The following is a 56,048-nucleotide window of genomic DNA, read 5'->3' as shown; positions in this document are numbered from 1 at the left end:
CCGCACCGAGGGGCTCTTCTGTCAAAATGACGATTGGATCACTCATGACCCCAGCCTAGTCGCGCTCGTGTTGACCTGCATCGTTGTGTCCCGCGGGACCCTGGCGTGTCTGTACCGGTCCGGCCGTGCGCCGGAACCCCCGCCAATGCCGTGGTTGGGCTGCGCTTCAGTAAGAATGGTGCCATGGCATCCTCCTTGCGCCTCCGCCCGGATCTCCGCCGGGACCTCCGCCAGACCGCTGCCCGCCGGACCGCTGCCCGCGGAACAGCACTCCCCGTCGCCCCGGCCCCCGGCGGCGTGACGTCCGGGAGCGCCAAGTGGGCGGTGGGGGGCATCATCGGCGGCAGCGCCGCTGCGGGCGTGCTGGCCGCCGGCTCCTCCGCCCTCGCCCTCTACTTCGCCCGCCGCGTCATCACCCCGGCCCGGTTCCGGGCAGAGGACCAGGAAGTGCTGGCCGTCATCCGCGAGGGACGGGCGCTGCGGGTCATTTTCGCCGCCACCCCGGACGCGACGGTGGACGGGGTGTACGGGTTCTTCTTCGACGGCGGCCGCGGGCATGCGCGGATCGGCCGGATCCTGTCCTACTCCCCGGCCGAACGCACCGTGCTGCGCGAGGTCGAGCACGTCTACAGCGGGGACATGGCCACCGCCCGGCGCGGCTGGTGGAGCGGTGCGGCCTATCCGGATCCGGCCGCCCTCGGGTTTCCGGTGGAGGACGTGCTGATCGACGTCGACGCCGGGACCGCGCCGGCCTGGCTCGTCCGCGCCGCGCCGGCCGCGCCGGCGGACATCGCCCCGGACGTGTGGGCGATCATGGTGCACGGGCGCGGCGCCACCCGGCAGGAAGGGCTGCGGGCCGTCCGGACCGCCAGGGAACTGGGCATGTCCAGCCTGCTGATCTCCTACCGCAACGACGGCCTGGCCCCGTCAGCCAGCGACGGGCGGTACGGCCTGGGCTCCACCGAATGGCGCGACGTCGAGGCCGCCATCGGCTACGCCGTGCAGCAGGGCGCCCGCGAGGTGGTTTTGTTCGGCTGGTCGATGGGCGGCGCGATCTGCCTCCAGACCGCTGACCTTTCCCGGCACCGCCACCTGATCCGGGCCATGGTCCTGGACGCGCCGGTGATCAACTGGGTCAACGTGCTGGCCCACCATGCGGAGCTGAACCGGATTCCGTCGTCCGTGGGCCGCTACGGACAGCTGATGCTCAGCCACCGCCTGGGCCGGCGGCTGACCGGCCTGGCTGCGCCCGTCGACCTCAAAGCGATGGACTGGGTTTCGCGGGCCGTGGAGCTGAGGACGCCGACCCTCATTGTGCACAGCGTGGACGATGAGTACGTGCCCTACGGGCCCTCCGCGGCGCTGGCCGAGAAGAACCCGGAAATGGTCACCTTCGAGCCCTTCGACAGGGCCCTGCATACCAAGGAATGGAACGTGGACCCGGAGCGCTGGGAGCGGCAGGTCTCGGCCTGGCTCCGGCAGCAGCTGGCGCCCCGCGCCAACCCCGGCGACCAGGAGCCGCCGGCCGGCACTGCCGCGTTCAGTTGACAGTTCACTGACAGGTTGACAGTTCATTGAGGTGGTTCGGGCTAACACTGCCGTGACCCGGCCCCCGTGGGCCGGGTCAGTCGCGCCGGGTGCCGATCCGGGCCGTGCGGGCAGCCGTGAGCCGAATGAGCTCGGCCGGATCCAGCTCGATGTCCAGGCCGCGCCGTCCGCCCGAAACGAGGATGGTCTCCAGCGCCAGTGCGCTCTCATCCACCACCGTGGGAGAGGACTGGCGCTGGCCGAGCGGTGAGATGCCGCCGAGAACGTATCCGGTCCGCCGCTGCGCCGCGGCCGGATCGGCCATCTCTGCTTTCTTGCCGCCCAAAGCGACGGCCATCGCCTTAAGGTCCAGGCTGCCGCTCACGGGCACGACGCCGACGGCGAGCCGGCCGTCGACGTCGACCATCAGGGTCTTGAAGACCCGGTCCGGGTCGACGCCGAGCACTTCCGCCGCTTCCAGGCCATAACTGCCTGCCGCGGGGTCATGGGTGTAGGGGTGGGCCACAAAGGGAACCCCGGCGGCCGCGAGTGCTGCGGTGGCCGGAGTTCCCTGGGACGCGTGCTTGCGGGCCATGTTCTCGTGCTGTCCGGGCGCTGAAGGTCAGGACTGCGCCGACGGCTGACGGTCTCCGGACGCGACGACCTTGCGCTTGATCCGGCCCAGCATGGCGGTCATTCCGCGCATGCGCAGGGGAGTGATGGCCCGGGTGAGGCCCAACAGCTCCGGCATGTCGTCCGGGACGGCCAGGATTTCCGCGGCGCTGAGCCCGTCGAGTCCCTCGTGGAGCACTCCGGCAAACCCGCGGGTGGTCGGGGCCTCCTTGGGTGCCTTGAAGTAGAGCCGGACGCGCTCCGGCGCGTCGCCGTCGGCCCGTTCCGTCTCGACGGTGAGGAACAGCGGCGTCTGGCACTCCACTACCTGCTCGAGCAGCTCCGGGTGGTCCCGGAGCCGCTCCGGAAGTTCCGGAAGCCCCTGCGAGAACTCGAGGAGCAGTTGCAGCCGCTCCGCTTCGGTCAGGGCCTGGAAATCGTCGACAATGTCCGCCAGTGCGGCGGGGAGGGCTGAAGTATTCATCATTCCCAGCTTACGCACGCGCGCCGATTGTGTCCCTGTCGGGGCCTGCCCCGCTTCATGGTTGCCGCGGCTAACGACCGGCCGGAACCGCGCCGCGCTCGGCACCCTTGACGATCGGGACGCGCACGGCGTTGCCCCATTCGGTCCAGGAGCCGTCGTAGTTCCGCACGGTCTCAAAGCCCAGCAGGTACTTCAGCGCAAACCAGGTGTGGCTGGACCGCTCGCCGATCCGGCAGTAGGCCACGACGTCATCGCCTTCGGTCAACCCGGCCTCGCCGAGGTAGAGGGCCTCGAGCTCGCCGCGGTTCCGGTACGTGCCGTCGCCGGCCGCCGCGCGGGCCCAGGGGATGGAGGCCGCCGTGGGGATGTGGCCGCCACGCAGCGCGCCCTCTTCCGGGTAGGCGGGCATGTGGGTGCGCTGGCCGGTGTACTCCTCGGTCGAGCGGACGTCGATCAGCGGCTTGCCGAAGTGCGCCAGGACATCATCCTTGAAGGCGCGGATCGGGGCGTCGTTCCGCTCCACGACGGGGTAGTCGGCGGGGGTGGCGACGGTCGTGACGGTGGAGAGCGCCCGGCCTTCCGCGATCCACTTGTCCCGGCCGCCGTCCAGGAGCCGGACGTCCTCGTGGCCGAAGAGAGTGAATACCCACAGGGCGTACGCGGCCCACCAGTTCGACTTGTCGCCGTAAATGACCACCGTGCTGTCCCGTGAAATGCCCTTGGCCGCAACCAGCGCGGCGAAGGCTTCGCCGTCGACATAGTCGCGGGTCACCTCGTCGTTGAGGTCGGTGTGCCAGTCGATTTTCACGGCGCCGGGGATGTGGCCGGTCTCGTACAGCAGGACGTCTTCGTCGGATTCGACCACCACGAGATTGCCGCCGTCGAGGGCCCCGTCCTCGATCGCCGTCGCCAGCCATTCCGTGGACACCAGGCGGTCAGGGTGGGCGTAAGCGGCGAATTTCTCGTTCTGCTCAACGGGGTAGGACATTGCGACGGCCTTTCACTTGAACGGTCAGGAGGCCGGGCGCGGAAAGCGTGCGCCGCGCCGGGCCTGTTACAACACTAGTCACGGCCCGGTGGGAATGCTCCACCGGGTTCACACGGGGAAATGTGGTCTTCCTCACGCCGGCCGCGGGTCCACAAGCGCGCACGCGGGCCGGCCAGGCTTTGCCGGTATTCTTGCTGGGGACAAGAGACCAGCAGAACGGACCACCTTGGTACAGATCGAACAGCTCGCCGCCCGTACACCGGCAGTTTCCGTGGATGAACTCCTCAATGGGTTCTATCCGTCGCCGCGGTTCGGCGAGGTGTCGTTTTCCAGCTACCGGCCCGATCCCGCCCAGCCCAGCCAGGCCCATGCGGTCCATGCCCTGCAGCACTTTGCGGCGGGCGTGGGCGCACGCGACGGCGACGGGCTGTTCAAGCGGCTCTTCGGCAAGAAGGACACTTCCCGGGCCGGGATCTACCTCGACGGCGGATTCGGCGTGGGCAAGACCCACCTGCTGGCATCGCTGTGGCACGCCGCCCCCGGGCCCAAGGCCTTCGGCACGTTCGTCGAATACACCAACCTCGTCGGTGCGCTCTCCTTCCGCAAGACCGTTGAGGCCCTGAGCCACTACAAGCTGGTCTGCATCGATGAATTTGAGCTCGATGATCCGGGCGACACCGTGCTCATGTCCCGGCTCATGCGCGAACTCGCCGACGCCGGCGTGAAGCTTGCCGCCACATCGAACACGCTGCCGGGGTCCCTCGGGGACGGGCGCTTCGCCGCCGTCGACTTCGCCCGTGAAATCCAGGTGCTGGCGGACCAGTTCGACGTCGTGCGGATTGACGGCGAGGACTTCCGCCACCGTGGCCTTCCGGCCGCACCGTCGCCGCTGCGCAATGATGACCTGACCCACCACATGCATGCCGAGTTCGACGGCAAGACCGTGGCGCGCGATGAGTTCAGCACCTTGATCAACCACCTGGCCGGCGTGCACCCGAGCCGTTACCGCCAGCTGCTGGAGGGGATCGAGGGCGTGGTCTGGAGGAACGTGCACACGATTACCGAGCAGGCCGTTGCGCTGCGCTTCGTGGTGCTCGCGGACCGGTTGTACGACAAGGACGTGCCCATCCTTGCCAGCGGTGTGCCGTTCGACCAGCTCTTCACGGAGGAAATGATGACCGGCGGGTACATGAAGAAGTACTTCCGCGCCGTCTCCAGGCTCACCGCGCTGGCCCGCGAGGGCCAAAACCACGAACCGTCCTAGCGCCGGTTCCCTCCAAGTACAACGCTTGGTGGGTTCTGCCGTTAAATGCCGGAGGTGCCGGCGCCGCCTCTCGGCGGGACCGGCACCTCGCTGACGGATCTGGGTCAGAGGCCTGGCTGGCGGGGTTCCCCGGCTACGGGGGGCTCACCGGCTGCGGGAGTCTGATCGGCGACCGGGGCCGCATTTGGCCGGTCGTTCGCCTTGTCCACGAAGTCGGAAGCGCCACGCTGCACGGCATCGATCGTGCCGGCGTGCTTTCCGCCGGTCTTGGAGTCGACGAAGTCGCCTGCCTTTTCGATGCCGTCCTTGATGGCTTCTTCGTTGCCACCAATAACTTGCTGAGCCTTGCCCTTTAGATCGTCAAGTAAACCCACGGGCACCTCCCTTCGGTCGCGGAGCCAGATCGCTCCTAGCGTTTTCTACCCTAGCGGGAGGTGGCGGGGGTGCCAAGGGTGTCCGCCCAGAGGGTAAAAGACGGAAGGCCAGGTGCACAGGGTAGAAGGGCCCGGAGTGCATCAATCCCGCAGCGCACAAAAAAAGAGCAGCTCCGGGGAGCTGCTCTTGTGGTGGGCGATACTGGGATCGAACCAGTGACCTCTTCCGTGTCAGGGAAGCGCGCTACCGCTGCGCCAATCGCCCGCAACCGGAAGGATCCGGAGTGGAGTTGTAATGAAGAGAGCGGACGACGAGATTCGAACTCGCGACATCCACCTTGGCAAGGTGGTGCTCTACCAGCTGAGCTACGTCCGCATTTAGTCCATGCCGGCTGGGCCGGTGGTACTGCATCAAGCAAGTTGCCTTGCTCTGGTGGGCGATACTGGGATCGAACCAGTGACCTCTTCCGTGTCAGGGAAGCGCGCTACCGCTGCGCCAATCGCCCCTTGCATCCGATCGAAACCGGAAACCAGGGTTTTCACCGAGGTGGGTACGGGATTCGAACCCGTGTATACGGCTTTGCAGGCCGCTGCCTCGCCTCTCGGCCAACCCACCGTGTAGACAGGATTCCGAAGAACCTTTGCCGTGACAGTGTCCTGCGAGCGGACGACGAGATTCGAACTCGCGACATCCACCTTGGCAAGGTGGTGCTCTACCAGCTGAGCTACGTCCGCATTGTTGGTGTGCATTTCCTTGCCGCATTCGGCATTTCCTCGCGTTCCAACGAGTAAGAACTCTATAGGAGGTTCTGGGAATCTACAAATCGAGGCCCATTGGCCCCCATTCCAGGGCCCTACTTCCCCGAGTTCTAGGGGATTTTGCTAATTACAGCGCTGTAATTAGCTCGTGTCCAGCAATGGCCCGAAGCGGCGGTGGGGCTACTTGACCGGGCCTGCCGTATGGGGCGACTGGGACGGCCGGTGGAGGGCTGGTGGACACAGCCGACGCGCAGGCCCGTTGCGGCGGAGTATTGGGCCCGCATCCCCGGCGCAGCCAGGTTCCCCGGGCCGATTTCTAAATTCCGCCCGGGTGGGCTAGCATTCAATGTCGTTAGGGCGATTGGCGCAGTGGTAGCGCGCTTCGTTCACACCGAAGAGGTCACTGGTTCGAACCCAGTATCGCCCACTAACGAAATGGTCTGTTCCGCTGACTCAGCGGGGCGGGCCATTTTGCTTTTCATCGTTGTCTGACCCCCGTGAAAGAGTCTTCATATGACCGCCCCCCTCCTCGCCCACGCCACGGACTATGGCCGCATGTACGCCCGCTCCACGTCGGCACAGTTCTCTGTCCCTTCCATCACTACGGTGATCGGCCAGCAGCCACACGGCCTGGATGGCTGGTTCGGCTACATGGGCGCCAACAGCCTGGCCCAGGATCCCGAGCTCCCCGGCATCCTGGGGAGCCCGGCCAAACTGCGGCAGGCGGTCAGCCGGGCAGCCAAGGCGGCGGAGTCGTACCGGGACGATGCCGCGAAGCGCGGCGACCGGGTCCACAATTACTGCGAGCAGGTTGCGCTGCGTGCGCTTGGCCGGCCGCACCAGATGAAGGAAACACGGGAGGCGCTGGCCGCCAACGGCGAGGAAGCGTTCGCGGCACGCTTCGACGAATGGTGGGAACTCTTCGACGTTGAACCCATTGCCCCGGAAATTACGGTGTGGAACAAGACGGTCGGCTATGCCGGCACCCTGGACCTCGTGGCACGGATCAACGGCAGGACCTGTCTGATCGACTACAAGACCAAAGGCACCAGCCGGGACGGCACCGTCAAACCGCTTGATGACAAGGTGGTCATGCAGCTCGTGGCGGGCATGAAGGCGGAGGAAAGCCTCGTCGATCCCGTGGCGGGGGAGTGGGAGGCCTGGCAGCACGGCGAGTCCCCGATCCTCCTGGCCGTGGCGGTCGGCGAGACCGAGGTCCGTCCGCAGCGGGCCAACCCCGAGGTCCTGAAGCATCACTGGTGGAAATTCTGTGCGCTGCGCCGCGTCTGGGAGATGTCCGCCGACACGGCAACTGCCGGAGCAGCACTGCTCCCGCTGGCGCCGCCCGTGAAGCGCTGACCAGAAGCGCTGAACAGGGGCGCGAACCGAAGCGCCGAACAGAAGCCGGGCAGCTCCAACTAAACTGGACTGGACCCCTAGCCGCCCACCGTGAGGACAGACTGCACATGGCCATTTTGAATATCCGCATCATCGGGGATCCTGTGCTGCGCACAGTCGCCGATCCCGTGACGGAATTCGGGCCTGAACTGGCAAAGCTCGTCGCCGACATGACCGAAACCATGGAGGATGTCGAGGGCGCCGGCCTGGCCGCGCCCCAGGTCGGTGTGAGCCTGCGCGTCTTCACCTACCGGATCGGCGGCGTCGAGGGCCACATCGTCAACCCCGTGCTGGAAAACAGCGAGGACTTCCAGCCGGACCAGGTCGAGGGATGCCTGTCCATCCCGGGCCTGGGCTTCCCCGTCCGCCGGTACCGCCACACCCGGGTGACCGGCGTGGACCTGCATGGCAACCCCGTCACCGTGGAGGGCGAGGACATGCTGGCGCGCTGCTTCCAGCACGAGACCGACCACCTGGACGGCATCCTCTACACCGACCGGCTCGAGGGTGAAGACCGGAAGGCCGCCCTGCGCGCCATCCGCAATGCCAACTACGACGCCATCACGGAACAGACAACCACCAAGCGCGCGAAGAGCGTCGGGACGAGCTTTGGCGGGTCCAGCTTCGGAATCACCCCGTGAGGGTTCTCTTCGCCGGGACCCCCGCCGTCGCGGTGCCGTCGCTCGACGCCCTTGTTGACGCCGGGTTCGACGTCGTCGCTGTCCTCACCCGCCCGGACGCACCGCTGGGACGCAAACGCGTCCTGACGCCGTCGCCCGTGGCCGCCAGGGCCGCCGAGCTTGGCATTGAGATTATCCACGCCGCCAAAGTCGATGCCGGGGTCACCGCCCGCATTGCCGCCGCAGCGCCGGACGTCGCGGCGATCGTGGCCTACGGCGGGCTAATTCCCCCTGCGGCCCTCGCTGTTCCCCGCCACGGCTGGGTGAACCTGCACTTCTCCCTGCTGCCGGCCTGGCGCGGCGCAGCCCCCGTGCAGCGCGCCGTCATCGCCGGCGACGACGTCACGGGTGCCGTCACTTTCCGCCTGGAGGAGGGGCTGGACACCGGTCCGGTCTTCGGGACCCTCACCGAGACCGTGTACCCCGCCGATACCGCCGGGGCCCTGCTCGAACGCCTCTCCCACAGCGGCGCGGTCCTGCTGGCCCAAACGCTGTCCGCCATCGACGCCGGCAAGGCCGTCGCGCTCCCGCAGCAGGGCGACGTCAGCCTGGCACCCAAACTCAGTCTCGAAGACGGCCGGCTCGACTGGCAGCAGCCCGCCCTGGCGATTGGCCGCCGTGCCCGCGGCGTCACGCCGGAGCCGGGCGCCTGGACCCTGCTGGAGGGCCAGCGGATCAAACTGGAGCCAGTGCTGCCGGCGGCGGACTCGGCCGCGCTTCGGCCCGGACAGCTGGCCATGGACGGGAAACGGGTCCTCGTCGGAACGGGTTCGCACCCGGTGGAATTGACGCGGGTGCAACCCGCGGGCAAGAAAATGATGGCCGCCGCTGATTGGGCGCGTGGGCAGGCAACACTTGAAAGCGTGGTATTCGAATGAGCGGTTCCGGGACCAACGGCAGCAGCCGAGGCAGTGGCCAGGGCGCCGGGGGCGGCAGCAGGCGGAACGCCCAGGGCCGGGAACGCAACCGCGGCCCGCAGCGCGGCTTCACCGAGAGCGCCCCGTCCCAGCGGACCCGCCGCGCCGATCCGGCCCGGCTGGTTGCCTTTGAGGTCCTCCGCGCCGTGGCCGCCGAGGACGCCTACGCGAACCTGGTGCTCCCGGCCCGGATCCGGCACCACGGGCTGGACAAGCGCGACGCCGGTTTCGCCACCGAGCTCAGCTATGGCGCACTCCGCGGCCAGGGCACGTACGACGCCATCTTGGCCCGGTGCGTGGACCGTCCGCTGGAGGAGCTGGATCCCGCGATCCTGGATGCCCTGCGGATCGGGGTGCACCAGCTGCTCGCCATGCGCGTGCCCGCTCACGCCGCCCTGGACCAGACGGTGGGGCTTGCCCGCGCCGTGATCGGGGCCGGCCCCTCGGCACTGATCAATGCCGTCCTGCGCAAAGTCTCCGCCCGCACCCTCGACGAGTGGCTCGACCTGCTGCTCAGCACCGAGGCCGATGCCACCCGGATCGCGTCCATCCGCTACGCCCACCCCGAATGGATCGTCCGCGCGCTCCGCCAGTCCCTCGTGGTCCACGGCCGCCCGGCTGCCGAGATTGACGGGCTGCTCGAAGCCGACAACGCCGCGCCCGTGGTGAACCTCGTGGCGCTGCCCGGCGTGGGCAGCCTGGACGAGGCCCTGGAAAACGGGGCCACCCCGGGTGAACTCGTCGAGGGATCCGCGCTCTCCAGCGGCGGGGACCTCGGCCGGCTCGCCTCGGTCCGCGACGGAAGCACCCGCGTCCAGGACGTCGGTTCGCAGCTCGTGGCCCGCGCCATGGCCGCCGTCGATCTCGGCACCACCCCCGGCGCCGGGCCCGGCAACAACACCAGCGCAGACCCCGGCACAAATTCTGGCGGCGAAGCGGGGACGGACAGCGGGACCGCGGGGGAGCGCTGGCTGGATCTCTGTGCCGGTCCGGGCGGCAAAGCCGCCCTGCTCGGAGCCCTCGCCCGGCAGCGGGGCGCCCACCTGCTGGCCAACGAATCCGCCCCGCACCGTGCCAAGCTCGTGCGGCAGGCCCTGTCCGCGGTCCCACGCGAAGCCTGGGAGGTCAGGACCGGGGACGGCCGCGACCTCGGCGCCGAGCAGCCGGAGTCGTTCGACCGCGTCCTGGTGGATGTCCCGTGCACCGGCCTGGGCGCCCTGCGCCGGCGCCCGGAGTCGCGCTGGCGGCGCACACCCAAGGACCTCGTGGACCTTGGCCCGCTGCAGCGCCAGCTGCTCAACTCCGCGATCGACGCCGTCAAGCCCGGCGGCGTGGTGGCGTACGTGACATGTTCGCCGCACCCGGCAGAGACCACCGCCGTCGTCAGTGATGCCCTGCGCAAGCGCGAGGACCTCGAGCTCCTCGACGCCGGCGCCGTGCTGGACAGCGTGAGCCTCACCGGCCACCTCGAGGCCGGGCACGAGCTCACCGCCCAGCTCTGGCCGCACGTGCACCAGACGGACGCCATGTTCCTGGCGCTGATTCGCAAGTTGGCCTGAGTTTCGCTGATACTGGGGCACTGCCACCATAAAGCGATCCAGCTAGGTACGAACGAGAAGGAAATCCATGGCCCAATGCTGCATCAACCCGAGCATCCTTTCGGCTGACTTCGTCAACCTTGAGGCCGAACTGCGCCGCATCAGCAATGCCGATGCCGTGCACGTGGACGTCATGGACAACCATTTCGTACCCAACCTGACCATCGGGCTGCCCGTGGTGCAGCGCATCCAGGCCGTCAGCCCGGTGCCGCTGGACGCCCACCTGATGATCGCCGACGCCGACCGATGGGCACCGGGCTTCGCCGACGCCGGGGTGGCCTCGGTGACGTTCCACGCCGAAGCCTCGATCGCGCCGATCAAACTTGCGCGGGAACTGCGCGCCCGCGGGGCCAAAGCCGGCATGGCGCTGCGTCCGGGCACCCCCGTGGAGCCCTATCTGGACATGCTCCCGGAACTGGACCTGCTGTTGATCATGACGGTGGAGCCAGGCTTCGGCGGACAGTCCTTCCTGGACCTGACGCTGCCCAAGATCCGGCGGGCCCGCGCTGCCATTGACGGCTCCGGCGTCGCGGTGGCGCTGCAGGTGGACGGCGGCATCACCGAGGAGACGATCGTGCGCGCCGCAGAGGCTGGGGCCAACGTCTTTGTCGCGGGGTCAGCCGTCTACGGCGCCACGGATCCGGCGGAGGCTGTCGAAAGGCTCCGGGCGGCGGGGTCCCGCTGACGGGCCGGTCCCGGCCGGGAACTGCCGCGAAGATGACGCCGGGCGTAACATCGGCATCCGGGGAATAGCCCGGGCAGGGCCGCAGTTGTGTCAGAATAACAACACACATACGTGCTCCGGGGTCGGTGTAAGTCCGAACCGGCGGTGACAGTCCGCGACCCGCGCGCCAGCGCCCTCCCTCGGGAAGGAAGCCGGCAAACGGTTGAACCGGTGAAATTCCGGTACCGACAGTTAAAGTCTGGATGAGAGAAGCACGTACAGCTGTTATTGCGGCGCCCCGACGGCGCCGCATAATTGCGCTGTCGTATACCCCCGGAGCCATCGCGGTTCTTGAGGGAAGGAACGACACACGCATGGACCCCTTGCGATGGCTCTTCGAAGCGCAGATCCCGGTAGGCGGATCTGTCCTGATTCTTCGTGAAGTGCTAGGCAACATCTTTGGCCTCGCCAGCGCCGTTGGCGGCATGCGCCGCCGGGTCTGGGCATGGCCCGTCGGCATCGCCGGCAACCTGCTGCTCCTGACAGTTTTCCTGGGCAACGTCTTCGGTTCCGCCACGCCGGCCACCCTGTGGGGCCAGGCCGGACGCCAGATCATGTTCATCGGCGTCGCACTCTACGGCTGGTACCGCTGGCGGCAGGGCAGGAAGTCCGCCAGCGGAGGGACTGCCGTCGCGCCGCGCTGGGCCGGCAACCGGACCCGGGTGATTCTGGCCCTCAGCCTCATGGCCGGCACCATGGCGCTTACCCCGGTCTTCGACTCCCTCGGCTCCTACCCGCCGGTCTGGGCCGACGCGTGGACGTTCATGGGCTCGCTGCTGGCGACATATGGGATGGCGCGGGGCTGGACGGAGTTCTGGCTCATCTGGGTGGCGGTGGACATCGTCGGTGTGCCGCTGCTGTTCAGCGCGGGCTACTACGCCAGCGCCGTCATGTACCTCTTCTACGGCTTCTTCACCCTGGCCGGGTTCTTTGTCTGGTGGCGTGCCTCCAGGCTGGCGAACCGGCCGGTCAAGGTCGAAACCGCCTTCCCCGACCCTGTGGCGGCCAAGTGAGTGCCCTCAACAGCGCCGGCTTGAGGGCCGGATTCAACGCCGCCCCGTTCAGCGCTGCCCCTTCCGGGGCTGCCGCGTCCGGCACTGTCGCGTCCGCCACTGTCGCGTCCGGCACTGTCGCGTCCGGCACTGCCGCTTTCAGCGCCGACGAGAATGCTGCGATGCAGGCTGCCCTGGCCGCTGCGGCGGGGGGTCCGCGGGGCGCCAACCCGCTCGTGGGCGCCGTGGTCGTCGGGGCGGACGGGACTTACCTCGCCACCGGTTACCACCGCGGAGCCGGGACTGCCCACGCCGAAGCTGACGCCATCGGCCAGGCGAAGGCGGCGGGCCGGGACCTCCGCGGCGCGGCGATCGTGGTGACGCTGGAGCCCTGCAACCACTGTGGGCGCACCGGCCCCTGCGCGCAGGCGATCATCGACGCCGGCATCACCGATGTCATCTACGCCGTCGACGATCCCCACGACCCGGCCGCCGGCGGCGCCGTGACGCTCCGGGCCGCGGGCGTCCGCGTCCGCTCCGGGCTGGCGGCCGAGGCGGCGCTGGACCTGAACCGGCGCTGGTTCGACGCCGTCGCCGCCAAGCGGCCGTTCGTCACCCTGCATATCGCCCAGACCCTCGACAGCCGCATCGCTGCCAGCGACGGCACCAGCCAGTGGATCTCCAGTCCGGAATCGCTCGCCGACAACCACGCCCTGCGCGGCCGGATAGACGCCATCCTGGTGGGCACCCAGACGGTCCTGATCGACAACCCCCGGCTCACCGCCCGGAACGCCGACGGCGAAGCAGAGGGCAAACAGCCGCTGCGCGCCGTGATGGGGTACCGGGGCATCCCCGACGGCGCCGCCATCCACGGAGCCGACGGCAACGTCCTGCACCTGGCCACCCGCGACCCGCGCGAGGCCCTGGACCAGCTGTTCGCGCACGGCGTCCGGCACCTCATGGTGGAGGGCGGCTCCCGGATCCTGAGCGCTTTCCTGGCCGCCGGCCTGGTCGACGAACTCATCGTCTACCTGGCGCCGACACTGCTTGGCTCGGGCACGGCTGCCCTGGAGGACCTCGGCATCACCACCCTGGCCGATGCCCAGCTGTGGGAATGGGACCCGGCATCCGGAGGCGCCGTCCAGGTCCTCGGCCGCGACCTCCGGCTCCATCTTCGCCCGGCCGCCCCGGCTGCCCCGGCCGATGAGGCCGACCCGGCCGCCACCCCTACTTCATCCGATACCACCCCGCACCGCACCGGCGCGGACACCGCCGCAGGAGGCAATTGATGTTTACCGGAATTATCGCCGAGCAGGGAAAGGTGCTGTCCGTTGAGCGCAACGGGGACAGCAGCGCCACCGTTCGGCTGCACGCGCCCGGCACCACGGACGGTCTCGCGCTGGGCGGTTCCATAGCGGTCAACGGCGTCTGCCTCACCGCCACGCAGATCGACGGCAGGGACTTCAGCGTCGACGTCATGGGCGAGACCCTGATCCGCAGCACGATCGGAGAACTCGCTGCGGGCGATCCCGTCAACCTGGAACGCTGCGTCCCCGCCGGCGGACGGTTGGACGGCCATGTGGTCCAGGGCCACGTCGACGGCGTCGGCCAGCTTGTGGAGCGCGAGGGGCTTGGCAACTGGGACCGGCTGCGCTTCGCGGTGCCGGCCGGGCTGGCCCGGTACATCGCCGAAAAGGGATCCATCGCCGTCGACGGCGTCTCGCTCACCGTCACGGCAGTCAGCCCGGCCAACGATCCGGCGCCCTGGTTTGAAGTAGGGCTCATCCCGACCACCCTGGCCGAGACCGGCCTGGGCCAAAAGGCACCCGGCGGCCATGTAAACCTCGAAGTCGATGTCCTGGCGAAGTACACCGAACGCCTGCTGTCCTTTGCCGGCGGTACGTCGCCCGCCGCGCACAGGGCAGCCGAAGGTACTGCCGGAGAACCCGCCCTCACGGACGGGGCAACGAAATGAGCCGGGTCACGGACCAGCCCGGCCATGACGTGGCCGAAGTGCTCCGCGCGGCCGGCACCGGGCGTGCCGGCCTCGATCCGATCGAGGACGCCATCAGCGCCATGGCAGCCGGGCGCCCCGTCCTGGTGGTGGACAACGAGGACCGTGAGAACGAAGGCGACATCATTTTCGCCGCGGAGCACGCCACCCCCGCGCTGATGGGCTGGACTGTCCGCTACAGCTCCGGAGTGATCTGCGTACCGCTCGACGCCGACCGGGCAGACGCCCTGGCGCTGCCGCCGATGGTGGCAATCAACGAAGACGCCAAGGGCACCGCCTACACCGTGTCCTGCGACGCCGCCGTGGGTGTCAGCACCGGAATTTCCGCCACGGACCGCGCCCTGACGGCCCGGATCCTGGCCGACCCGCAAAGCCGGCCAAATTCCTTGACCCGTCCCGGGCATGTTTTTCCCCTCCGCGCCGTTAAGGGGGGAGTGCGGGAACGTCCCGGCCACACCGAGGCGGCCGTGGACCTGTGCCGGCTGGCGGGCCTGGAGCCCGTGGGCGTGATAGCAGAGCTTGTGTACGACAACGGAGAAATGATGCGGCTGGACGGATTGCGCGGCTTCGCCATCGAGCATGGCTGCCCCCTGATTTCTATTGCGGATCTGGTGGCGTATCTTGAAGCGGAACAGCACGGCAGCCACGCAGCGGACCCTGTCTGATGGAGGAGAAATAGTGACGACTTCGGAGACCCGAGAAGAGGCGGCCATGGCCCGTCAACCGCATCCGGTCAGCGCAGGACCCATCGTCCAGCTGCCCACCGCCTTTGGCAACTTCGTGGCGCAGGCCTGGACCGACCTCGCCACCGGCGCGGAGCACCTGGCAGTCAGTTCACCGTTGGCGCCGGTAGACGGCCAGGCACCACTGGTCCGTCTTCATTCGGAATGCCTCACAGGCGATGTGTTTGGCTCCTACCGCTGCGACTGCGGCGAGCAGCTCGCCTATGCCCTCGAGCTGATCAACGAACTCGGCGGCACCCTGCTGTACCTGCGCGGCCAGGAGGGCCGCGGGATCGGCCTGGCGAACAAGATGAAGGCCTATGCCTTGCAGGAGGCCGGTTTTGACACCGTGGAGGCCAACGAACAGCTCGGGCTGCCGGTCGACGCGCGCTGCTACAAGGCCGCGGCCCAGATCCTCGCGGAGATGGGTCTCCACGAGATCCGGCTGCTGAGCAACAACCCGGACAAGCAGGACCGGCTCGCGCAGGCGGGCGTCAAGGTGGTGGAGATGGTCCCCACGGAGGTCCCCTCCCGGGAGCAGAACATACGCTACCTGCAGACGAAGAAGGACCGGATGGACCACCGCCTGGTCCTGGACGTTGAACCGGCTCCGGCCGCCGGCCTGTCCGGATTCGAGCACGACCAGGACTGACCGGGCAGCAACACGACCACCAGATTCAACAGCAAGGAATACCCTATGAGCGGCCACGGCGCCCCCCAGATCGACCTCAGCACCTTCAAACCCGAAGAAACCTCACAGCTCAAGCTGGCCATTGTGGCCGCGAGCTGGCACACCAAGATCATGGACGGGCTTCTCGACGGCGCCCTGCGCGCCGCGAAGGACGCCGGCATCAATGAGCCGACCGTCCTGCGCGTGCCCGGCACCTTTGAGCTCCCGGTCGCGGCCGCCCGGCTGGCACCGCACTTCGACGCCGTCGTGGCGCTCGGCGTCGTCATCCGGGGCGGCACCCCGCACTTCGAATACGTCTGCGAGGCGGCCACCCTGGGCCTGACCGAGGTCAGCGTGCGCACGGGCGTCCCCGTGGGCTTCGGCGTGCTGACGTGCGACACCGAGCAGCAGGGGATCGACCGGGCCGGCCTGCCCGGATCCACCGAGGACAAGGGGCACGAGGCGGTTACCGCAGCCCTGGCCACGGCAGTGACGCTCAAGCAGTTCGGCTGAGCCGCCAAACTGCAGTTTTTGCCGGTGCGGGCGCCACCCTGGCCGCCCGCGCCGGCTGTGTTAGATGTGCTGGATATGCAGTGCCTCACATCTCCGCCGTCATGCAACGCCCCGGCGGGCGTTCCCGCGCCGGGAGCAAGTAGGCTTGGGGGCGTGAAGAATTTCGAGTCGCTGTTCGCAGAACTGAGTGAAAAGGCAGCCGTTCGTCCGGAGGGCTCCCGCACCGTCGCCGAACTGGATTCCGGAGTCCACGGCATCGGCAAGAAGGTCGTGGAGGAAGCAGCCGAGGTTTGGATGGCTGCCGAGTATGAATCCGATGAGGCCGCCGCCGAGGAAATTTCCCAGCTGCTCTACCACCTGCAGGTTCTGATGCTCGCCAAAGGACTCACTCTGGAAGACGTCTACAAGCATCTGTAGCCGCGCCCGCACCGGACACCGCCATGATTTCGCTGGCGGAACCCGTGCACCGCGTGGCCGATGTGCCCCCACAAAGACTTCCACACCCAAGAGAGACTTTTCCCATGCTTAGAGTTGCCGTCCCGAACAAGGGATCCCTGTCCGAAGCTGCCGCGGCCATGCTGGCCGAGGCAGGCTACCGCCAGCGCCGCGACACCCGCGAGCTTGTCATGGTGGACCCGGACAACGACATTGAGTTCTTCTTCCTCCGCCCGCGCGACATCGCCGTGTACGTGGGCCAGGGCACGCTCGACGTCGGCATCACCGGCCGCGACCTGCTGCTCGACGCGGAGGTCGAGGCTGAGGAGCTGCTGCCGTTGGGCTTCGCCGCTTCCACCTTCCGCTTTGCGGGCCCGGTGGGCGACTTCACCACTGTCGCCGAGCTCGAGGGCAAGCGCCTGGCCACGAGTTACGATGGACTGCTGCGCGGCTACCTGGCCGCACGCGGCATCAACGCCAAGGTGGTCCGCCTTGACGGCGCGGTTGAATCCTCCGTCCGCCTCGGCGTCGCGGACGCGATTGCCGACGTCGTCGAGACCGGCACCACGCTCAAGGCCGCCGGCATGGAGATCTTCGGCGAGCCGATCCTGAATTCGGAGTCCGTACTCATTGGCCGCAAGGGCGAGCAGAACCCTGCCACGGAGGTCCTGATCCGCCGGCTCCAGGGCGTCCTCGTGGCCCGGCAGTATGTGCTGATGGACTACGACATCCGCAAGGAACTCGTGGAGCAGGCCGCCGGGCTCACCCCGGGCCTGGAGTCTCCCACCGTGTCGCCGCTGCGCGATTCGGACTGGGTGGCCGTCCGCTCGATGGTGCCCAAGCGGGAAACCAACCGGATCATGGACGAGCTCTACGACCTCGGCGCCCGCGCCATCCTGGTCAGCAGCATCCACGCCTGCCGCATCTAGGCGCGGATCCGCCGGGCCCCGCCGGGTCCCGCCAGCAAGAACCTCCAGCAATACCCGCCTGCAAGTACCAGGAGAAGTCATGACTGTTGCCGTGCGCGTCATCCCGTGCCTCGACGTCGATGCCGGCCGCGTGGTCAAGGGCATCAACTTTGAGGGCCTCCGCGACGCCGGGGACCCGGTGGAACTGGCGCACCGCTACGACAACAGCGGCGCCGACGAGCTCACCTTCCTTGACGTCACGGCGTCCTCCGGCAACCGGGAGACCACGTTCGACGTCGTCCGCCGCACCGCCGAGGAAGTTTTCATCCCGCTGACCGTCGGCGGTGGCGTCCGTGGCGTGGCCGAGGTGGACAAACTCCTGCGCTGCGGCGCGGACAAGGCCGCCATCAACACGGCAGCCGTGGCCCGGCCGGACGTGATCGACGAGATCACCCGGCACTTTGGTTCCCAGGTCCTGGTGCTTTCCCTGGACGCGCGCCGGACCCGTCCGGGCTCTCAGCCCACCCCGTCCGGCTTTGAAGTCACCACGCACGGAGGACGGCAGGGGACCGGCATCGACGCGATCGCCTGGGCGCGGGAAGCGGCCGACCGGGGGGTGGGTGAAATCCTGCTGAACTCGATCGACGCCGACGGCACCAAGGACGGCTTCGATCTAGAACTGATCCGCCTGGCGCGGGCCGGGGTCAAGGTCCCGCTCATCGCCTCCGGCGGCGCCGGCAAGCCGGAGCACTTCCCGCCGGCCGTGGCAGCAGGCGCCGACGCCGTCCTGGCGGCCTCGGTCTTCCACTTCGGCCCGCTGGACATGATTGCGCAGGTCAAGGCCGCGATTCGCGAAGCAGGCTTTGAAGTCCGCTAGTCCCCCCCGCTTTAAACCAACGCGGGGTCACTTAGCGCCCGTCCCGGAGGGGATTATGGGCGGTAAGTGACCCCGCGTTGCTGTAGTTGGGGGGAAGGGCCGCCTAGAGCCCGACTTCGGCGGACTGCAGGAGCGCGACGGCGTCCGGCTGGCCTTCAAAGGTCACGAGGGCGTGGCGGGTGCGGCCGTGGGCGTGCATGAGCAGCTCGCCCGGTTCGCCGACGATGGCCACGGACACGGGCGCGCGCTTGGCGACATGCCGCGGACCCGACGGGCTCACCAGCACGATGCCCAGATCCACGCCGCGGTACAGGATCGCGGCCCGCTTGACGAGCTCATCCCACAGAGCATCCGAGTAGGCCTGGTCCAGGGCGCGCGGGGCCCAGCGGTCCACGGCGCGGCGGACGTCCTCGGTGTGCACGAAGTACTCGATCAGGTTGGAGCTTTCGTCCAGCGCCTTGATCCGCAGCGGTGACAGCGCCGGGGGACCGGCCCGGAATTCGTTGACCAGCTTGGCGTAGTCCTCGGTGGTCTTCAGGGTGCGCGCCAGTTCGGCCGTCGCCTGGTCCGAGGCCTTGGACAGGCGCTTGATCAGCAGGCCCAGTCCGACGGCGATTTTCCGTTCGCGCAGGTACAAGTGCGCGGCAAGATCGCGGGTGAGCCAACCTGCGCAGAGCGTGGCGGCATCAGGGCCGGCCGCCAGCAGGGTTTCGGCCAGGACTTCTCGGGACGGTTCGACGAAATGCATCACTTGTGAAACTAGCACGAGACGGCCGTGCGTGGGCACAGGAATCGCCGCCGCAACCGTGCCCGGCCGCATCATCCAGCGCCGGACGGCGGCGCCGGGCCGATTGGCGCGCCAGTGTTAAGCGGCGGGACCTGCCCGCAGGCCGGCGACGGGCCCGGAGGCACTAGACTTGATCTGATGTCTGAGCAGCCCGCCTCCGCCCCCAGCCCCATCAACGGCAGCGCCATTAACGGCAGCGCCGTCGATCGCAGCCCCGTCAGCGGCAGCCCCCTTCCGGCCGGCCTGGCGGACGCCCTCAAGCGCGACAGCGCCGGCCTGGTGGCCGCCATCGTCCAGCAATTCGACACCCACGAGGTGCTGATGCTGGGCTGGATGGACGACGAGGCGCTGCACCGCACCCTGACCAGCGGGCGCGTCACGTTCTATTCGCGCTCCCGCCAGGAGTACTGGCGCAAGGGAGACACCTCCGGGCACGTGCAATGGGTTAAGTCGCTCGCCATGGACTGCGACGGCGATGCGCTGCTGGTCCGGGTCGACCAGGTCGGCGCGGCCTGCCACACCGGGACCCGGACGTGCTTCGACGGCCGCGAGCTCGACGCCGTCGTTGGCCACGGGGGCTAGGCGCCCCCGGCACACCGGCAGAGCGCCCCGGCGCTTCCACAGCTTCACGAACCGGACCCCAGGCAGGATCCCATGACCGGATCCGGTCGCAGGTCCACCTAAAGAACAGGCGGAAAGCACAGCCATGCAGGACCTTGGAATCATCAGCCCCGGCCTCGAAGAGTTCCGCGAACTCGCAGGCCACAGCCGCGTCATCCCCGTCCGGCTCAAGGTGCTGGCTGACGCCGAAACCCCGATCGGGCTCTACCGCAAGCTCGCCCATGGCCAGCCCGGAACGTTCCTGATGGAATCGGCGGCGGTCGGCGGCGCCTGGTCGCGCTACTCCTTCATCGGCTCCCGCTCCCGGGCCACCCTGACCACCAAGGACGGCAGCGCGCACTGGCTGGGCGAGCCCCCGGTGGGTGTGCCCCTGGACGGCAACCCCGTGGACGCCATCCGCGACACCGTCGCCGCGCTGCGCACCGAGCGCTTCGACGGCCTCCCGCCGTTCACCTCGGGCCTGGTCGGGTTCCTGGGCTGGGAAACCGTCCGGCACTGGGAGAAACTGACCAGCCCGCCGGAAGACGATCTCCAACTGCCGGAAATGGCCCTCAACCTGGTCACCGACATGGCGGTCCACGACAACATGGACGGCACCGTCCTGCTGATCGCCAACGCCATCAACTTCGACAACAGCACTGAACGGGTCGACGACGCCTGGCATGACGCCGTCGCCCGGGTCAAAGCCCTGCTCGAAAAGATCAGCCGCCCCGTGGAGCAGCCGGTCTCCGTGCTGGAGACGGCCGCCCTGGACTTCGCGTCCAGTGTGCAGGAGCGCTGGGACGAAACCGAGTACCTGGCGGCCCTGGACCGCGGCAAGGAGGCGATCGTGGACGGTGAGGTCTTCCAGGTGGTGATCTCCCGCCGATTCGAGATGGAGTGCGGCGCCGACCCCCTCGATGTCTACCGGGTCCTGCGGAACACCAACCCGAGTCCCTACATGTACCTCTTCAGCTTCGAGGACGCCGCCGGCCGCGAATACACGATCGTCGGCTCCTCGCCGGAGGCCCTCGTCACGGTGACCGGGGACGAAGTCATCACCCACCCCATCGCCGGCTCACGCCCGCGTGGCAAGACGGTGGAGGCGGACAAGGCCCTGGCCGAGGAACTGCTGGCGGACGAGAAGGAACGCGCCGAGCACCTGATGCTGGTCGACCTGTCCCGGAACGACCTCTCGAAGGTCTGCGTGGCGGGATCCGTCGACGTCACGCAGTTCATGGAGGTGGAGCGCTTCAGCCACATCATGCACCTGGTGTCCACCGTGGTCGGAGAGCTCGCCCCGTCCGCCAAGGCCTACGACGTGCTCAAGGCAACGTTCCCGGCCGGCACCCTCTCCGGTGCCCCGAAGCCGCGGGCCCTGCGTCTGCTGGATGAACTTGAACCGCACCGGCGCGGCATCTATGGCGGCGTGGTGGGGTACCTGGACTTCGCCGGGGACATGGACATGGCGATCGCCATCCGGTCGGCCCTGCTCCGGGAAGGGCGCGCGTACGTCCAGGCCGGCGGCGGGATCGTCGCAGATTCGGTGAACCCGACCGAGGCCCAGGAAACCGTGAACAAGGCCGCCGCCCCGCTGCGCGCCGTGCACACGGCCAGGTCGCTGCACAACATCAACGGTGACGCAGTCACTGACTCGGTGCCCGATTCAGGAGCCGAGTCCTGATGGGGGAGCCGGAAGCCACCGCCAAGAACACCGTGGAGACCACTGTGAAGAGCACCAAGCGGTCCGCCGTCCCGGGCTGGGCCCGGAAGTCCACCCTGGTCCTGGTGATCGCTGCCCTGGCCCTTGCGGTGTTCGGGACCACCACCCAGACCTGGCTCACCGTGCACCTCGATCCCACGCAGCTCGGCGCGGCCGTGGCCAGCCAGGACGGCCTGCAGGTCCAGGGCAGCAAGGCTGCCACCACCGTGACAGCCCTGGCGCTTGTGGCCCTCGCCGGCGGCCTCGCGGCCTCCATCGCCGGCCGCGTGGCCCGCTGGGTCATCACGGCGATCATCCTCCTCGCGGCCGCGGGCATCGTCGCCGCGGCAGCCGTCGTGCTGGCGGACCCGCTGGCCGCGGCGCAGGGATCGATCGCGGCCGCCACTGGAATCAGCGGCAGCAGCGTGCAGGTGGACGTCACAGTGTTCCCCGTCCTCGCCGTCGTCGCCGGTGCCCTGCTGGGCCTCAGCGCCCTGGCGATCGTGCCGGCCGGCCGCTACTGGAAGAGCCGCACCAAATATGACGCGGCCTCCGCCAGGCCTGCCGCGGGCGGGACCGCAGCTGGCGGCAAGGCGCCGGCCGCCCCCGCGGACGAGATTGACAGCTGGGACCGGTTGTCCCGCGGCGACGACCCCACCTGAGCCGGTGACGGGCGCGGCCAGCAACGCGGCCAGCCACACGACGGGCAACGCGGCCAAAACACACCGCCAAAAAATGGCAGAATGTAAGCAGTATTCATCCTGAGGAGATTTCAATGAGCAAAGCCACTGTTTCCGCATCCACGTCCGCTGCGCCGAAGGGCGTCTACGACGACGTCGATCACAGCGAAGCGCCGGGCCACGGCAACAGCCCGGCCGCGTGGACCTGCGTAATCGTGATGCTGATCGGCGCCCTCATTGCGTCCATCGCCTTCGTCATCGCCAACACCCCGATCTTCGTTGCAGGTGCGGCGGTCATGGTGATCGGCCTGCTCGCCGGCTGGGTCATGCGCAAGGCCGGCTACGGCGTCGGCGGCAGCAAGCTGAAGAACTCCGGCCACTGAGCGTGAGCGTTCTCGACGACATCAATGCCGGTGTCAGGGAGGATATGCATGCGCGCCAGCGTCTGGTCACGCTCGCGGAGCTGAAGGAGGGCGCCGCCGCGGCGGCGCCCGCCCGTGACGCCTGGGCCGCCCTCGGCGGGACCTCAAGCACCCGGGACCAGCTCAAGGTGATTGCCGAGGTCAAGCGCCGCAGCCCGTCAAAGGGCCGGCTCGCGGACATCGCCGATCCCGCGTCCCTCGCCGCGCAGTACGCCGACGGCGGGGCCGCCGTGATCAGCGTCCTGACCGAGGAGCGCCGCTTCGGCGGCTCCCTGGCCGATCTCGACGCCGTCCGTGCCGCCGTGGACATCCCGCTGCTGCGCAAGGACTTCATGGTTGACGAATACCAGATCTGGGAGGCCCGGGCGCACGGCGCCGATCTTATCCTGCTGATCGTGGCCTCGCTCTCGGACGCCCAGCTGCTTGAATTCACGGCCCTCAGCCGCGAGCTCGGCATGAACGTGCTGGTCGAGACCCATACGGCGGAGGAAATCGAGCGCGCAGTCGCCGCGGAGGCCCGGATCATCGGCGTCAACGTACGCAACCTCAAGACGCTCGACGTCGACCGTTCCGTCTTCGCGGCGCTGACCGGCGGCATTCCCGCCGGTGCGCTCGTGGTCGCCGAATCCGGTGTGCGCGACGTCGAGGACGTCAAGCACTATGCGGCCCGCGGAGCCAACGCGGTCCTGGTCGGCGAGGCGCTGGTCAGTGACGCGACGCCCCGCGAACGGATCGCCGAATTCATGGCTGCCGGCGCAACGGCAATCGCCGCGCGCGCCTGAGGCCGGCCGGTCCTGGCGCCTCCGTCCGGACCGTGAGCGGTGCCGGGCCCGCGATTTTGCCCGGACCAATGAGCGGATCTCATCAGCAGATCCCCAAAGCTAGCAGTGGAACAGGATGGTGAGACTGATGGTCGATGCACCAGCAGCCGGCTCTGACGAAAGTGCCGTGGACGCGTTCCTGCAGGGCGGCCGCCCCGCGGAGCATCCCGCGCAGGGCGAACCGTCCCTGCGCCACGCCCCGGGGCCCTACTTCGGGAACTACGGCGGCCGGTGGATGCCGGAGTCGCTCATCGCGGCCCTGGACGAGCTCGAGGACACCTTCGAGAAGGCCAAGGCCGATCCGGCGTTCACGGCCCAGATCGCGGAGCTGAACAAGAACTACTCCGGCCGCCCGTCGCTCCTGACCGAGGCCAAGCGCTTCGCCGAGCACGCCGGCGGGGTGCGGATCTTCCTCAAGCGCGAAGACCTCAACCACACCGGCTCGCACAAGATCAACAACGTCCTGGGCCAGGCGCTGCTCGCCAAGCGCATGGGCAAAACCCGCGTCATCGCCGAAACCGGCGCCGGTCAGCACGGTGTGGCCAGCGCCACGGCCGCAGCCCTGCTGGGCCTGGAATGCGTGGTCTACATGGGCGCCGAGGACTGCCGCAGGCAGTCCCTCAACGTGGCCCGCATGGAGCTTCTTGGGGCCACGGTCATCCCGGTCACCAACGGATCCCAGACGCTCAAGGACGCCATCAACGAGGCCCTGCGCGACTGGGTCGCAAACGTGGGCAACACGCACTACCTGCTGGGCACCGCCGCCGGGGCACACCCGTTCCCGGCGATGGTCCGCTACTTCCACGAAGTCATCGGCGAGGAAGCCCGCGCCCAGATCCTGGACCAGACGGGCCGGCTGCCGGATGCCGTCTGTGCCTGCATCGGCGGCGGCTCCAACGCGATCGGCATCTTCCACGGCTTCCTCGATGACCCCTCGGTCAAGATCTACGGCTTCGAGGCCGGCGGCGAGGGCGTCGAAACCGGACGCCACGCGGCCACCATCACTCTCGGCAAGCCCGGCGTGCTGCATGGCGCCCGCTCCTACCTCATGCAGGACGACGACGGCCAGACCATCGAGTCGCACTCGATCTCCGCGGGCCTGGACTACCCCGGCGTCGGCCCCGAGCACTCTTACCTCGCCGACATCGGCCGGGTCAGCTACGAGCCCATCACGGACAGCGAAGCCATGGAGGCCTTCCGCCTCTTGTGCCGCACCGAGGGCATCATCCCCGCCATCGAGTCCGCCCACGCCCTCGCCGGCGCCATCAAGGTGGGCCAGCGGCTCGCCGCAGACGCGGCCGCCGGCACGGGAGGCAACGCCTCCGAGAAAATCGTGATCGTGAACCTCTCCGGCCGCGGCGACAAGGACGTGGCCACGGCCGCGGAATGGTTCGACCTGCTGGACAAGGACTCACCGGAAGCCGAAATCGCCAAAGAGGGGGAACAGCTGTGAGCACCAGCCAGGACGGCACCCAGCACACCGCGCAGCACGCCAGCAAGTCGGCCGCCGCCATTGACGGCGCCCGCGCCCAGGGCCGGGCGGCCCTGATCGGCTACCTGCCCGCCGGCTACCCGAGCGTTGAAGACACCATTGCCGCCGGCATCGCCCTGGCCGAGAACGGCGCCGACCTCATCGAGATCGGCATCCCGTACTCGGACCCGGTCATGGACGGACAGGTCATCCAGGCGGCCACGACGGAAGCCCTCGCGAAGGGCTTCCACGTCCGGGAGGTCTTCGACGTCGTCCGCGGCATCACGAGCAAGACCGACGCCGCCGTGCTGGTCATGACCTACTGGAACCCCGTGGTCCGGATGGGCGTGGACGAGTTCTCCCGCCGCCTGGCCGAGGCCGGGGGCGCCGGGCTCATCACGCCCGACCTCATTCCGGACGAGGCCGCCGAATGGATGGCGGCCTCGGACAAGTACGGCCTGGACCGGGTGTTCCTCGTGGCGCCCTCGTCCTCGCCCGAACGCATGAAACGCACGGTCGACGCCAGCCGCGGCTTCGTCTACGCCGTCTCCATCATGGGCGTCACCGGCGCCCGGACCTCGGTCAGCTCCGCGGCCAAGGACGTCGTCGCCGCCGCGCACGCCGCGGGCGCCGAACGCGTCTGCGTGGGCCTCGGGGTCTCCACCGCCAGCCACGTCCGCGAGATCGCCGAGTACGCCGACGGCGTGATTGTCGGCACCGCCCTCGTCGCGGCCATCCGGGACGGCGGCGTGGATGCGGTAGCCTCCTTGACGAAAGACCTCAGCACCGGCCTTACCAAGGAAGAAGCGTAAGCAATGCAGTCAGTCCTCCACGCGGCGGCGATGATTCCCGCGAGCATTCCGAGCCCCAGCTGGTCCGGATTCGACATCCCGCTGCCGTGGGGGTCCCTGCGCATCCACGCCTACGCCCTGTGCATCCTCGCCGGCATTATTGCCGGCCTGTGGCTGACCTCGGTCCGCTGGGCACGCCGCGGCGCCCCCGAGGGCAGCGTCTGGGACATCGCCATCTGGGCCATCCCGTTCGGCATTATCGGCGGACGGCTGTACCACGTGTTCTCCTCTCCGGACGCCTACTTCGGCCCGGGATTCGACGGCACGGGGGACCTTTCCCTGATTCCGCAGATCCAGCGCGGCGGCCTGGGCATCTGGGGCGCCGTCGTGCTCGGCGCGGTGGGCGCCTGGATCGGGTGCCGGCGTGCCGGGGTGAAGCTGAGCGCCTTCATGGACGCCGCGGCCCCCGGACTGCTGCTGGCCCAGGCCATTGGCCGGTGGGGCAACTACTTCAACCAGGAACTCTTCGGCGGCCCCACCACGCTTCCGTGGGGACTGCAGATCGATCCCAACAACCCGAACTTCCCGCCCGGCATGCCGACGGACACGCTCTTCCACCCGACGTTCCTCTACGAGTCGCTGTGGAACCTGGCCGGCGTCCTGATTCTGCTGGCCCTGGACCGCAAATTCAGCTTCCGCCGCGGCCGCCTCTTCTGCGTCTACGCCATGTACTACACCCTGGGCCGCGTCTGGATCGAGGCCATGCGGATCGACGACGCCGAACAGATCACCCTCTTCGGGCTCACCACCAGGCTCAACGTCTGGACCAGCATCATCGTCTTCGCCGGAGCCCTTCTCGCCTTCATCCTCCTCGGACTGCGCAAGCGCTCCGAGCCGGACACCCCGTTCCTCCCCGGCCGCGCACCGGCGGATTCAAAGCCGGGGGAGACTGTGCCGGCTGAGGAAAAGGCGGCTGAGACAAAGGCGGCAAAGTCAAAGCCGGGCGCTGAGGCCACTGACCCCGACGACGCCGACCGCGCCACCGAGGCCGACAGCGCTGACCGCGCCGCCGTCGCCGACCGCGCCACCGTTCCCGCGGACGCGGCAACCATCCGCCATTCGGACGCCGCTGTCTCAGATAGTGAATCCCGTGCTAATCTCCGGAATAACCAAAGCGGACCAGTTCGCGCATCCGAGGATGCGGACAAGGACTCTACGGGCGGCACCGCGCCCGCCAACGGAGCTCCGGCAGCCGGAGTTTCCGGCCGCCAGGGAACTGGAACCGCGCCGGAGGCCGAGGGCACCAAGTAGCTCGGCGCCGGCACTTCGGGTTGACCGGAGCCACCGCTCACCGGACCCGACTCCACAGCGTCGTGGCAAGAGGGCTTGCCGTGGACAGCAGATCGAAGCTGTCCATGCAAGCCCGGGCCAGCACCTGCGTAACTGTTAGTACAGGAGGCCGGGCTGGCCTACAATTCCAGTTAGAAAAACACTCTGTTGCGCCCGTCACACCGGCGTGCCGAGTGGGGCCAATGTTGTCCCTCCCATACGCACGATCAGGAGGAAGGACGTCTCCAATGACCCAAACTCTTCACAGCCCCAGCTGGTCCGATCCGGACCAGCCCTCGGCTGCCGCGTCACCCTTCAGCCGTTTCGCGGCGATTCCGGCCGCTGCCGGACTCTACAACCCGGAGAACGAAAAGGACGCCTGCGGCCTGGCCATCATCGCCACGCTCCGCGGCGAGCCTGGCTACGACATCGTCGACGCCGCCCTGACCGCCCTGCGCAACCTCGAGCACCGCGGTGCCGTCGGCGCCGATGAAGGTACCGGCGACGGCGCCGGCCTCCTGATGCAGGTGCCGGACGAATTCTTCCGCGCAGTCACGGACTTTGAACTTCCGGCCCCCGGCCAGTACATCGTGGGAACCGCGTTCCTGCCTGCCGAGCAGCGCGAATCCGACGCCGCCCGCGCCGGCATCGAAGGCCTCGCCGCGGACGAGGGCTTGACCGTCCTGGGCTGGCGCGAAGTACCGATCGTGGCCGACCTGGTCGGGGCCATGGCCCGGGCCTGCATGCCGTACTTCTCGCAGCCCTTCTTCGCCTCCAGCACCGGGGAAACCCTCGAGCGCAACGAGCTCGACTCCCGCGCCTGGCGGATCCGCAAGCGCGCCCAGAACAAGTTCGGCGTGTACTTCCCGTCGCTCTCCTCCCGGACCATCGTCTACAAGGGCATGCTCACCACCGCGCAGCTCGAACCGTTCTACCCGGATCTGTCGGACAAGCGCTTCAAGACCAAGCTCGCGATCGTCCACTCGCGCTTTTCCACCAACACGTTCCCGTCCTGGCCGCTGGCCCAGCCGTTCCGCACCATCGCGCACAACGGCGAGATCAACACCGTCAAGGGCAACCGCAACTGGATGCGGGCCCGGCAGTCCCAGCTCTCCAGTCCGCTGCTGGGGGACTCGCCCGAAGAGCTGTTCCCGATCTGCACCCCGGGCGCCTCCGACTCGGCCTCCTTCGACGAGGTCGCCGAACTGCTCTGGCTCTCCGGCCGGCCCATCACGCACTCGATCATGATGATGATCCCGGAGGCGTGGGAAAACCACGCCACGATGGATCCGGCCCGCCGCGCCTTCTACGAATACCACTCGATGCTCATGGAGCCCTGGGACGGCCCGGCGGCCGTCTCCTTCACGGACGGCAACCTGGTCGGCGCCACGCTGGACCGCAACGGGCTCCGTCCGGGCCGGTACTGGATCACCGAGGACGGCCTGATCGTCTTCGCCTCCGAAGTCGGCGTGATCGACGTCGAACCCTCCAAGGTGGTCAAGAAGGGCCGCGTCTCGCCGGGCAAGATGTTCCTGGTGGACACCGGGGCCGGCCGGATCATCGACGACGCCGAGGTCAAGGCCGAGGTTGCCGCAGCGAACCCCTGGGCCGAATGGGTCAAGGACAACCTGATCGACCTCAAGAACCTGCCCGAACGCGAGCACGTCGTGCACACCGCCGCGTCGGTCAACATCCGCCAGCGCACCTTCGGCTACACCACCGAGGAACTGAAGATCCTGCTCGGCCCGATGGCCCGCACCGGCGCCGAGCCGCTCGGTGCCATGGGCTCGGACACACCGGTGGCCGTGCTGTCCAAGCGCCCGCGGCTGCTCTTCGACTACTTTGTGCAGTCCTTCGCGCAGGTCACCAACCCGCCGCTGGACGCCATCCGTGAAGAGCTCGTCACGTCCCTGACGTGCGCAATCGGCCCGAACGGCAACCTGCTCGACACCAAGCAGGTCCGGCAGCCGCAGGTCTCGCTGCCGTTCCCCGTGATCAACAACGACCAGCTCGCCAAGATCGCGAACATCGAGAGCGCCGACGGCGGCAAGGTCGCTATGAAGGTCCGCGGACTCTACCGCCCTGAAGGCGGCGAGAACGCCCTCCGGGCCCGGCTCACCGAAATCTGCGAACAGGTCTCCGGCGCCATCAACCGCGGCGTCCAGTACGTGGTGCTCTCAGACCGCGACTCGAACGCCCAGTGGGCCCCGATCCCGTCCCTGCTGCTGGTCAGCGCCGTGCACCACCACCTGCTGCGCAGCGCCAACCGCACCAAGACGGCGCTCGTGGTGGAGGCCGGGGACGTCCGCGAGACCCACCACGTCGCCGTGCTCATCGGCTACGGCGCCTCCGCCGTGAACCCGTACCTGGCCATGGAATCCGTGGAGCAGCTCATCGCCTCCGGCGACGTCGTCGGGGTCACCCCGCAGGACGGCGTCTACAACCTGATCAAGGGCCTGGGCAAGGGCGTCCTGAAGATCATGTCCAAGATGGGCATCTCCACCGTGGCCTCCTACACCGGTGCCCAGACCTTCGAAGCGCTCGGCCTCAGCCAGGACCTCGTGGACGAGTACTTCTCCGGCACGCACTCCCAGCTCGGCGGCGTCGGCCTCGACGTCATTGCCGCCGAAGTCCTGGCCCGGCACCGCATGGCCTACCCCGAGAACGGCATCGAACTGCCGCACCAGCCCCTGCTTGGCGGCGGCGAGTACCAGTGGCGCCGTGACGGCGAACCCCACCTGTTCAACCCCGAGACCGTCTTCCGGCTCCAGCACGCCACGCGTGAACGCCGCTACGACATCTTCAAGGCCTACACCCGCGGCGTTGACGACCAGTCCGAGAACCTCATGACCCTGCGCGGTCTGCTGAAATTCAAGGCCGGTTCGCGTCCCGCGGTGCCGCTCGAGGAAGTCGAACCGGTTTCCAGCATCGTCAAGCGGTTCTCCACCGGCGCCATGAGCTACGGCTCCATCTCCAAGGAAGCCCACGAGACCCTCGCGATCGCCATGAACCGGCTGGGCGGCAAGTCCAACACCGGTGAAGGCGGCGAGGACGTCGACCGGCTGCTCGATCCCACCCGCCGTTCCGCGGTCAAGCAGATCGCCTCCGGCCGCTTCGGCGTCACCAGCCTGTACCTGTCCAACGCGGACGACATCCAGATCAAGATGGCCCAGGGTGCCAAGCCCGGCGAAGGCGGCCAGCTGATGGCGCAGAAGGTCTACCCCTGGGTGGCCCGTACGCGGCACTCGACGCCCGGCGTCGGCCTCATTTCGCCGCCCCCGCACCACGACATCTACTCGATCGAGGACCTCGCGCAGCTGATCTACGACGCCAAGCGCGCCAACCCCTCGGCCCGGGTGCACGTCAAGCTCGTCTCCGAGGTCGGGATCGGCACCGTGGCGGCCGGCGTCACCAAGGCGAAGGCCGACGTCGTGCTGGTCTCCGGACACGACGGCGGTACCGGCGCCTCGCCGCTGAACTCGCTCAAGCACGCCGGCGTCCCGTGGGAACTCGGCCTCGCCGAGACGCAGCAGACGCTCATGCTCAACGGCCTGCGCGACCGTGTGGTGGTGCAGGTCGATGGCCAGCTCAAGACCGGCCGCGACGTCGTGATCGCCGCGCTGCTCGGCGGCGAGGAGTTTGGTTTCGCCACCGCCCCGCTGGTGGTCTCCGGCTGCATCATGATGCGCGTCTGCCACCTGGACACGTGCCCGGTGGGCGTCGCGACCCAGAACCCCGAGCTGCGCTCCCGGTTCAACGGCAAGCCCGAGTTCGTGGTGAACTTCTTCGAATTCCTTGCCGAGGAGGTCCGCGAAATCCTCGCCGAACTGGGTTTCCGCAGCATCGAGGAGGCGATCGGCCATGCCGAAATGCTCGACTCCCGCGACGCGATCAACCACTGGAAAGCCGAGGGGCTGGACCTGGATCCGATCCTGCACGGCCTCGAATTCGACAACGACGCGCCGCTGCGCAACCTCACCGGCCAGAACCACGAACTCGACAAGCACTTCGACCAGCGCCTGATCGCCATGGCGGCCGAAGCGCTGAGCGACCGCACGCCGGTAAAGATCTCGGTGGACGTCATCAACACGGACCGCTCCGTCGGCACCATGCTCGGGCACGTCGTGACGAAGACCTTCAGCACCGACGTCCTGGCCACCGACACCATTGACATCACCCTCAACGGCACCGCGGGTCAATCTCTCGGGGCGTTCCTGCCGGCCGGCATCACGCTGCGCATGTTCGGCGACTCCAACGACTACGTCGGCAAGGGACTCTCCGGCGGCCGCATCATCGTCCGGCCGGACCGCACCAACGTGTTCCCGGCCGAGCGCAACGTGATCGCCGGCAACGTGATCGGCTACGGCGCCACAAGCGGTGAGCTGTTCCTCCGCGGCCAGGTGGGCGAACGCTTCCTGGTCCGCAACTCCGGCGCCACCGCTGTGGTCGAAGGCATCGGGGACCACGGCTGCGAGTACATGACCGGCGGCCAGACGCTCATCATCGGCCGGACCGGACGCAACTTCGGCGCCGGCATGTCCGGGGGAACGGCCTACGTGCTGGACCTGCAGACCGAACGCGTCAACAAGCAGGCCCTCGAGTCAGGCGAGCTGCAGCTTCGCGAGCTCGACGCCGAGGACCGCGACATCGTCCACGGGCTGCTCGTGAAGCACCTCGAGGAAACCGAGTCGCTGCTCGCGGCACGGCTCCTCGAGAACTTCGATGACACCGCAGCCCGCATAACCAAGGTGCTGCCGCGCGACTACGCGGCAGTCCTGCAAACCCGTCTTGACGCCATCGAAGAGGGCCTGGACCCCGACGGCGAAGAAGTTTGGTCTCGAATCCTGGAGGTGACCGGTGGCTGATCCACGCGGATTTCTGAAAGTACGTCAGCGTGAAACCCAGCCGCGCCGTCCCGTCCCGGTCCGCATCATGGACTGGAAAGAGGTCTATGAGGCCCAGGAGAAGGGTGTCCTGAAGGCCCAGGCCGGCCGCTGCATGGACTGCGGCGTCCCGTTCTGCCACCAGGGCTGCCCGCTGGGCAACCTCATTCCGGAATGGAACGACCTCGTCTGGCGGGACAAGGGCGAGGAAGCGATGGAGCGGCTGCACGCCACCAACAACTTCCCCGAGTTCACCGGCCGGCTGTGCCCCGCACCCTGCGAGGCGTCCTGCGTGCTGGGCATCAACCAGCCCGCCGTGACCATCAAGCAGGTCGAGGTATCGATCGTGGACCAGGCCTTCGAGAACGGCTGGGTCAACCCGCTGCCACCCGCGCGCCTGACCGGCAAAACGGTCGCCGTCGTCGGTTCCGGCCCCGCCGGGCTGGCCGTTGCCCAGCAGCTGACCCGGGTGGGCCACACCGTGGCCGTGTACGAGCGCGACGACAAGATCGGAGGCCTCCTGCGCTACGGGATCCCCGACTTCAAGATGGAAAAAGAGCAGGTGGACCGCCGGCTGGAGCAGATGAAGGCCGAAGGCACCCGGTTCCGCACCGGGGTGGCCGTCGGCACCGACGTGACGTGGGAGCAGCTGCGCCGCCGGTACGACGCCGTCGTCATCGCCACCGGGGCCACCGTCCCGCGTGACCTGCCGATCCCGGGACGCGACCTCGACGGCGTCCACTACGCCATGGACTACCTCGTGCCGGCCAACCGGGTGGTGGCGGGGGAGACCGTGGAGAACCAGATCAACGCCGCGGGCAAGCACGTGGTCATCCTCGGCGGCGGCGACACCGGCGCCGACTGCCTCGGCACCGCACACCGGCACCAGGCCGCGTCCGTGACCACCCTGGCGATCGGCAAGCAGCCGCCCGTCGAGCGGGCCGGCCACCAGCCATGGCCGACATTCCCCACCTTGTTTGAGGTCGCCAGCGCCCACGAGGAAGGCGGCGAACGCACCTACCTCGCCTCCACCGTGGAGTTCGTCGGGGAAAACGGCAAACTCACCGGCGTCAAGGTCGCGGAGACCGAATTCGTCGACGGCAAGCGCCTGCCGAAGGCCGGCACCGAGCGGATCATTCCGGCGGACCTCGTCTTCCTGTCCCTGGGCTTCACCGGCGCCGAGCCGGCAGGGATCACCGACCAGGTCCAGGCCGACTTTGACGGCCGCGGCAACGTGGCACGCGACGGCTACTACATGACCAACACTGAAGGCATCTTCGTCGCGGGCGACGCCGGCCGCGGCCAGTCGCTCATCGTTTGGGCCATCGCCGAAGGGCGCGCCTGCGCCGCCGCGGTGGACAAGTTCCTGATGGGCAGCACCATTCTGCCGGCACCCGTGGCGCCGACCGACCGTGCGATGGCTGTTCTGTAGTCCCACAGGACCTCCGGGATTCATCCGCACTTCAACTTAATCCATGCAACACACCAGTAGGGTAGGTATATGAGACGCGCTAAAATCGTGGCCACTTTCGGACCGGCAATCGCAAGCTTTGACAACACGCTGGCCGTGCTGGAAGCCGGCGTTGACGTGGCACGCATGAACATGAGCCACGGCGATTACTCCGTGCACGACAACACGTACGAGAACGTCCGCAAGGCTGCGGGACAGCTCGGCAAGGCCGTGGCCATCATGGCCGACCTGCAGGGCCCGAAGATCCGCCTCGGACGCTTCGTCGACGGCCCTCACCTCCTGGAGGTCGGTGACCAGTTCACGATCACCACCGAGGACGTTCCCGGCACCAAGGACATCTGCTCCACGACCCTCAAGAGCCTGACGGAGGACGTCAACCCCGGTGACGCCCTGCTGATCGACGACGGCAAGGTCGCCCTCCGCGCGATCGACGTCGACGACGTCAAGGTGGTCGCCCAGGTGATTGTCGGCGGCTGGGTCTCCAACAACAAGGGCATCAACCTGCCCGGCGTTGCTGTCAACGTGCCGGCGCTGAGCGAAAAGGACGAGGACGATCTGCGCTGGGCCATGCGCCGCGGCGTGGACATGGTTGCCCTGTCCTTCGTCCGGGATGCCTCGGACATCGTCCGCGTGCACGAGATCATGGACGAGGAAGGCCGCCGCGTGCCGGTGATCGCCAAGATCGAGAAGCCGCAGGCCGTGGAGCAGCTCCCCGAGATCATCGACGCCTTCGACGCCATCATGGTGGCCCGTGGCGACCTCGGTGTGGAACTTCCCCTCGAGGAGGTGCCGATCGTGCAGAAGCGCGCCATCGAACTGGCACGCCGTTGGGCGAAGCCGGTCATCGTGGCCACCCAGGTCCTCGAGTCCATGATCGACAACCCGCGCCCGACCCGCGCCGAGGCTTCCGACTGCGCCAACGCGGTGCTCGACGGCGCCGACGCTGTCATGCTCTCCGGAGAGACCAGCGTGGGCAAGTACCCGATCGAGACCGTCAAGGTCATGGCCCGGATCATCGAGTCCACTGAGGTCCACGGCCTCGAGCGCGTCCCCCCGCTCGGCACCAAGCCCAAGACGCGCGGCGGCGCCATCACCCGGGCCGCCGTCGAGATCGCCGACCAGCTGGAAGCGAAGTACATCTGTACCTTCACCCAGTCCGGTGATTCGGCACGCCGCCTCTCCCGGCTGCGCCCCATCAGGCCCGTCTTCGCCTTCACCCCGGTGGAGCACGTCTGGAACCAGCTCGCACTGACCTGGGGCATCCAGCCGGTCCTGGTCCCGATGGTGGGCCACACCGACGAGATGACGGCCCAGGTTGACCGCAGCCTGCTGGAACTCGACGTCGTCGAGGACGGTGACCTGGTGGTCATCGCCGCCGGTTCCCCTCCCGGAAAGGCCGGTTCAACGAACCTGCTGAAGGTCCACAAGGTGGGCGACCTCGCCGACATCGGCAGCCAGGGCGAAGCGGCCGTGGCCAAGGACAAGCTCGGCCCGTGGCCGGAAAAGAAGAAGAAGAACCGGGTCCAGGCCTAGTTCCGAAAACTTGAATGCAAAAGGGAGGATCCCCGCCGGTTGGCGGGGATCCTCCCTTTTTGCTGCTTTGGTGCCTGGCGCTTGGCGCTTCGCTTGCGCTGCTTCCGGCCGCGGAGCGAGGCCGGCGCCGTCGGACGGCTAGTTCACCTGGTTGATGATGGTTTCGGCGACCTCGCGCATGCTGAGGCGGCGGTCCATCGAGGTCTTCTGGATCCAGCGGAAGGCCTCCGGTTCCGTCAGGCCCATCTTGGTGGTCAGGAGGCTCTTGGCGCGCTCCACGAGCTTGCGGGTGGCGAACTGCTCCTGCAGGTCGGTGACCTCGCTCTCGAGGGCCTTGATTTCCTCGTGGCGGGACAGCGCGATCTCCAAAGCCGGGATGAGGTCCGCCGGGGTGAACGGCTTGACCACGTACGCCATGGCGCCGGCGTCGCGGGCGCGCTCCACGAGCTCTTTCTGGCTGAACGCGGTCAGGAGGACCACGGGGGCGATCCGGGCCTTGACGATCTTTTCAGCGGCCGAGATGCCGTCCATGACCGGCATCTTGACGTCCATCAGGACCAGGTCGGGCTTGAGCTCCTCGGCAAGCTGGACGGCTTTTTCGCCGTTGTCCGCCTCGCCGACGACGTCGTAGCCTTCGCCCCGCAGGATCTCGATGATGTCCAGGCGGATGAGGGTCTCATCCTCGGCGACGACAACGCGGCGCGCCGGCTGGGAAGTGGGGGTTGACTCCGTCTGTTCTGACACGGGAACTCCTTGGAAAGGTACGGCGGGAACTCAACCATCATAGGTTTTGTCCGCCAATGTACTTGGACCGGTTTGGTTCGATGCGGCGTCACTGGCGCGATTCTGGAATTCAGCCTATCTGCATGTAGAGTAATTTCGCGCACTGGAAGCGATCGCGTTGCTCACAGCACTGTGGCAGGCTGATTGTTACACCGGTGTACTCCGCGCCCGAGTGGCGGAATTGGCAGACGCGCCGCACTCAAAATGCGGTATCGAAAGGTGTGTGGGTTCGAGTCCCACCTCGGGCACAGCATATCCCCTCGTCAGAGGGGTTTTTGCTTTAACGTGTTGACAAAGCTTGATTTTCGTCGCTCTGACGGGTTGGTTTGCGGGTTGTGGCCTGGCTGTCGTGAAGCCTGTGCAGGTGTGTGGGGTGGCGGGTTCATGACCATGGCTGGTAGGCCGTCCGTCTGCTGTGACTGGTTCTAGCGCTTCCTCCTTCCCGTTTTGTCGGGTGGGCCCGGGTGGCCTATACCTATCCATGCGCCGGGGGAGCGGGAACAACATGACTTCAGCGATCTCGCTACGGGATCCGACCGGTAGGCGGTCTTAGGCGTGCGGACCAGTGTCTCGTGCCGAGTTTTGTCCTGCCAATGAGGGTGTGGACAGTGTCCACACTGACGTCTGCTTTGTTTGATCGCCGGGCGGAAGACTGACGTAGCGATTTTGGGGGTTGCTGGCGGTGCATTGTGTCCTGACCGCGCAGGAAAGCCGCCTAGCGGCCGACGGAAAGACACCAGCGAAGTCGGCCCTGGGAGGGGAGGAGCGCGCCATGACGGACAGACAAGAGTGGACCGATAACTGGCACCTTGAGTGGACGCAGGGCAGTTACTCCCTGTGCTGCCGTCCTCTCATCTGGCACTCCGCCGGGCTGTTCCGCCGATTGGTCCGCCCTGATACTCGACGTCCTGATATGGACCAAATGAAGAGCAGGCTCAGCCAGATGTGTTCCAGCTCTAACGTTCTGGAACATCCCTGTAGATGGGTCGGTGCTCTACCTCTGCGGCATCGCGAGGAGGCCGGCCGTGTCGTTGTTCCTCACCAGGTCGTGCAGGGCGATGTGTCAGGGTGCGCGCCGGGGGCATCAAAGGTCACTTTTCCTTTAGATGAGATAGTCCCAAATGAGACACGTTGTTGAGCGCCATCGTTCTCTAGAACCGCTGCGAAGCAAGGGGCTTTCAAACGCCTGACAGGTCGGTTCCCCGGTCTCGATAAAGGATCGTTTGTTGAGATCGCCTATGGGGGTTTGCGAGGCCGGAAGCGGAAGACTGCAGACGATTCGAGGCATTGTGGAGGATGACCTGGATGTTCTTCCCTTGCTCGCGAACGTCCCCGCTGGCCTTGCTCGTGCTTCTGCACGAGCCGTCGAACCGTCGTGTCGTGCGCCTGGTTCGCACTTGAAAGGCTCCGCCCGGGAAGTAAGGGAATGGTTCCTCCTGCCCTTCGTGAGGGGCAGGAGGAACACCTTAGTGGCCCTGATGGAGGGGACGTCGGGGGCAGGCGATAAATTGATTCCCAGATATCAGCAGCAGAAACGGGGGCTTCTGTGCAATTAGTGGCATACCTGAAGGGTGAACGCGTCGATGCCACACAGATGGCGCACGAACCGTGGCGGGCCTTGGCGAATCACCCTGACTACCTAAGCCTGACGCTGATTGAGTGCGGCCTACGTGTGGCGAACCACAAAGAAGCTCACCAAAAATGCGCTGGCGCCACGGCCCATCGCGGAACGTGCTCCCTTGGGGGCGGATCCCATCATCGGAGGGGCTTCCCGCACCCGCGCCTTAGCATCGGATGTGTAAACCCCACGACGTCCCACCCAAAGCTGCTAGGGCTTCGGGAATCCGCGAAGCCATGCCCAGCTCCCGGGGGCTAGAGATTCTCCAGTTCTGATCCGGGGGTTGCCTGGTCGGCGGTGGCTTCGGTCTCGGCGGCGCGTTTGACGGCGTGTCGCTCGCGCCGGCGGTCGTTGAGCATGCAGAGTCCGATCGCGGCGAAGAACAGCGCCAGCAAGGGGACGGCAAGGTAGAACATGCTCGTGGCGTCGGCGCCGGGCGCGGCCATCGCGGCGAACAGGCACACTAAGAACACAGTAATGCGCCAGCTCTTGAGGAGCTGCTGGCCTTTGATGAGCCCGGCCAGATTCAGCCCGAACAGTATTACCGGGAGGAGGAAGGCGATGCCGAAGGCCAGCATCAACCGCAGCACGAAGGTCAGGTAGACCTCGGCGCTGATGAAATTCGAGCCGCCCGACGGCGTGAACTCGGTCAGCACGCGCACCGCGTTCGGCAGCACCATCCAGGCCAGCAGGACGCCGCCGACGAACAGCGGCACGGCCGCCGCCACGAAGGACAGCGCCAGGCGGCGTTCCTTCTTGTGCAGCCCGGGCACGATGAAGGCCCACAGCTGGTAGAGCCAGACCGGGCTGGCGATGATCAGGCCCAGGAAAACCGACACCTGGATCATCAGGTCGAAGGAGCTCGCCACGCCGTCAAAGTTCAGGGTGGCCTGGCGGCCTTCATGTTGATTCAGATCGCGGATCGGTTTGATCAGCGCCGCCAGCAGGGGTTGATAGACCAGAAAACCGACGACCGTCCCAAAGACGACGGCGATCGCCGACTTGAAGAGCCGGTTGCGCAGCTCTTTAAAGTGGTCGAGGAGCGCCATCCTCCCCTCGGGGTTCGATCGGCTGCTCATGGCTTCGGTCAGGGGGGCTTAGACGCGGGTCGACCGCGGAACGTCAGTTTTGTCGACCGTGCGGCTTTCCGGCGCGCCGTGTTGCGCTGGGTTGATGACCCGGCCATCGACCTGCTCGGAGCCTTCTTTGGCGTCGGTGGTGCTGTCCTTCTTCATTTCGCGGACTTCCGACTTGAAAATGCGCATTGACTGGCCCAGGCTGCGGGCCATGCCCGGCAGCTTCGGCGCAGCGAACAGCACCAGTGCCAGAACGATGATAATGATGAGATGCCAGCCTTCAAGCCTCATGTCACGAGGTCCTTTCGTTGAAAGAAATTCTATGCCGTGCCGTCTCCCCCGCCGGACAATCACCCACTAAGGGACCGGCCCCTTCCTGCAATCGGGTGTCCCGCCGCCCAAGGCAGCGCACTGATCTGGTCACCAGGGAGGCACCGTCATCCTTGTCACCTTCCATAACCAACGAATCCAACCGCAGGTCGGCTCCCATGGGTAGCCGGCCACTGGATGAAGACCACCGTTCCCGGGGAAGAAAGGCCCTGCCGAAGCCATTGGAAGTGTTCATGACCACGTCGGTCAGTTTTTCAAACGCCGCCAGTGTCTTACGCGAGCTCGCGTTCCAGGGTGACTCCGTAGGGGACGTCTGCGCTCAGGGCCACCGTAAACATGGTCGGCCCATGACGTGTCACGAGAATCCCGTGCGCCCCGTCCTCGAGAGCCCGCTGCCGGACTGAATGCTCAGCAGCGTCAAGGCGTTCACCGATCAACTTGGGCGTCTCAGCCGTGACGTTATAGGTGGGCCCTGAGGCAGTAATAAATTGGTTCGCAGCCGCTCCGGGCATCGCCCTGGCGCCCTGCGACCGTACACGTGCACTGAAATTTTCCACGGAAACACTCCTTTGTATTTTGGCGGTTCGTCCGGACCCAGCACTCCGACGAGTCGTCAGACGTCTAATAACGAGTATAAATGAAGGCTTGATCCGCCGTCAAACCTTGCAGCAGCATGCTGATCCGCCATTCTCTTGGCCCCCCGGCCAGGACCCATGACCCCTGCAGCGGCCGGGAGAAGAGCCACCTGCGCTGCTCGTTGTCTAGTCCTAACGGGTTGGACCAGTGGTTCCCCCGGGTGGCGGTGATTGGAGGGACTTCAACGTTCATGCAGCCGAAGCGGAGGCCCATCTCCGGGTCCTCTGCGTTAATGTAATGATCGCCAAGGCGACAGCCATCCGTACGCCCGCTTCAGCTGCGGTCCCTTTTGGCTCTGAGACGGTACGGGTTGCTCCGAGGGGAGCAACCCGTACCGCGGACTCGGCGGTTCCCCGTCAATCCAATGTCCGACTCAGTCTGCCTGAAATGGGGCGGGGGGGTATTGAGCTTTACGCCTCCTCGCCCTTCCTTTGGCGAGCGATCAGTGGGCGAGGACGGCGATACTGGCTGAGTCAGTCAACCGCTGGGCAATCTCGAGTACTTCTGCAGCTTCCGGGGCTGTGGTGCCTTCGGAGGGCCCGCCCGCCGCGTGGCGGGCGAAGGATTCAGCCTGGAGACGCAGCGCTTCGAGTTGCGGGGCTTCACCACTCTCGGGTGACACGACCTCAAGGCGGACGTGGCCCTTCGAGCCGAATACTTCGGCGGTGACTACGTCACCGCCGGGATAGAAGCGTCCGAGCGAAACGACGGCGGAGGCTCCGGCCGAGAGTGAAATCAGGGCCTGTGCACTGTCCACGTCGTTGGCCGCATCCGGGTCCTCTGTGGCGGGCCCGGCTACTGCTGTCACGTCGGAGACGTCGGAGACATCCTGGTCAAGGAGCCAGAGCATCTGGTTGATCTCGTGAACACCCATGTCGATGTAGATCCCGCCGCTGTGGTTGCGGAAACTCGCCGGCGGCGGTGCTTCGTCCCACTGCGAGCACACGACGAGGTGGATGTTGCCCAATTTCCCGGCCGCGATGTCCTGGCGGAGTGTAACCAGTTCGGGGATGAACCGACGCCAATACGCGATCTGCAGAGCGACGCCGCGTTCAGCGGCCAACGAGGCAGCATTCCGCGCGTCCTCCGCGGAGATACCGAAAGGTTTCTCACAGAGCACCGACACGCCGGCCTCGATGACTTTCGTGGCGAGCTCGACATGCTGATCGGTGGGTGCGGCGATGATGACACCGTCAATACCGCCGGCAGCGAGCATCTCTTCCACCGTCGGGAATACCGCCAGACCCATGGATCTCAGTTCTCGTGCGGACGATTCAAAGGGCTCGGCAACGGCTACGCACTCTACGAGGTGTGAATTCTTCAGGGCCCGCAGATGGGTGCGTCCCATCCGGCCGCCGCCGATCAGGCCGAGGCGAAAGCGCGCGCTCACAGTCCACGCTCCTCGAGGAATGTCCTGTTGGCCTGTTGGTCGGCGATGGCGCGCTCGAAGCGCTCCGCTGTCTGGGGCAGGATGTCCTGTTCGACAACCAACCAGCCGGAGTAGCCGATGTCTTTCAGTGTGGAAATAAATGCGTCGCAGTCAAGGTCGCCTTCGCCAAGAGCAGGGAATACTTCCCGTTCCCAAATTGCGGTCGTGGGCAACTTCTCCGCAACGACTTCATTGAACCGGGCAATACTGGCGCTCTTCAGGTGGACGTGGTTGATGCGGTCCGCCCAGGTGTTGAGGTATTCCACGGGGTCGCCGCCGCCGATGAGGAAATGCCCGGAATCCAGGCACAAGCCGATATCGGAGATTTCCATAACCTTGGCGATCTCCGCCGGAGACTCGACATAGGTACCGGTCTCGTGATGGAACGTCGGCTCGTAGCCGCGCTTGCGGCAATGGTCAACCACCCGGGCAAGCCCGACCGCGAAGGCATCCCATTGCTCCGGGCTGTATCCGCTCGTGGGGTTGCTCTGACCGGAGCCGGGAGCGTTCCGGCGATGTTCGGCGCCGGCATCGGCGATGGTCGGTTTCGGCGGCAAACCCAGTTGGAATTCGGAAATTGCATCGAAGGTGTCCAGCATGGCGTCGAGTTCGGGCATCATCGCGTCAAGCTCGGAGGCGTCTGAGAACGGCAACTCCAGATAGGCGCCGGCCAGACCGAGACGGTGCGCGGCGAGAGCTATACCGAGCTGCGCCCCATCTCCCAGGTAGCCGACAGGGCCGAGATCGATTCCGGAGTACCCTGCGGAACTGACGGCTTCGAGAATGGCAGTCCCGTCGGGGACGTTCGGATCAATCCCGACGGTGACTTCAAATGCTCCGTAGCTTATGGGGGCGTTTGCCACCACGATGCCGGTGTTATTGCTTTGCATGATCAGAATCCTTGCTTAGTTAACGAACGCGGGTGCGTCAATCGAGCTGGGGAACGCAATGGTCTCTCCCTGCTGGATGGATCGAATGATGGACTGGCACAGAGCCAGGTCGTGCAGTGCATCCTGGGCGTTCGTGAGCGGTTCAGTGCCCTCAACGACACATTCGTGGAAGGCTTGGAGCTCCAGCTTGAAAGAGCTTTCGTACGACACGGTCTCGGTGATGCTTCGGGATTTCGCCGTGCCCGCCTCGCCGTCAATGATCTCGACGGTTGCCGGCGCGCTGCGCAGGAAGGGGGAGGGGAAGCTCAGTGTGGTGCGGGATTCCGGACCGTAGATCGCGAACTCCATTTCGTAGCGGGTGATCCCCGGGAGGTCGAGCCAGTGGATTGCCGCGGTAAGTTCCTCGAATTTGAGAACGACGGTGAGGCTTCCCGCCGTCAGGTCGACATATTCCAGGCTCGTGGGTTCGCCGAATACACCGCGAATGGTGTTCAGTTCATGCACCAGGGTGTCCAGGAGGACAGCATGGTAGCTCTCGCGCAGGAACGGATCGGCATCACCGATGGCCCGGGTGATGCTCTCCTGGGTCTGGGTCTTCCAGAGGGCAATCGCCTCGGCCGGGATCGGGGACACCGGGGCCAGGGAGTAGTGCTGGACGTAGGGCAGGAAAGGGGATTCGAAGGTTGTTACCCGGAGAAGGCGGGGATCCACCGTGTCAATGGCCAGATTCCGGAACCGTTCGTACGCCGGGTCGTACCGTTTGGGGTAGGCAACCATGAGCACGGTGCCCGCTTCCTGGGCGGCCGCCTGCATTTCCAGGCCTTCTTCGACGGAGAAGCACATGGGCTTCTCCACCAGGACGTGCTTGCCAGCTTGGGCGGCGGCGATGGCGATGGGGGCGTGGCTTCCCGACGTCAGGATGAGGACCGCGTCAATCGGTTCCTGCAGCATTTTCCGCCAGTCGGAAAAGGTCTTTGGAATGTTGTACCTGTCGGCATTGTTCCTGGCATTTTCCGCCGAGATGTCGCACAGGGCGGCAATCTCGTACCGGTCAGAGAGCTCTCGGAGGTAGTTGAGGTGCATCACCTGGGCGATGAGGCCGGCACCGACAACACCAACTTTGAGTCGACGAGTCATGACTTGGTTCTCCTTGAAATGAAGTAGTTAGGGGGTGAGGTTTGCAAATTGGGGTGACGCGTTTGGCCAGGTGGCACCGAGGGCACGGTGTATGAGCGTTGCGGCTTCGCGGACGCCTGCCTTGGCGTCCACGAAGGGGTCCTCGTGTTCGATGGAAATGCTTCTGACGGGAGAGTCAGCGAACTGGGCGATGAGCGCATGCCACCAGGCTTCGTCGTGGCCGCGGCCAGGTACGGAAAAGTTCCATGGCATCTCTGCCGGGCTGGCCGGCCACCGGTGGTCCAGCAGGCCGTTGAGGGCAAGCGCCTCCTCGTTGAATGAGGTGTCCTTGGCATGGACGTGACCAATCCTGGGCAGGATTCGCTCGACAACCTTGTTCGCGTCCATGCCCATCCAGAAGAAATGACTCGGGTCCAGGTTCGCGTAGAGGTTCGGACCGAGCGCCGTGAACTTTTCGAAGGTTTCGACGTTGTAGACCGTCGTGCCAGGGTGCAGTTCGATGCAGAGGTTGAGGGCCGGGTTTTCCTTCTTGGCGAAGTCGGCGATTTCGGACCAGTAGGGTACGACCTCTTCCTCCCACTGTCGATCGTGGACGCCCTCCAGATAGGGGAGCCAACCGCCGGCACCGAACGAAGCAGATCCGTCAGCGGCCGTTGCGGCCGGACATCCGGACATTGCCACGATCGTGTTCGTACCCAAGGGGCCGGCAAGCCGAATGGCCCGCCGCAGGGCATTGTCGTGATCCCGGGAGATTTCCCGGTCCGGGTGCAGGGGGTTGCCCCACACATTAAGCGCATCCAGAGCGATGTCGTACCGTGCCAGGGTCGACAGCCACCGGCGCCGGCTCGACTCGTTGGCGAGAAGCTCATCCGGATCGCAATGCGGATGTGGCGCGTACCCGCCGGCCCCGACCTCGACGGCGGTCACTTCTGGCACCTCCTGGCCCAGCCAGGAAAGGACCTCTTCCAGCGGGGTGTCGGCGAATGCCTCCAGTACGACTGAAATGTCACAAGACGTTTTCATGCTGGTACTCCTGATTCTTCTTCTTGCCTGCTCTTTGCGGTCAAACTCTTGATCAGACGCAGCCCCAGCGCCGTCACAGCGACCAAAGCGATGGTTCCGAACAGCATGAGAGAGGCCAGAGCGTTAACCTCGGGGGTGATCCCGAATTTGAGCTGGCTGTAGATGTAGATCGGCAGAGTCTGGTCGCTGCCGATAACGAAATTGGTGACAACGAACTCATCCAGCGACAGAGTGAAGGCCATGAGGGCCGCGGCCACGATCCCCGGGTAAACCAGGGGCAGGACAACAAAGTTCAATCGCTGCACGGGCCCTGCGCCCAGGTCCGCTGCCGCGCGCTCGAAATTGCGGTCCAAACTCTCCAGCCGTGAGGAAACCACAAGAATGACAAACGGTGTGGCCAGAACTGTTTGACCGATGACCGCGATGGGCAAGGACGGCTGCAGATGCAGCATATTCGTCGAAAGCACGAGGATCGCGACGCCGATCAGGAGGCCAGGAATCATGATGGGCAAGGTGATGAAGACCCGGACAGCGCTGCGGTACTTTAGGTGGGCACGCACCAGAGGGAACGCTGCAGCAGTGCCGATGACCGTGGCGAGAACGGTGACCGAGACCCCTACGGCGAGGGACTTCCCGAGTGCGTCCTGAATGATCATGTTTTGCATGAGCGACGAGTACCAGTCCAGGGTGAGCCCTGTCACCGGAAAGCCCACCACCTTCGATGTGTTGAAGGAAAGCAGAACCATCACGGCGATGGGCGCGAAGAGAAACAGGTAGATCAGGACCCCGTAGGCCGTGAGAATGGCTCGAAAGAGCCCGGCGCGGGGGTTTACGACTTCCATGTCATGAGCCATAAATATCCTTAGTGTCGAGTCCCCGTCGGAAGAGGACAAGGAGGACGAGAATCACCAGGGCAATCAATACGCTGGCGGCCGATCCGAGCGGCAAGAGGTATCCCGCAAAGAAGTTGGCAATGAGGTTCCCCATCAGCACCCCGTTGGTCCCGCCGACGATCCCAGGCGCGACGTACTCGCCCAGAATCGGGATGAAGACGAAGATTCCGGCGGTGACCATGGCCAGTTTCATCTGCGGGAGGAGGATCGTCACCAGGCTGCGCATCGGTGAAGCGCCCAGGTCGACGCCGGCCCGTAGCAGGCTCCAGTCGAAGCGGTCGAGCGACGAGTACAGGGTGAGAGCGGCAAACGGAAAGTACAGATAGACCAGGACGATGAAGACGCCCGGCGTGTCGTACAGGAACAAGCGGACCGGTGAATCGACGAGCCCCAGGTTCTTCAGGAGGACGTTGATGGCGCCGTTGTCACCAAGGATCGCGACCCAGGCATAAACCCGGAGCAGGTAGCTGGTCCAGAAGGGCAGAATAACGAGGAGAAACAGAACTCGCTGCAACCGCGCCGGAACGTACCTGACCAGCCAGTAACAGAACGGGAAGGCGATGGCCAGTGTCGTTGCGGTGGCGAGCAATGCCATCAGAATCGTCTTGCCCAACGTTTTGATGTAAGTGTCTGTCGTGGCGATTGTTTCGTAGTTCTTTGTGGTGAATTCCGGCACAAGGTTGTAGTCCTTGGTTTGCCAGAACGAGTAGACAACGATCAGGCAGAGTGGGGCAATGAAGAAGACTCCAAAGACGATGGCGGCAGGGGTAAACCCCACATATTGCCGCCAGTTTTTGCGTTCGCGCCGGGCGACTTTCGAGCGGGGGCTGACCAGACCGGTTCCGGCGTCCGGGACTCTGGCGGTTTCAAGGGTCGCCATCTTTAGGCACCAAAGATCTGGTTGAATGCCTCCGTGTAGGACTGCTGGTTTTCAGCCGGTCCCTTGAGCGTCATGGCGAGGGCTTTTTCGGGATTCCCCATGAACAGGCGCTTGGCGTCCTGGGCGGTCTTCGGATCGTTGAGCAGGATCTGGGCGGCTTTCTCGTTGAACAGGGGCCGGCCGTTGGTCTTGAAGTTTTCAACGATGTACTCGGAAGTTTCCATGGCGTTCAGGAAGGGGCGCACCAGCTTTTGGTGTGCTCCCTTGGACGTAATCATCTCCGCGTCGATGAAACCAATCGTGCCTTCCGTCGGGTATGCCGCCTCAATCTGCGGGCCGCCGGCTGTCTTGACGCGGAGATCCGTTCCCAGGTTTGAGATTCCGATTGCGGCCTCGCCACTGGCGAGCATCGAGATAATTTCGTTGTTCTGGCTCGCCAGCTTGATCATGTTGGGCTTCAAGGCCTTGAGGAAATCGGCAGCCTTCGTGAGGCCATCGCCCTTCAACGCATAAGGCTCCTTGGAGCCGGTGGCAATCCCGCCGATGGCAAGCAGGTCGGTAGGTATGTTCTCGGCAACGATCAGACCCTTGAAGGCGGGGTCGGTGAGCGACTCCCACGAGGTGGGGGGAGTCTTGACCAGCTTGGGGTTGAAATAGATTTGGACACTCGACCAGGAGAACGGGTATCCCAGGTAGCCCTGAGGGTCTTTGAGGAAGGGGAAGTCCCGGGCTGCGGAGTACAACTCCTTGCTCACCGCGATCTCATCCATCTGGAACGGATCGATGAGGCCCTCTTCCCTGTACTTCTTCACCCACAGTGCGTCGCCGGAGACGATGTCGAACTGGCTGCCGGTCTGTTTGATCTGCAGAAGGGCATCGGCGTTGTCCGAGAACAATTTTGGTCCGCCCGTAATTTTCGAGGCAGCGGCGACCTTCTTCAGCTGGTCATTTGAGAAGTGGTCGGACCAGGTCAGCCAGTTGACCGTCCCGCCGGCTGCGCCAGAGTCGCTGGCGCCGGAGGCACACCCGGTCATCACTAGCGGGCTGACACCCAAGGCCAACGAGCCCAGGAGCAGCGTGCGGCGGTCAATTTTAGTGTTAAGCAGACTTGCCATTGGAGTTTTCCTTCTTCTCAAGCTGTTCTACGAGTGGATGGGCGGCCTTGGTGGACCATGCGAGCGTCACCGTCTGGCCAATCTCGAGTCCTGTTCCGTCCAGGTCCTCGAGCGCGTGGTCACTGAGCGATGACACGACCAGTTGTTCACTGCCGGAAAGTCGCATCACGATCCTGGTAGTGGCGCCGAGATAGGCGCGGGAAACGATCTCGGCGTCGATGAAGCCGTTCGCGGCTATCCTGAGGGATTCCGGCCGGATCACCAGCGATGTCGTGTTCTCAGGTGCATGAGCCGAAATGGGCACCTGTGCACCGTTTTCAAGATGAAATACGTCGCCATCTTTGCGGCCGGCCAAGATGTTGGATTCGCCGATGAACTCTGCAACATAACGGCTGCAGGGTCTCCGATAGATCTCCTCCGGCGTCCCGATCTGCTCGATCCGCCCGCCATTGAGGATGGCGATGCGGTCCGCGAGACCCATGGCCTCCTCCTGGTCGTGAGTGACGAACACGAAGGTGGTCCCGACCTGCCGCTGGATGATGGAGAGCTCCGTCTGAAGCCTCTTCCGGAGTTTGAGGTCCAGCGCGCCAAGGGGCTCGTCCAGCAGCAGAACCCTCGGCTTGTTGACCAGCGCCCTGGCAACCGCAACGCGCTGGGCCTGGCCGCCGGAAAGCTTGGTGACGGGGCGGTCTGAGAAGGCGCCCAGGCCGACCAGGTCCAGAGCCTCTTGCGCCCTCTTGAGACGCTCGGTCTTTGCCACCTTCGCCATCCGCAGTCCGAAGGCAACGTTTTCGATGACATTCAGGTGGGGGAAAAGGGCGTAGGACTGGAACACGGTGTTGATCGGTCGGCGGTTGGGTGGAAGCTTGGTCACGTTTACACCTGCCACGCTGACAACACCTGCAGTGGGTCCGACAAAGCCACCAATGATGTTCAGGGTCGTGGTCTTGCCGCACCCGGACGGGCCCAAAAGGCAGAAGAATTCGCCGTCAATGATGTCGAGGTCAAGCTCATGGAGAGCGACTTCGTCCCCATAACTCTTCCGGATGCCCCTCAACTCAATGGAATTTCTTACCGACTCACCGAACACGGGCTGGGAGCTGGCGGGGCTGTCTTCTACGAGGAGATTAGTCAATGGTGATCGCCTTCCGGGTTTGAGCGCTTTCTTGGATTGCGTGAACTGTTGAGACAAGCCTTCGGCCGTCGGCGAAGGTGGGGTACGCCACGGCGGTGCCTCCGATGGCCAAATACACGTCGCGGATGAGGTTTTTAAACGCGTCGCCAAATCCCTCGGCGTGCCCGGCAGGAGTGAACGCGAGTCGTCCAGCGTCGGCAGAGAGCCGCTCGGGATCCCGGGTAATCGTCAGGACCGAGGCATCTGAGCGTCGATGCCGAAGGACGTTGGGCTCGTCGGCCTGCCAGTGGAAGCCGCCATCCGTGCCGTCCACGTCGATGGAGCAAGCGTTTGGCTCTCCGGCGCATACCCCGGAGAACACTGCGGATCCCGGGGTGCCGTCCGAAAGCTGAAGAAACACTCTGGCGTAGTCTTCGGCCTGGACGTTGATTTCGACCCCGTCCTTAAAGCGTTTGGGCCGGAGGGTTGAAAAGCGCGCGTCGACCTCAGTGATGCGGGAGTCGGTGACGTGCTCGACAAGATCCAGCCAGTGGACACCCAGATCCGCCGTTGCGTAGGACGTGCCGGCGATCTTTGGGTCGAATCCCCATCCCCAGTTGTCGTGGTTGGAGTCCCAGGACAGGAACGTGCCCCGGACTGCCTGGATCTTTCCGATCTCTCCGGATAGAATTCGGGCGCGGAGCTCAGCAACCATCGGGTAGGAGCGCTGAATCAGACATACGGCTGCGTGGATTCCGGCGGCTTCGCTCGCGTCCTCCAGGCGTTGTGCATCTTCGACGGTGGTGGCCAGAGGTTTTTCGCAGATCACATTGATGCCCCGTTTGATGGCTTCGAGGGCGTGACCGGTGTGGAAGCCATGGGGTGAGCAAACGTGAAGGACATCGGGCTGCGTCTCATCAAGCATCCGGCCCAGATCATCGAATGACGCGATGTCTTCACGTGGGGTCGCAGGTTGCAGGTCGGCGGCAAGAGTTTGGGCCTTCGACAGCTCCCGGCCGCAAACCCCAACCACAAGCGATCCCAGGTCCCGGATTCGCTGGCCATGGACCCGGGCGATGCCGCCGGTCCCCACGATGGCTGCCCGAAGCTGGGGCGGGTAGTACGTTTTCAGAACTTCATTCTTGTCCCGTGAGCTGGGCGCAGGAAGGTGCTCAATTGTTGTTTTTTGCACGCAATTCTCCATTGAATAGAGGGCAAGGAGCCGGGCGAGAATGACCGGCTTGACAGCCTGGTTTCGCCTTCAGCGTTCCGTATGTCGACCAAGTCTGGACATGGTCTGATTCTTTGTCAAGACATTCTTACTTTTGCAATTCCTGGGTTCCAGCGTCTCGACGGCTGCGGCGCGAACCTCCTTCTGCCGGTAAGGCCCGGCAGTCGAAGGTGAGATCCACATCACAAGTCTAACGTTAGACGTCTAGCAACTGCAAGTGCAGTTTGCGCATTAAAACGTGCGAACTGGCATGGGGTTCTGCGCGTGGTTGAGGCTCGGGCCCGCCCGCTGGTTTCGGGACGACGCCCGGCGGCGCCCACTTGAGGATGATGCGGGATTCTTGCGATTGCCTGGGAATCGCATGATGGATTACTGTGCGTTTCCATGGAGAGGCCTGGCAGAGTAGGGGAGGAGGGCATTTAAAGCTGACTTGTGTGAATCTCACAAAAAAGCTTGACGGTATTTGGGAGCTGCGGATAGTGTCATTTCCCAGTCGGGCCGCCCACGGGCTTTCTATCCCCGACAGCAACCCGGAAGATCTTGCTGCACTCGCCCGCAATGTCGCGGCGCGGACGTCATGAGGATTCGGGGCTGGGGCAGCAAAAGTCGCAAGATCGCGAAGAAAGCGTTTGGTGATGGCATCACGGCAGGGCACCAATAAAGCAATCCCACCACAAGCCTTCTAAGTGCGGGGACACAGGGATGTCGTCGTGTCGGGTCCCGTCGAATTCCATCGTCCGATGGACGCGAACGGGACCGACATGAACGGTAAATAAGCAAAAGGGTAGTCGCAAGTGATTCCGCGATGACTTACGCCGCCTGACCGCGCGGAATCCATCCGCGTTCATCAGCGGAACGCCCGACCGACTCCAGCGTCTGCTCAGACCCACTGTGCTGCTTCCGTTCGAACCGGAGCGCAGCATTCAGAGGATCTGGCCGCGGCATCACGTGAGGGCGCCACGGTTACGGGGTTCTGGTGCGGTCACCGACCTGGCCCCGCTTGCCGAGTTGAAACTCCCAAGACCGGAGCTGAAGCCAGGAGTCACCTTGCTATGACTCCTATTATTGCGCCCCTTCTCTCTGAGGCCCCCAGCCGAGGAAGTGAGCAGTGGACCCGTGGGCGACAAGCGGTTGGTCCCGCGAGCCCTCGTACTTCCGGTCCAGGCGAAGCTGCGTGGCGGTTGCAGTGTCCAAACGCAAGATTCGTGGGTATCCCGATCGGAATCCACGCCAGCGTTGAAGAGCGTGAAGATCCGCCCAACCTACCCAACAAAGGAGGAGATGCCCAATGGCATCATCGTTAGACATAGTCATTGATAGGGCATCTCCCGTCCCCCTCTATCATCAGGTGGCTCAAGGCATCGAAGCCGCCATTCGAACTGGTGGGCTTCCCGGCGGAGCACGGCTCGACAATGAAGTGGATCTGGCTGCCCGGCTCAACCTCTCCCGCCCGACATTGCACAAAGCAATTGAACAATTGGTCCAGTGCGGACTCGTCGTGCGAAAGCGAGGAGTAGGGGCTCAGGTGCTCGCCGCCGAGCCCGGCAATACCAGGCGGGTATCAAGCCACTATGACGAAATGCGCCGCCTCGGAAACGATCCGACATCGGAGGTCATCAGTTTTTCGCACCTGAAAGCAGATAGTCGGATCCGGGAATCGTTGAATCTTCCGGTCAACGCCCACGTCTACCACTTCATTCGACTGCGGAAAGTCAGCGGCAGGCCGCAAGCCCTGATGGAGAACTGGGTGCGTGACGACATCACGGAACTTGACGAAGCCAGTCTGGGGTCCCGGGGCCTGTACGAAATACTCCGGAACGCAGGTGTTGACTTCCGCTTGGCCAACCAACGAATAGGCGCTATGGTCGCCAATGACTACCAGGCGAACGTACTGCAGGCTGAGGCGGGCGCGGCACTTGTGACGATGGAACGCACTGCGATAGACGGAACTGGACGCAGGGTCGAAACCGGATGCCACGCCTACCTGGCCGATACATACGCTTTTTCCATGACACTGGTGAACCGCCAATGAGCTTGCAGAAAGCAATGGCCTCATGGGACACCATGTGTAGCGTGCTTTTGCGGCATTCAATTAGAACATCGGCAGGAAATACCCCGTTCGGAACTGGAACCCAGAGATTCCGAAGCATACGGCCGGGGTGCTTGTCGGTTCCGGTTCTGCTTCTACCCGATGAATGAATTGGCTGCCTTTTCACGGCGGCTGCGACTGTCTGCCGGGCGATTGAGCGACTCGGCCTTGATCCGTCTGGCCACCCTGGAAAGTGTTCCCAGATCTTCGGCCGGTCCGCCGGCCGGGTATGCGGGCGCTACGGGTCACTTCGCTGGCTACTCGAAGGCTCGGCCGGCTGCACACCTCATGATCGCCCAAGAATGGGAAACGTCTGAACCATCGTCACGGGCATCGGCATGGCCAGCAACATGCTTGAACAGACAAGCCAACGCGGGGTTGACGATGGCAGCAGCTCCTCTAACATGGTACTAGACGTCTGACGACTGATTCGTTCCTTTCAACTAGACCATCCGGAAAAGAAGTGATGTCTCGGGGGAGACGTGGGGATGTGGCAAGAGTCCAACCCCGACCTCACACCCCAGTACACTGAAATCATTGTCGAGGGAGGACGTAATGTCAGGTCGCCGGCCAAATCTGGCAGAAAAAGTTCGAGATGAACTCAGGGAGCTGATCAGCAACGGCACATATAACGTGGGCGATAGACTCCCTAATGAAGACGAGATGTCCGAGAAGTTCGCCGTCAGCAGGGCCACTGTCCGCGAAGGCTACCGCGCCCTGCTCGACGCCGGGTACCTTTCCCGCCTGCACGGTAAAGGGACGTTCGTCACCCGCATCCCGCAACGCCACGGCTTGGACTCCAGCGTTGGCTACGCCGCGATGATCCAGGCCGCCGGGTTCACCCCCAGTATCAAGACCATCGCACAGCGCGTGCAACCCGCCGACGACACCGACCAGGCACGGCTCAACCTGGACCGTGGGGCTGAGGTGCTCGTCGTAGAACGCGTCCGCTTCGCCGATGACCGACCTGTGGTTTACAGCATCGATCGCGTGCCGCTCGCCCTCGTACCCGAGGAGATCCGGGAGAACCTCGGGCCGTCCCTGTTCGATACTCTTGAAAACCTAAAGCACGGTGTCAGAAACGGGAGGGCCAAACTGCTCCCCGTCCTCGCCGGGCCTCAGGAAGCCGAACAGCTGCACCTTAAAGAGGGCGACCCGCTCCTTTACTTCGATGAAGTTGACTACGACATCGATGGCACACCAGTCCTTGCCTCCTTTGAATGGCACACCGGCGACGTCTTCGAAATGTGGCTCAACCGGCACGCCCACCCGCCCGACAGCCGTGTGAAGAGCCCAACAGCCATTGCCGAGTCCCGGTACTGAACCAACTGGAGAGCCGCTCACGCCCCCAAACGGCAGGCTATGGCGAAAGAGCATCTGGGCCAGCGGCCGAGTCCCATGGTTCTTTACTTTATTGCGCCCGTCGGGGCGGCAGCCAGGGCCCCTCAGACCGGTTCCGGCAATCGCGACCACAGTGGTCTGCTCTCCCCGGATGTCCTCCTCCTGCTCCAACAGGGCACTGCTTTCAGCTTCCAGCGCCCCTCGTCGTGACCTAAAGTCCGTCTGCCGACCTAACCGCGTCGCTCCATCTCCGGCCCCGCCTCCACATTAGTCAGGGCCATGTGACCACGCTCGGCCCCGACACCAGTCCCTCCCGAGCCCTAGCCTTACGTAATATCCGCTATCGGTGTGGAGGTCGGATTGCCTTTCGTTGGCGCAACCACGGCATCCTAGAACCCGACAGCAGAACAGCCCCGGTGCATGATCACACCGGGGCTGTTCCCTTGGAGCCGCGCTCAGGCGCCAGAGGTGACGTCGTGGACCTCCCGGGGCAATCCCGACTGGGCCCGGTGGGGAGCCCGGCTGCCCTTGGACGATACGCCTCAGACCGATGGGCCGGACCGTCACCGCGCAGGGGCCAGGCCCGGTGGAAACGTCGGGGCGAGAGGCCTGTCTGGGTTTATGTCGGTCCCGGAGAGCCACGCCATCAAGGCCGGCGCGGGTTTGGGCCGATCAGGCGCCGGGCGGCCTCGGCGATATGTTGTGCGTCGATGCCTGCCCAGGAGAGGAGCTCCTGCCCGGTTCCGGACCCGGGCATGCCGTGCACGGCCAGGTGTGTGATGGACAGGTCACTCGGCGGTGCCGTGAGCAAGGCATCCTTGACCGCTGATCCCAGGCCTCCCTCGGGGCGGTGGTCTTCGGCGATGACGACGCGGCCCTGTGTCTCGCCGGCGGCGGTGAGCAGTGTTTCTGCGTCTATGGGCTTGATGGAGTAGCAGTCGATGACGCGGGCTTGGATTCCGTCAGCGTCGAGGATGTCTGCTGCTTTAAGCGCTTCGTGAAGGGTGACCCCTGCCCCGACGAGGGTGACGTCGTCGTTGTCGGAGGACCGCAGGAGCTTGGAACCGCCGACCGGGAACTGCTCTGAGGCGCTGTACAGGACTGGGTAGGCGCCGCGGGTGGTTCGGAGATAGCTGATGCCGGAGGTTTCGGCCATGCGCTGTACCAGGGCGGTTGTGGTGGTGGCGTCGGCAGGGTAGAGGACGGTCGATGCATGCACGGCCCGGATCATCGCGAGGTCTTCCAGCGCCATCTGTGAGGGGCCGTCGGCGCCGATCTCGACGCCGGAGTGCGAGCCGCACAGGCGAAGGTCGGCGCCCGTGATGGACCCCATGCGGATGAAGTCGTAGGCGCGGGTGAGGAAGGCCGCGAAGGTCGAGGCGAAGGCTTTGTATCCTCGGATGCTCAGGCCTGTGGCGGCGGCGATGAGCTGCTGCTCGGCGATGTACATCTCGAAGAACCGGCCGGGAAATGCCTTCGCGAATTCGTCGGAATGGGTCGAATTGCTGACCTCACCGTCCAAGGCAACAACGGTGGGATCGTTGCCGCCGAGTGCTGCCAAAGCGTCGCCGTAAGCCTTTCGCGTAGCGACCTTCTCGCCCACTGTGTATCTGGGGAAGGTTGCGCCGGGAGCGTCGATGCGCGCTTTTGACCCTTCTTTGGGAAGAGGTCCCCGCAATGTCAGGGTCCTTGGACCGCCGAGTTCTGCAATAGCCTTCTCGGCCATGTCGGGCGGTAAGGGTTTTCCATGCCAATCAGGGCTGTCTTCGATCTCGGCGAAGCCTTTGGCCTTGATGGTTTTGGCGAGGACGACAACGGGCTTGCCTTCAGGTGCTTTTGCCGCAGTGGAAAAAGCCGTGTCAATCATGTCGAGATCGTGGCCGTCGATGATGATGGCCTGGGCGCCGAAAGCCTGGACCCGGCGGGCATAGGACTCCATGTCCCAGCCGAGTTCGGTCTCGCCCCGCTGTCCCAGCCGGTTTACGTCAACGACGGTGACGAGGTCGGTCAGGCCATAGTGGGAGGCCTTGTCCAGGGCTTCCCACATGGAGCCTTCCGCCATTTCGCTGTCGCCACACAGCACCCACACCCGGTAGGGGAGCCGATCCAGGTATTTCCCGGCGAGGGCCACTCCGACGCCGTCCGGAAGTCCCTGCCCCAGCGAGCCCGTCGCGAAATCTACCCACGGCAGTGCCGGGGTCGGATGTCCCTGCAGGCGCTGGCCGAACCGGCGGTAGCCGGTCATGAGCTCATCATCGGAGACGACGCCGACGGCCTTGAAGACCGAATACAGCAGGGGAGTGGCATGGCCTTTGGAGAAGATCAGGTGATCATTGGTGTCCAGGTCCGCGTTGTCCCAGTCGTAGCGCAGATGACGGCTGATCAGGACAGCCAGCAAGTCTGCGGCCGACATGCTCGACGTTGGATGGCCGGATCCGGCGGACGTGCTGGACCGGATGGAATCCACCCGGAGCTGCGCAGCGAGTTCAGCGACCTGTGAAAGGTCCTCGCCGACGTTTTCGTGGTTTGCCGCGGGCATGGCGGTGTCCTTCGTCGATGGAACTTGCCGGATCCCTGCAGGGTCTCGCCGGAGGAAGAGTAAGTCAAGACTCTCCGTCCAACACCGGCGGGCCCTGCCGGCCCGATGCGCCGGTGCGCCCACGCAGTAGGTATCCCGTCCCGCGAACTGGGGTCAGCGAATGGATGCCGAAGGGAATGTCGATCTTGCGCCGGAGGTAGCCGATGTAGACCTCCATGACGTTGTCCCCGCGCTCGAAACTGGAGTCCCACACGTTGTCGAGTATTTCCCGCTTCGTCACGATTTGGTCATGACGGCGGATGAGGTATTCCAATAGCTCATATTCACGGGGCGTAATCCTGATCCCGATGCCGCGCCGGCGGGCCGAGTCCAGTGTCAGGGCACCCAGCGTCAACACCCGGGACGCTCCGGGGTACCGCGTTGGATAAGGGCCCTGATCCACGCCACCAGCACGGGAAAGCTGAATGGTTTGGTCAGATGGTCATCGGCGCCAAGATCGGAGGCGTCCGCCTGATCGGACTCGGCGTCCCTGGCAGTAAGTATCAGGACCGGAGTCCAGACCTGGCGCTCCCGAAGTTCCCTCAACACGTCATGACCTAGTTGGCGTCGGCGCGCGCGAGGCAAGGAGTATGTCATTCTTGCCTTGGCGTCAGTGTCTCCTGGCCCGGTACCCGGTGGGTCAGTCCTGATCTCGAGGTTCGGTCTGTGGTTGCTCCGATGCGGTGGCGGAGTCCGGCGCGTTTTGTTGTTCTGGCGTGTTTTCGTCTTGGAGTTCGCTGGAGTATGGGGCGCGGCTTCGGGGGATGTCGTCGATGAGTTCGTTGGCGGCCATGGCCAGGAGGTCTCTTTCGAGGACCGGCAATGACAGGAGTCCCTGGAGGTAGGCTTCGACTTCGTATTCGCCTGCGGCGCCGCCGAGGCTGAAGTATTTGAGCCAGAGGTCGCCAAGTTGGAGGTCGACGGCTTTGAGGGCGGCGC

At 65.6% G+C, this 56,048-nt stretch carries 52 protein-coding genes, 7 tRNA genes and 1 riboswitch (1 of these 60 running past the window's edge); of the genes, 31 read left to right on the top strand and 28 right to left on the bottom strand.

Going from position 1 to position 56,048, the window contains the following annotated elements:
- Positions 1–46, bottom strand: partial view of a hypothetical protein gene (locus tag B5X90_RS13035; RefSeq protein ID WP_079553686.1) — the start only. Its footprint begins 443 nt before the window's first position; 46 of the gene's 489 nt are visible here — the first part of the coding sequence; the start codon lies at positions 44–46; its stop codon lies beyond the left edge, outside the window.
- A gap of 137 nt (positions 47–183) precedes the next feature.
- On the opposite strand from B5X90_RS13035, the gene B5X90_RS13030 reads away from it, so the two are divergent.
- Positions 184–1,548, top strand: a complete 1,365-nt coding sequence (locus tag B5X90_RS13030; RefSeq protein WP_256860221.1) for an alpha/beta hydrolase family protein — start codon at positions 184–186, stop codon at positions 1,546–1,548.
- A 76-nt stretch (positions 1,549–1,624) separates the two neighbouring features.
- Here B5X90_RS13030 and ybaK read toward each other — a convergent pair whose 3' ends face one another.
- The 3 genes from ybaK to B5X90_RS13015 all read right to left on the bottom strand — a co-directional run bounded on the left by ybaK (position 1,625) and on the right by B5X90_RS13015 (position 3,611).
- Positions 1,625–2,122 carry a Cys-tRNA(Pro) deacylase gene (ybaK, locus tag B5X90_RS13025; protein WP_079553684.1) on the bottom strand — a complete coding sequence of 166 codons (498 nt, stop codon included), beginning with the start codon at positions 2,120–2,122 and terminating at the stop codon, positions 1,625–1,627.
- A gap of 27 nt (positions 2,123–2,149) precedes the next feature.
- Positions 2,150–2,623 (bottom strand): SufE family protein, encoded by a 474-nt coding sequence (locus B5X90_RS13020; RefSeq protein WP_179129142.1) that lies wholly within the window; start codon positions 2,621–2,623, stop codon positions 2,150–2,152.
- 70 nt (positions 2,624–2,693) lie between these two features.
- Complete coding sequence (locus B5X90_RS13015) at positions 2,694–3,611, bottom strand: sulfurtransferase (protein WP_079553679.1); 918 nt, start codon at positions 3,609–3,611, stop codon at positions 2,694–2,696.
- Between the two features lie 226 nt (positions 3,612–3,837).
- On the opposite strand from B5X90_RS13015, the gene zapE reads away from it, so the two are divergent.
- Positions 3,838–4,875: a cell division protein ZapE gene (gene zapE / locus B5X90_RS13010; RefSeq protein ID WP_079553677.1), complete on the top strand. Its 1,038-nt coding sequence runs from the start codon at positions 3,838–3,840 to the stop codon at positions 4,873–4,875.
- A gap of 104 nt (positions 4,876–4,979) precedes the next feature.
- Here zapE and B5X90_RS13005 read toward each other — a convergent pair whose 3' ends face one another.
- From B5X90_RS13005 to B5X90_RS12980, 6 genes are all read right to left on the bottom strand, one after another.
- Positions 4,980–5,249: an antitoxin gene (locus tag B5X90_RS13005; RefSeq protein ID WP_079553674.1), complete on the bottom strand. Its 270-nt coding sequence runs from the start codon at positions 5,247–5,249 to the stop codon at positions 4,980–4,982.
- 190 nt (positions 5,250–5,439) lie between these two features.
- A tRNA-Val gene (locus B5X90_RS13000) sits at positions 5,440–5,514 on the bottom strand.
- A 38-nt stretch (positions 5,515–5,552) separates the two neighbouring features.
- Positions 5,553–5,625 (bottom strand) — tRNA-Gly (locus tag B5X90_RS12995).
- Positions 5,626–5,680: 55 nt separating this feature from the next.
- Positions 5,681–5,755, bottom strand: a tRNA-Val gene (locus B5X90_RS12990).
- Positions 5,756–5,794: 39 nt separating this feature from the next.
- Positions 5,795–5,865, bottom strand: a tRNA-Cys gene (locus B5X90_RS12985).
- Positions 5,866–5,911: 46 nt separating this feature from the next.
- Positions 5,912–5,984: transfer RNA gene (locus B5X90_RS12980), tRNA-Gly, on the bottom strand.
- Between the two features lie 379 nt (positions 5,985–6,363).
- Between B5X90_RS12980 and B5X90_RS12975 the strand changes: the two genes are divergently transcribed.
- The 15 genes from B5X90_RS12975 (at position 6,364) to hisF (ending at position 18,456) form a co-directional block, all read left to right on the top strand.
- A tRNA-Val gene (locus tag B5X90_RS12975) sits at positions 6,364–6,435 on the top strand.
- An 86-nt stretch (positions 6,436–6,521) separates the two neighbouring features.
- Positions 6,522–7,367, top strand: a complete 846-nt coding sequence (locus B5X90_RS12970) for a cytochrome (RefSeq protein ID WP_079553671.1) — start codon at positions 6,522–6,524, stop codon at positions 7,365–7,367.
- Positions 7,368–7,474: 107 nt separating this feature from the next.
- Positions 7,475–8,047, top strand: a complete 573-nt coding sequence (gene def, locus B5X90_RS12965; RefSeq protein WP_079553669.1) for a peptide deformylase — start codon at positions 7,475–7,477, stop codon at positions 8,045–8,047.
- Complete coding sequence (fmt, locus tag B5X90_RS12960; RefSeq protein WP_079553666.1) at positions 8,044–8,964, top strand: methionyl-tRNA formyltransferase; 921 nt, start codon at positions 8,044–8,046, stop codon at positions 8,962–8,964. Before def ends, fmt begins: the two co-directional genes overlap by 4 nt.
- Positions 8,961–10,562: an RsmB/NOP family class I SAM-dependent RNA methyltransferase gene (locus B5X90_RS12955; protein WP_079553664.1), complete on the top strand. Its 1,602-nt coding sequence runs from the start codon at positions 8,961–8,963 to the stop codon at positions 10,560–10,562. The genes fmt and B5X90_RS12955 overlap by 4 nt, the downstream gene beginning before the upstream one ends.
- 67 nt (positions 10,563–10,629) lie before the next feature.
- A complete protein-coding gene (gene rpe / locus B5X90_RS12950) occupies positions 10,630–11,286 on the top strand; it encodes a ribulose-phosphate 3-epimerase (RefSeq protein WP_079553661.1) in 657 nt (218 codons plus the stop codon).
- 107 nt (positions 11,287–11,393) lie between these two features.
- Positions 11,394–11,545, top strand: a riboswitch (FMN riboswitch).
- A gap of 94 nt (positions 11,546–11,639) precedes the next feature.
- Complete coding sequence (pnuC, locus tag B5X90_RS12945) at positions 11,640–12,338, top strand: nicotinamide riboside transporter PnuC (RefSeq protein ID WP_079553659.1); 699 nt, start codon at positions 11,640–11,642, stop codon at positions 12,336–12,338.
- A 161-nt stretch (positions 12,339–12,499) separates the two neighbouring features.
- The gene (gene ribD / locus B5X90_RS12940) at positions 12,500–13,606 is read left to right on the top strand and encodes a bifunctional diaminohydroxyphosphoribosylaminopyrimidine deaminase/5-amino-6-(5-phosphoribosylamino)uracil reductase RibD (RefSeq protein ID WP_079553799.1); all 1,107 of its coding nucleotides are present in this window, start codon (positions 12,500–12,502) and stop codon (positions 13,604–13,606) included.
- Positions 13,606–14,292 carry a riboflavin synthase gene (locus B5X90_RS12935; protein WP_079553656.1) on the top strand — a complete coding sequence of 229 codons (687 nt, stop codon included), beginning with the start codon at positions 13,606–13,608 and terminating at the stop codon, positions 14,290–14,292. Before ribD ends, B5X90_RS12935 begins: the two co-directional genes overlap by 1 nt.
- On the top strand, positions 14,289–14,996 hold the full coding sequence (gene ribB, locus B5X90_RS12930) for a 3,4-dihydroxy-2-butanone-4-phosphate synthase (RefSeq protein ID WP_079553654.1): 708 nt from the start codon (positions 14,289–14,291) through the stop codon (positions 14,994–14,996). The genes B5X90_RS12935 and ribB overlap by 4 nt, the downstream gene beginning before the upstream one ends.
- Before the next feature lie 46 nt (positions 14,997–15,042).
- The gene (ribA, locus tag B5X90_RS12925) at positions 15,043–15,705 is read left to right on the top strand and encodes a GTP cyclohydrolase II (protein WP_143264750.1); all 663 of its coding nucleotides are present in this window, start codon (positions 15,043–15,045) and stop codon (positions 15,703–15,705) included.
- Between the two features lie 45 nt (positions 15,706–15,750).
- Positions 15,751–16,236, top strand: coding sequence for a 6,7-dimethyl-8-ribityllumazine synthase (ribH, locus tag B5X90_RS12920; RefSeq protein ID WP_079553650.1), 486 nt, complete (start codon positions 15,751–15,753; stop codon positions 16,234–16,236).
- A gap of 153 nt (positions 16,237–16,389) precedes the next feature.
- Positions 16,390–16,653 carry a phosphoribosyl-ATP diphosphatase gene (locus tag B5X90_RS12915; RefSeq protein ID WP_018772463.1) on the top strand — a complete coding sequence of 88 codons (264 nt, stop codon included), beginning with the start codon at positions 16,390–16,392 and terminating at the stop codon, positions 16,651–16,653.
- A gap of 104 nt (positions 16,654–16,757) precedes the next feature.
- Complete coding sequence (hisG, locus tag B5X90_RS12910) at positions 16,758–17,600, top strand: ATP phosphoribosyltransferase (protein ID WP_028277039.1); 843 nt, start codon at positions 16,758–16,760, stop codon at positions 17,598–17,600.
- Positions 17,601–17,679: 79 nt separating this feature from the next.
- On the top strand, positions 17,680–18,456 hold the full coding sequence (gene hisF, locus B5X90_RS12905; protein ID WP_079553648.1) for an imidazole glycerol phosphate synthase subunit HisF: 777 nt from the start codon (positions 17,680–17,682) through the stop codon (positions 18,454–18,456).
- Between the two features lie 103 nt (positions 18,457–18,559).
- Here the strand turns inward: hisF and B5X90_RS12900 are convergent, their stop codons facing one another.
- Positions 18,560–19,204, bottom strand: coding sequence for a TIGR03085 family metal-binding protein (locus tag B5X90_RS12900; RefSeq protein ID WP_079553646.1), 645 nt, complete (start codon positions 19,202–19,204; stop codon positions 18,560–18,562).
- A gap of 177 nt (positions 19,205–19,381) precedes the next feature.
- On the opposite strand from B5X90_RS12900, the gene hisI reads away from it, so the two are divergent.
- The 11 genes from hisI to pyk all read left to right on the top strand — a co-directional run bounded on the left by hisI (position 19,382) and on the right by pyk (position 34,946).
- Positions 19,382–19,825 carry a phosphoribosyl-AMP cyclohydrolase gene (gene hisI / locus B5X90_RS12895; RefSeq protein ID WP_079553644.1) on the top strand — a complete coding sequence of 148 codons (444 nt, stop codon included), beginning with the start codon at positions 19,382–19,384 and terminating at the stop codon, positions 19,823–19,825.
- Positions 19,826–19,949: 124 nt separating this feature from the next.
- Entirely contained in the window at positions 19,950–21,527 is a 1,578-nt protein-coding gene (locus tag B5X90_RS12890; RefSeq protein ID WP_079553642.1) for an anthranilate synthase component I, read from the top strand.
- Positions 21,527–22,207 (top strand): Trp biosynthesis-associated membrane protein, encoded by a 681-nt coding sequence (locus tag B5X90_RS12885; RefSeq protein ID WP_179129141.1) that lies wholly within the window; start codon positions 21,527–21,529, stop codon positions 22,205–22,207. The genes B5X90_RS12890 and B5X90_RS12885 overlap by 1 nt, the downstream gene beginning before the upstream one ends.
- A 113-nt stretch (positions 22,208–22,320) precedes the next feature.
- Positions 22,321–22,608 (top strand): HGxxPAAW family protein, encoded by a 288-nt coding sequence (locus B5X90_RS12880; RefSeq protein ID WP_079553640.1) that lies wholly within the window; start codon positions 22,321–22,323, stop codon positions 22,606–22,608.
- 2 nt (positions 22,609–22,610) lie between these two features.
- A complete protein-coding gene (gene trpC, locus B5X90_RS12875; protein WP_079553638.1) occupies positions 22,611–23,429 on the top strand; it encodes an indole-3-glycerol phosphate synthase TrpC in 819 nt (272 codons plus the stop codon).
- A gap of 127 nt (positions 23,430–23,556) precedes the next feature.
- Positions 23,557–24,921, top strand: coding sequence for a tryptophan synthase subunit beta (trpB, locus tag B5X90_RS12870; protein ID WP_079553636.1), 1,365 nt, complete (start codon positions 23,557–23,559; stop codon positions 24,919–24,921).
- Entirely contained in the window at positions 24,918–25,751 is an 834-nt protein-coding gene (gene trpA, locus B5X90_RS12865; protein WP_079553634.1) for a tryptophan synthase subunit alpha, read from the top strand. Before trpB ends, trpA begins: the two co-directional genes overlap by 4 nt.
- A 3-nt stretch (positions 25,752–25,754) precedes the next feature.
- Positions 25,755–27,041 carry a prolipoprotein diacylglyceryl transferase gene (gene lgt, locus B5X90_RS12860; RefSeq protein WP_079553632.1) on the top strand — a complete coding sequence of 429 codons (1,287 nt, stop codon included), beginning with the start codon at positions 25,755–25,757 and terminating at the stop codon, positions 27,039–27,041.
- Positions 27,042–27,307: 266 nt separating this feature from the next.
- The gene (gene gltB / locus B5X90_RS12855) at positions 27,308–31,924 is read left to right on the top strand and encodes a glutamate synthase large subunit (protein ID WP_079553630.1); all 4,617 of its coding nucleotides are present in this window, start codon (positions 27,308–27,310) and stop codon (positions 31,922–31,924) included.
- A complete protein-coding gene (locus B5X90_RS12850; protein ID WP_079553628.1) occupies positions 31,917–33,374 on the top strand; it encodes a glutamate synthase subunit beta in 1,458 nt (485 codons plus the stop codon). Before gltB ends, B5X90_RS12850 begins: the two co-directional genes overlap by 8 nt.
- A 69-nt stretch (positions 33,375–33,443) precedes the next feature.
- The gene (gene pyk, locus B5X90_RS12845) at positions 33,444–34,946 is read left to right on the top strand and encodes a pyruvate kinase (protein WP_079553626.1); all 1,503 of its coding nucleotides are present in this window, start codon (positions 33,444–33,446) and stop codon (positions 34,944–34,946) included.
- 138 nt (positions 34,947–35,084) lie between these two features.
- On the opposite strand, the gene B5X90_RS12840 is transcribed toward pyk, so the two are convergent.
- Positions 35,085–35,690 (bottom strand): ANTAR domain-containing response regulator, encoded by a 606-nt coding sequence (locus tag B5X90_RS12840; RefSeq protein WP_018772478.1) that lies wholly within the window; start codon positions 35,688–35,690, stop codon positions 35,085–35,087.
- 205 nt (positions 35,691–35,895) lie between these two features.
- Between B5X90_RS12840 and B5X90_RS12835 the strand changes: the two genes are divergently transcribed.
- Positions 35,896–35,977: transfer RNA gene (locus tag B5X90_RS12835), tRNA-Leu, on the top strand.
- A gap of 1,624 nt (positions 35,978–37,601) precedes the next feature.
- Here B5X90_RS12835 and tatC read toward each other — a convergent pair.
- From tatC to B5X90_RS12775, 12 genes are all read right to left on the bottom strand, one after another.
- Complete coding sequence (gene tatC / locus B5X90_RS12830; RefSeq protein WP_179129140.1) at positions 37,602–38,396, bottom strand: twin-arginine translocase subunit TatC; 795 nt, start codon at positions 38,394–38,396, stop codon at positions 37,602–37,604.
- A 48-nt stretch (positions 38,397–38,444) separates the two neighbouring features.
- Positions 38,445–38,714, bottom strand: a complete 270-nt coding sequence (gene tatA, locus B5X90_RS12825) for a Sec-independent protein translocase subunit TatA (protein ID WP_079553622.1) — start codon at positions 38,712–38,714, stop codon at positions 38,445–38,447.
- A gap of 311 nt (positions 38,715–39,025) precedes the next feature.
- Complete coding sequence (locus tag B5X90_RS12820) at positions 39,026–39,310, bottom strand: hypothetical protein (RefSeq protein WP_079553619.1); 285 nt, start codon at positions 39,308–39,310, stop codon at positions 39,026–39,028.
- 521 nt (positions 39,311–39,831) lie between these two features.
- Positions 39,832–40,779 (bottom strand): Gfo/Idh/MocA family protein, encoded by a 948-nt coding sequence (locus B5X90_RS12815; RefSeq protein WP_079553617.1) that lies wholly within the window; start codon positions 40,777–40,779, stop codon positions 39,832–39,834.
- On the bottom strand, positions 40,776–41,708 hold the full coding sequence (locus B5X90_RS12810) for a sugar phosphate isomerase/epimerase family protein (RefSeq protein ID WP_079553614.1): 933 nt from the start codon (positions 41,706–41,708) through the stop codon (positions 40,776–40,778). Before B5X90_RS12810 ends, B5X90_RS12815 begins: the two co-directional genes overlap by 4 nt.
- A 15-nt stretch (positions 41,709–41,723) precedes the next feature.
- A complete protein-coding gene (locus B5X90_RS12805; protein ID WP_079553612.1) occupies positions 41,724–42,845 on the bottom strand; it encodes a Gfo/Idh/MocA family protein in 1,122 nt (373 codons plus the stop codon).
- Between the two features lie 27 nt (positions 42,846–42,872).
- On the bottom strand, positions 42,873–43,868 hold the full coding sequence (locus B5X90_RS12800; RefSeq protein ID WP_079553610.1) for a sugar phosphate isomerase/epimerase family protein: 996 nt from the start codon (positions 43,866–43,868) through the stop codon (positions 42,873–42,875).
- Positions 43,865–44,722, bottom strand: coding sequence for an ABC transporter permease (locus tag B5X90_RS12795; RefSeq protein WP_079553607.1), 858 nt, complete (start codon positions 44,720–44,722; stop codon positions 43,865–43,867). The genes B5X90_RS12800 and B5X90_RS12795 overlap by 4 nt, the downstream gene beginning before the upstream one ends.
- Positions 44,712–45,641 (bottom strand): ABC transporter permease, encoded by a 930-nt coding sequence (locus tag B5X90_RS12790; protein ID WP_079553605.1) that lies wholly within the window; start codon positions 45,639–45,641, stop codon positions 44,712–44,714. The genes B5X90_RS12795 and B5X90_RS12790 overlap by 11 nt, the downstream gene beginning before the upstream one ends.
- 2 nt (positions 45,642–45,643) lie before the next feature.
- The gene (locus B5X90_RS12785; protein ID WP_079553602.1) at positions 45,644–46,756 is read right to left on the bottom strand and encodes an ABC transporter substrate-binding protein; all 1,113 of its coding nucleotides are present in this window, start codon (positions 46,754–46,756) and stop codon (positions 45,644–45,646) included.
- Entirely contained in the window at positions 46,740–47,891 is a 1,152-nt protein-coding gene (locus B5X90_RS12780) for an ABC transporter ATP-binding protein (RefSeq protein WP_143264748.1), read from the bottom strand. The genes B5X90_RS12785 and B5X90_RS12780 overlap by 17 nt, the downstream gene beginning before the upstream one ends.
- Positions 47,884–49,074, bottom strand: coding sequence for a Gfo/Idh/MocA family protein (locus tag B5X90_RS12775; RefSeq protein WP_079553597.1), 1,191 nt, complete (start codon positions 49,072–49,074; stop codon positions 47,884–47,886). Before B5X90_RS12775 ends, B5X90_RS12780 begins: the two co-directional genes overlap by 8 nt.
- Before the next feature lie 1,315 nt (positions 49,075–50,389).
- Between B5X90_RS12775 and B5X90_RS12770 the strand changes: the two genes are divergently transcribed.
- A complete protein-coding gene (locus B5X90_RS12770; RefSeq protein WP_079553594.1) occupies positions 50,390–51,133 on the top strand; it encodes a GntR family transcriptional regulator in 744 nt (247 codons plus the stop codon).
- A gap of 612 nt (positions 51,134–51,745) precedes the next feature.
- Complete coding sequence (locus B5X90_RS12765; RefSeq protein WP_079553592.1) at positions 51,746–52,513, top strand: GntR family transcriptional regulator; 768 nt, start codon at positions 51,746–51,748, stop codon at positions 52,511–52,513.
- A 664-nt stretch (positions 52,514–53,177) separates the two neighbouring features.
- Here B5X90_RS12765 and B5X90_RS12755 read toward each other — a convergent pair.
- From B5X90_RS12755 to B5X90_RS12745, 4 genes are all read right to left on the bottom strand, one after another.
- Entirely contained in the window at positions 53,178–55,070 is a 1,893-nt protein-coding gene (locus tag B5X90_RS12755; RefSeq protein ID WP_079553586.1) for a transketolase, read from the bottom strand.
- A 64-nt stretch (positions 55,071–55,134) separates the two neighbouring features.
- Entirely contained in the window at positions 55,135–55,464 is a 330-nt protein-coding gene (locus B5X90_RS21660; RefSeq protein WP_256860219.1) for a winged helix-turn-helix domain-containing protein, read from the bottom strand.
- The gene (locus B5X90_RS21655) at positions 55,461–55,706 is read right to left on the bottom strand and encodes a response regulator (protein WP_256860217.1); all 246 of its coding nucleotides are present in this window, start codon (positions 55,704–55,706) and stop codon (positions 55,461–55,463) included. The genes B5X90_RS21660 and B5X90_RS21655 overlap by 4 nt, the downstream gene beginning before the upstream one ends.
- Before the next feature lie 43 nt (positions 55,707–55,749).
- On the bottom strand, positions 55,750–56,048 hold a 299-nt coding region (locus tag B5X90_RS12745; RefSeq protein WP_079553583.1), incomplete at its 5' end, for a hypothetical protein.

This window comes from Arthrobacter sp. 49Tsu3.1M3 (assembly GCF_900168135.1).
Classification (GTDB): Bacteria; Actinomycetota; Actinomycetes; order Actinomycetales; family Micrococcaceae; genus Arthrobacter.
This window is presented reverse-complemented; position numbering and strand designations above follow the sequence as displayed.

What these genes read in the sequence shown, in the direction of transcription:
- B5X90_RS12890 (WP_079553642.1), top strand. Translation starts at nt 19,950, where the DNA reads ATGCAGGACCTTGGAATCATCAGCCCCGGCCTCGAAGAGTTCCGCGAA.
- B5X90_RS12955 (WP_079553664.1), top strand. Translation starts at nt 8,961, where the DNA reads ATGAGCGGTTCCGGGACCAACGGCAGCAGCCGAGGCAGTGGCCAGGGC.
- B5X90_RS21655 (WP_256860217.1), bottom strand. Translation starts at nt 55,706, where the DNA reads ATGACATACTCCTTGCCTCGCGCGCGCCGACGCCAACTAGGTCATGAC.
- ribH (WP_079553650.1), top strand. Translation starts at nt 15,751, where the DNA reads ATGAGCGGCCACGGCGCCCCCCAGATCGACCTCAGCACCTTCAAACCC.
- B5X90_RS12810 (WP_079553614.1), bottom strand. Translation starts at nt 41,708, where the DNA reads ATGCAAAGCAATAACACCGGCATCGTGGTGGCAAACGCCCCCATAAGC.
- ribA (WP_143264750.1), top strand. Translation starts at nt 15,043, where the DNA reads ATGGCCCGTCAACCGCATCCGGTCAGCGCAGGACCCATCGTCCAGCTG.
- B5X90_RS12765 (WP_079553592.1), top strand. Translation starts at nt 51,746, where the DNA reads ATGTCAGGTCGCCGGCCAAATCTGGCAGAAAAAGTTCGAGATGAACTC.
- B5X90_RS12770 (WP_079553594.1), top strand. Translation starts at nt 50,390, where the DNA reads ATGGCATCATCGTTAGACATAGTCATTGATAGGGCATCTCCCGTCCCC.
- gltB (WP_079553630.1), top strand. Translation starts at nt 27,308, where the DNA reads ATGACCCAAACTCTTCACAGCCCCAGCTGGTCCGATCCGGACCAGCCC.
- B5X90_RS12755 (WP_079553586.1), bottom strand. Translation starts at nt 55,070, where the DNA reads ATGCCCGCGGCAAACCACGAAAACGTCGGCGAGGACCTTTCACAGGTC.
- B5X90_RS12970 (WP_079553671.1), top strand. Translation starts at nt 6,522, where the DNA reads ATGACCGCCCCCCTCCTCGCCCACGCCACGGACTATGGCCGCATGTAC.
- B5X90_RS12935 (WP_079553656.1), top strand. Translation starts at nt 13,606, where the DNA reads ATGTTTACCGGAATTATCGCCGAGCAGGGAAAGGTGCTGTCCGTTGAG.
- def (WP_079553669.1), top strand. Translation starts at nt 7,475, where the DNA reads ATGGCCATTTTGAATATCCGCATCATCGGGGATCCTGTGCTGCGCACA.
- ribB (WP_079553654.1), top strand. Translation starts at nt 14,289, where the DNA reads ATGAGCCGGGTCACGGACCAGCCCGGCCATGACGTGGCCGAAGTGCTC.
- B5X90_RS13020 (WP_179129142.1), bottom strand. Translation starts at nt 2,623, where the DNA reads ATGAATACTTCAGCCCTCCCCGCCGCACTGGCGGACATTGTCGACGAT.
- B5X90_RS12805 (WP_079553612.1), bottom strand. Translation starts at nt 42,845, where the DNA reads ATGACTCGTCGACTCAAAGTTGGTGTTGTCGGTGCCGGCCTCATCGCC.
- B5X90_RS13015 (WP_079553679.1), bottom strand. Translation starts at nt 3,611, where the DNA reads ATGTCCTACCCCGTTGAGCAGAACGAGAAATTCGCCGCTTACGCCCAC.
- B5X90_RS13030 (WP_256860221.1), top strand. Translation starts at nt 184, where the DNA reads ATGGCATCCTCCTTGCGCCTCCGCCCGGATCTCCGCCGGGACCTCCGC.
- rpe (WP_079553661.1), top strand. Translation starts at nt 10,630, where the DNA reads ATGGCCCAATGCTGCATCAACCCGAGCATCCTTTCGGCTGACTTCGTC.
- B5X90_RS12790 (WP_079553605.1), bottom strand. Translation starts at nt 45,641, where the DNA reads ATGGCGACCCTTGAAACCGCCAGAGTCCCGGACGCCGGAACCGGTCTG.
- tatC (WP_179129140.1), bottom strand. Translation starts at nt 38,396, where the DNA reads ATGGCGCTCCTCGACCACTTTAAAGAGCTGCGCAACCGGCTCTTCAAG.
- B5X90_RS12880 (WP_079553640.1), top strand. Translation starts at nt 22,321, where the DNA reads ATGAGCAAAGCCACTGTTTCCGCATCCACGTCCGCTGCGCCGAAGGGC.
- B5X90_RS12800 (WP_079553610.1), bottom strand. Translation starts at nt 43,868, where the DNA reads ATGAAAACGTCTTGTGACATTTCAGTCGTACTGGAGGCATTCGCCGAC.
- B5X90_RS12900 (WP_079553646.1), bottom strand. Translation starts at nt 19,204, where the DNA reads ATGCATTTCGTCGAACCGTCCCGAGAAGTCCTGGCCGAAACCCTGCTG.
- ribD (WP_079553799.1), top strand. Translation starts at nt 12,500, where the DNA reads ATGCAGGCTGCCCTGGCCGCTGCGGCGGGGGGTCCGCGGGGCGCCAAC.
- B5X90_RS12885 (WP_179129141.1), top strand. Translation starts at nt 21,527, where the DNA reads ATGGGGGAGCCGGAAGCCACCGCCAAGAACACCGTGGAGACCACTGTG.
- hisF (WP_079553648.1), top strand. Translation starts at nt 17,680, where the DNA reads ATGACTGTTGCCGTGCGCGTCATCCCGTGCCTCGACGTCGATGCCGGC.
- pyk (WP_079553626.1), top strand. Translation starts at nt 33,444, where the DNA reads ATGAGACGCGCTAAAATCGTGGCCACTTTCGGACCGGCAATCGCAAGC.
- B5X90_RS12785 (WP_079553602.1), bottom strand. Translation starts at nt 46,756, where the DNA reads ATGGCAAGTCTGCTTAACACTAAAATTGACCGCCGCACGCTGCTCCTG.
- hisI (WP_079553644.1), top strand. Translation starts at nt 19,382, where the DNA reads ATGTCTGAGCAGCCCGCCTCCGCCCCCAGCCCCATCAACGGCAGCGCC.
- pnuC (WP_079553659.1), top strand. Translation starts at nt 11,640, where the DNA reads ATGGACCCCTTGCGATGGCTCTTCGAAGCGCAGATCCCGGTAGGCGGA.
- tatA (WP_079553622.1), bottom strand. Translation starts at nt 38,714, where the DNA reads ATGAGGCTTGAAGGCTGGCATCTCATCATTATCATCGTTCTGGCACTG.
- B5X90_RS12775 (WP_079553597.1), bottom strand. Translation starts at nt 49,074, where the DNA reads ATGGAGAATTGCGTGCAAAAAACAACAATTGAGCACCTTCCTGCGCCC.
- lgt (WP_079553632.1), top strand. Translation starts at nt 25,755, where the DNA reads ATGCAGTCAGTCCTCCACGCGGCGGCGATGATTCCCGCGAGCATTCCG.
- hisG (WP_028277039.1), top strand. Translation starts at nt 16,758, where the DNA reads ATGCTTAGAGTTGCCGTCCCGAACAAGGGATCCCTGTCCGAAGCTGCC.
- trpB (WP_079553636.1), top strand. Translation starts at nt 23,557, where the DNA reads ATGGTCGATGCACCAGCAGCCGGCTCTGACGAAAGTGCCGTGGACGCG.
- B5X90_RS12795 (WP_079553607.1), bottom strand. Translation starts at nt 44,722, where the DNA reads ATGGCTCATGACATGGAAGTCGTAAACCCCCGCGCCGGGCTCTTTCGA.
- ybaK (WP_079553684.1), bottom strand. Translation starts at nt 2,122, where the DNA reads ATGGCCCGCAAGCACGCGTCCCAGGGAACTCCGGCCACCGCAGCACTC.